This is a genomic window from Paenibacillus xylanilyticus, assembly GCF_047246825.1.
Taxonomy (GTDB): domain Bacteria; phylum Bacillota; class Bacilli; order Paenibacillales; family Paenibacillaceae; genus Paenibacillus; species Paenibacillus xylanilyticus_B.
In genome coordinates this window covers 1-43701 of record NZ_JBFOLB010000003.1, presented here as the reverse complement: position 1 = coordinate 43701, position 43701 = coordinate 1, and the positions used below count along the sequence as shown (strand labels likewise).

Genomic DNA, 43701 nt, shown 5'->3' with positions numbered 1-43701 from the left:
CCAAAGGCAATGGCGACCTATCGCGAACGAGGCGAAGCCGTGAGCATCTCTCGCAGTAGAGCAGCCTACTAAGAGACCGGCAATAGGCCGGGATCTTAGAAGAAGTTGCGGGCACACGACAAACCTTCACATAGCAAGACCCGACCCCTCACCAAGCACCGTCTGTTTCGGGTGTCCAGAGGGCTGCGCCCTATGGGGCCCTCCCTTGGAAGGGAGGGTTTGGGTGGGATCGGAAGCCTTAAAAAGGTTGGTTGAGGTTGAATAAGGTTAGAATCACAACATTGAGAGGATGGATACACATTGGCGAGCGAGAACATTGTCATTAAAGGTGCGCGAGCGCACAATCTAAAGAACATTGATATCACCATCCCGCGTGACCGTTTTGTCGTACTGACCGGTCTGAGTGGCTCAGGCAAGTCCTCGCTGGCTTTTGACACGATTTATGCCGAAGGACAGCGGCGTTATGTGGAATCATTATCTGCTTACGCACGTCAGTTTCTCGGGCAAATGGAGAAACCGGATGTCGATTCAATCGAGGGTCTGTCACCGGCCATTTCCATAGACCAAAAAACAACAAGTCGCAACCCGCGTTCCACGGTAGGAACGGTTACGGAAATCTATGACTACCTGCGTCTGTTATTTGCACGTGTGGGACATCCTCATTGCCCGGATCATGGAGTGGAGATCACTTCCCAAACGGTAGAGCAGATGGTAGACCGCGTGATGCAGTATCCGGAACGTACCCGGTTGCAGATTCTCGCACCAATTATCTCCGGCCGCAAGGGCGAGCACAAAAGTGTGTTTGCGGATGTATCCAAGCAGGGCTTCGTCCGTGTGCGGGTAAACGGGGAATTGCGTGATTTGTCCGAAGATATTCAGCTGGAGAAAAATAAAAAGCATACCATTGAAGTGGTCGTCGACAGGATCGTAGTCAAGGAAGATGTACAGGCCCGTCTGGCCGATTCTATTGAAACGGCACTTAATCTGTCCGGAGGACAACTGCTGGTTGATATTATGGGTGAAGAAGAGCTGCGCTTCAGTTCCAATTTTGCCTGCCCGGTATGCGGGTTCAGTATTGAAGAGTTGGCACCACGGATGTTTTCCTTCAACAGTCCGTTTGGAGCCTGCCCGGATTGTGATGGACTGGGTGTAAAGATGATCGTAGACCCGGATCTGCTCGTTCCCGATCGCAGCAAAACGATTGAGGAAGGCGCATTTGATGCCTGGACAGGTGGTACGTCCACTTACTATCCGCAGTTCCTGAAATCGGTATGCGAACATTTCAACATTCCACAGGATGTACCAGTTGAGGATCTTCCAGCTGATCAGATGAACAAGCTGTTGATGGGTACAGGTTCGGAGAAAGTCCGTTTCCGGTATGAGAATGATTTTGGCCAACGTAAGGAAGCCATGGTTACCTTTGAAGGGATCGTTAACAACCTGGAACGCCGTTATCGTGAGACGGCATCCGAAGGGATTCGGGAGTTTATTGAAGGTTACATGAGTGCGAAGCCTTGTGGTACCTGCAAAGGACACCGATTGAAACGGGAAAGCTTGGCGGTTACCATCAACGATCACAACATGGCGTATGTGACCAGCCTGTCCATCGGGGAAGCAGGTCGCTTCTTCGAATCCCTGCAGCTTAGCGAGAAGGAACAAGCTATTGCCAAACTGATTCTGAAAGAAATCAACAGCCGCTTGGGCTTCCTGGTGAATGTCGGTCTCGATTACCTGACCCTGAGCCGGGCTGCCGGAACGCTGTCCGGTGGTGAAGCTCAGCGTATTCGTCTGGCTACGCAGATCGGTTCCAGCCTGATGGGCGTACTGTACATTCTCGACGAGCCGAGTATCGGTCTGCATCAACGGGATAATGATCGTCTGATCTCGACACTTGCTCACATGCGGGATATCGGTAACACCCTGATTGTCGTTGAGCATGATGAGGACACGATGCTGGCAGCCGACTATATTATCGACATTGGTCCAGGTGCGGGAATTCACGGTGGTACCATCATGTCACAGGGTACGCCGGAAGAGATTATGAATGACGAAAATTCGTTGACAGGCCAGTACCTGAGTGGACGCAAGTTTATCCCTGTAAGGACTGAACGCCGCAGCGTGGGAGACCGCTGGCTGGAAGTGCGCGGTGCCAAGGAAAATAACCTGAAGAACCTGAATGTAAAAATTCCGGTAGGTGTATTTACGGCGGTCACTGGTGTATCCGGCTCAGGTAAATCAACACTGATTAATGAAATTCTGTACAAAACACTCGCGCGCGATCTGAACCGTGCACGTGTGCGTCCTGGACAGCACAAAGAGATCCGGGGTCTGGAACATATCGATAAGGTCATCGATATTGACCAGTCGCCAATCGGCCGTACACCGCGTTCCAACCCGGCTACGTACACAGGTGTCTTTGATGATATCCGTGATCTGTTTGCCCAGACGAATGAAGCGAAAGTGCGTGGTTATAAAAAAGGCAGATTCAGCTTCAACATTAAAGGCGGACGCTGTGAGGCTTGCCGCGGGGATGGAATTATCAAGATAGAGATGCACTTCCTGCCCGATGTCTATGTCCCTTGTGAAGTCTGCAAAGGCAAACGGTACAACCGGGAAACGCTTGAAGTGAAATATAAAAACAAAAATATTGCCGATGTACTCGAAATGACCGTTGAGGATGCCACGCAATTCTTCGAGAACATTCCAAAAATTCATCGCAAATTACAGACACTGCTTGATGTAGGCCTTGGCTATATTAACTTGGGTCAACCTGCAACGACATTGTCGGGTGGTGAAGCGCAGCGTGTGAAGCTTGCTTCCGAGCTGTACCGCCGCAGTACAGGCAAAACCATCTACATTCTGGACGAGCCTACAACGGGTCTGCATGTCGATGATATTGACCGTCTGCTTAATGTACTTCACCGCCTGGTGGATTCGGGTGAATCGGTTCTGGTGATTGAGCATAACCTGGATGTCATCAAAACGGCCGATTATATCGTGGATCTGGGTCCTGAAGGTGGTAATGGCGGCGGAACGATCGTGGCGACAGGTACACCGGAGGATATTATTAAGGTGGAAGCCTCCTATACAGGCAAGTATTTGAAACCAGTATTGGAACGCGACACGGAACGGAGCAAGACGCTGCAATTGACAGAGTAGGCAGTGTGAATGTATCGAAACCATGATGTATATCCTGACAACCTGCTCTTGGCAGTTCAGGGTAGATCATATTTATATTCGATGACCCTTCTTTTTGTTGAAGGGCGAGGCATTGGTTTTCCGATGAATGCCCTGCTCTTCCGAAAAGAGGGGTCATTTAATTATGCCACCTTAGTGAGCATTATGGTGATGTTATTGAAAGTGTTTACATATCAGGTGGGACAAGCATTACAGGGATCTAAGTGTGAACTGGATTTTTTTCATTTTTCTGGATGATAGGGCTTGCATTACTAGCGAGGTACAGATAACATAGAGGAAGATATTAGGGTATACGTTAGCTGTTCAACTATGGTGAGGAGGTCTGTCTATCCATGCTGTTTGCGGAAGCTGCCACGGCGAGTACATCCAATTTTAATGCATTTGATATTTTTGTCCTCTTATTTACGATTATTATTTTTATTGGCGTGGTTCGCCTGCTTCGAGCACCGAAGAAAAATCTGTTTGCAATCGGGTTTGCAGTGGTTAGTTTGCTTGTCTTCCTTATGACGGATTATGCGATGATTAAGAACTGGTTCAGTTAGGGAGACCCTTCTAAGGCATTTGAAAATAGCAAAGGGAACAGACAAAACACTTTCCAGAGAAATAGCGGAAGGTGTTTTTTGTGTTGGTGGGCAACGTACGAAGCAAACATTGTACGAGTAAAAGTAGGACTGAAAACATTTGTACAGGAAGAATATGTATGTTAAATTGGAGGATACCGGTATAGCAGATGATAGAGAGAAGAAATCCATAGATTTGGATGGTAGGATGGTTGCATAACGGAGGATATATGGAGAGGGTTAGGTGAAAAGATGAGATCGTTGGGGAAAAAGTGCATGGCGATGTGCATGACTGCTGTACTCTCGTTTAGTGCTGTAGCTACGGCTGGTGCCGCAGAGTCGACAGCTGGCATGAAAGCAAAAGTAGTAGATGGACAAGTGTATGTTAGTGCTGCTGACTTGGTCAAGGCTATTGGTGGAAACGGCCAATATGATGCCAAGACCGGAACCTATCAGTACAAGGGCAATGAAGCTATTCCTAAAGTGATTGAGAAGGTGTCGCCATCCGTAGTTGGCATCATCGGCAAAGCGGACGAGGGACAAGAAGGAATCACAACGGACCGTTATAACCTGGCTCATGGCACAGGCGTCATTATACGCTCCAATGGCTGGATCGTGACCAACGCACATGTGGTGGAAGGATTAAGCAATGCCGTTGTCGTGACGACCGATGGCAATACATATAAAATTACAAAAACATACAGTGATCCTCTGAGCGACCTGGCTCTGATCAAAATTAATGCCAAATCGCTCAAACCAGCGACATTCGCCAAAGCTTCCCAGACCTCGGTCGGTGAGACGGTTGTCGCTATTGGAACGCCCATTTCCTTTTCTCTGCGAAATTCGGCAACGGTAGGTGTCATTAGTGGGCTGAACCGTGGGGTTGAAGCAACCTATCGTTTGATTCAGACAGACACAGCCATTAATCCGGGGAACAGCGGTGGGCCTCTGGTCAACCTGAAGGGTGAGGTCGTCGGCATTAATTCAATGAAATTTTCAGCGGTGGGTGTTGAGAATATGGGATTCTCGATTCCTGTGGATACCGTTCAATATATCATTAATCAGTTTTTTGAATACGGCAAAATAAAACGTGCAAGTCTCGGTTTGCAGCTGGAAGAGAGCTGGTCTGCGATTGTGGGTCTGCCTACAGAAGATCCATTAACGATCACGGGCGTACTGTCCAATGAAGCGAAGAAAGCCAAGATTAAGGAAGGGGACGTCTTATACAGCGTGGGGGGCACGCGTGTTTCTTCCGTAGTGGATATTAATGAACTGCTCAAGAAATATACCCCGGGGCAAAAGGTGAAGCTGTTGATGCAGACTGACGGTGATATCGTCACACGTACTTTGGTACTTGCGGATCGCGCGGATATTCAGGACGTGGAAGATGAGCCGTTTCCGGTAGAGGAAGAACAATAAAGCCCGGTGAGCGACCCGGAATCAGAGAGGACGATTGAACGGAATGAAGAAGTCATTTTTACGTGTGCTCAGCACAGGGGTGTTGACCGGGATGCTGACCATCGGTGCTGCAATGCCTGTATGGGCAGCTGAATATACAACGAGTGAACTCCGGATTCAAGCGGGAAGCTCAAGTGCCTACATTAACGGCAGCAAGCAGGCTATAGCCAAACCGTATAAGGTCAAGGGCGTGACGATGGTACCCGTGGGTGTGTTCAAAAAGGCGTTTGGCAGCGAAATTCGGCTGGAGAAAAATGATGTCGTCAAAATCAAGGAAGGTCCCCATACCGTTACTTTAACCATTGGCAGTTCCATTGGATGGGTGGACGGAGTCAAAAAAGAGATGGGAGCTGCTCCCAAAATGGTGAATGGTGTGCTGATGGTTCCACTTCGTCCGGTAGCTGCCGGCATCGGAGCAACAATTGCCCCAAGCAGTTCAGGGGAAGTGGTCATTCGGTTATTGCAGACCGATGATTCCGTGGATGAGGACGAGGACGGTATTAACCTCGATGCAGGCAAAACAAGAATCGGCAACAGCTATTACGGCTGGTCCATTAATTACCCGGCGGACTTGATGGTCTTACAGACGGGTGAGCAGGAACGCATGATGACTTTTGGCTCTGCGGACAGCAGCTATTATCTCGAAGTGTACGTCAGTGATCAGGATGTGGCGCTGGATTCGGATGACATGCTGCAGCAGTTGGTGCAGGAAGCAAAACAGTCGGGAGATACGGTGCTGGACCGGGAATCGGTTTCCAAAGGCAAGACACCTTATGCTCGAATTGTAGTAAAAGATGTGGATGGCATGTTATGGGAGATGCGTCAGTACATTAATGATGGGCGTCAATATGACGTTTACCTGGCGGATTATGATGCACTGAACTACAAGGATCTGAACAAACGTGCCGCGCTCCTCAACTCATTCCAGCCTACTTATGTTCAGTCGGATCGGACCATTAAGGATCTATCCACCGTAGATAATGGCATGCGTTCCGCATGGAATGACGACTACGGCATCGAACTGAATGTCCCAGCTGGCTGGTCCATGGATAATACACAGATGACTTATGAGTCCAAAGATGGTGCGTTTCTGCAATTGCGCGTGACCTCAGCGCCAACTGGGGCAACCGTAAAAGACTGGAGCGGCCAACTGGACAAATGGATGCGAGAAACGTTCACACCCGAAAGTTATGAACCGATTCGTTCGTATAACATAGATGTTTCTGGCGAAACGGCGGAAGTTAATGAGTTCCGTTATAACTTCGGTGATGGATGGCAGACGGAGTTCGATGTTCTTTTGCAGAAGAACGGTTATCGCTATTACGCGGAGTACACATTCCCTGAAGAGCAGACTCAGGATCGGGAATGGTTTGAGCGGATCATGAAGAGCGTTGTAATTGATTTTGATACGGTATCCGATAACTTCGGTCAGCTGGATGAAGATCCGTATTTAACAGATAAAACGAAAACCTTGACGCGTACGTCCAAACGGTACCAGTACAGCGTGGATATTCCGCGCTACTGGACGCCATATAATGACAGATTTGAGTATTCTCCGGTCGTTTATACGTTCACAGGTGGACAATTCTCCATCAACGTGACTGAAGAGCAATCAGTTGAAATGACGGTCAGTCAACTGAGAGAGGCCTATGAGGAAGCTGCGAAAACGCGGAAAAATTTCAAGCTGCTGAACAGTGGAGAGATGACCATTGCAGGCGTGCCTGCGTTCTCCTTTACGTATCATGAACTGGACAATGGAGTGCCGTATACCGGGCAGCAAATTGTTTTTGAACAGAATGGAACGACGTATACGATTACGACGGGGCTGAATGACGCCAATAAAACCGATGTTCAGACCGCAGCGCTGGAAAAAGCGGTGAATTCATTTACTTTTACGAAATAAAAGAGATTAATGCCGGAGGGTCAGAGACCTTCCGGTTTTTTCGTTGTAAGATGGAAATGAAAATGGTAAACGGTTTTTTCAGGAAAGCGTAGAAGAGTGAGTGCAGAAGTGGTACAATATATTAGTTCAGGAGTTATGACTGCTGATCTGATAAATAAAGATGACTGTAGGCTTGAGAATCAGGCAATACAGACATAATGTATAGATATAGCGATACAGTGACAATGAAGGCGTACGGAATTAAGGTACAGGCTCAGCGTATGAGGATACAGGGATGAAATCCGGCTACGGCCGGTTATGGGGAGGATCTACATGAAAACAGCAACATTACGAAGAGAAGACGTCGAGCTTCTGGCACCCGCAGGTGACTGGGATTGTATGCGTTCGGCGGTAGCCAATGGCGCGGATGCGATTTTCTTCGGCGTCGAAAAGTTTAATGCACGCGCACGCGCGAACAATTTCCGCATGGAAGAGCTGCCGGAGATTATGGCGTTTTTGCACAGTTATGGCGTAAAAGGGTTTTTGACCTTTAATATATTGATTTTTGAAAATGAATTGACGGATGCCAAGGAACTGATTGACGCATGTGTCGATGCAGGCGTGGACGCCGTGATTGTACAGGATTTGGGCCTGGTTAAACTGATTCGCGAGATCTCACCGGATTTCCCGATTCACGGTTCCACTCAAATGACGATTACATCGCCGGAAGCGGTCGAGTTTACGAAGCCGTTTGACATGGAGCGTGTCGTTCTTGGACGGGAGAACAATCTGAAGCAGATTCAGAAGATTGGGGAACAGGCGAAGCTTCCCATGGAAGTTTTCGTGCATGGTGCGCTGTGCGTGTCGTATTCGGGACAATGTCTGACCTCCGAGATGTGGGGCGGACGTTCTGCCAACCGCGGTGAATGTGCACAGGCTTGCCGTTTGCCGTACGACCTGATGATCGACGGAGAGCATAAGCCGATGGGTGATGTGGCATATCTGCTGTCTCCGAAGGATCTGGCGGCAATTGACCTGATGCCGGAACTGATCGAAGCAGGCGTAACTTCCTTCAAAATCGAAGGACGTCTCAAAACGCCTGAATACGTGGCGAACGTGGTCAGCAAATATCGCAAAGCAATTGACCGTTACTTCGACGGTGACAATACGCCACCAAGCAAGGAAGAAATCCGTGAGCTGCAGCAAAGCTTCTCTCGTGGATTCACGCACGGTTTCCTGGATGGGACAAACAACAAGCAGCTGGTTGACGGCACGTTCCCGAAAAGCCGTGGTGTCTACCTTGGTCGCGTGGATCAAGTCCTGCGTGATGGTGTGGTTCTTAAACTGGATGCCCCCGTTAAACGTGGAGACGGCATTGTATTCGACGCCGGAGACCCAACGCAGAAGGAAGAAGGCGGACGCGTATACGATGTACGTCGCAAAGGCGTGAAAATCGAAGGCGAAGCTGGTGAAGGCTGGATCGTGGACATCGTTCCAGGCCGCAGTGACGTGGACCTGCGCCGCGTGAAGGTTGGCGATAAAGTATGGAAAACGAATGACCCTGCGCTGGACAAACGTCTGCGTCAGAGCTTCGAGACCGAGAAACCGTACCGCGTATTCCCGGTAAAGGTAAAAGTGATCGGCAGCCCGGGGCAGCCGCTTAGCACTTGGTGGACAGACGTGCAGAAAGGCACGACCGTCCGGATCGATTCCGAGATGGAACTGGATATTGCCCAGAAGCGTCCGATGACTTATGAATTGCTCGAGGAGCAATTCGGACGTCTGGGCGGAACGGTGTTCCAGCTGGAGGAACTGGACGTCAACCTGCACGGTGACGTCATCATCCCGATGCGCGAGCTGAATAACATTCGCCGTCAGGCGGTGGAACAGCTCGCGGGCGAGCGCCCTAAACCGCCCGTCTACGTGAAACGGGCGGTAGAGGTTTACGGCGATGCGGTTAAACCGGCATCGCCAGTGGCTCGCGGTCAAGCGGAGCTGACCGCGCTCTGCCGCAGCCTGCCTCAAGTAGAGGCAGCGCTGGAAGCGGGTGTCGGCATGATCTATGCCGACTTCGAGTTTATCAAGCAGTTCCCGGCAGCCGTGGAAGCTGTGCATGCCGCTGGCCGCAAGATTGCGCTGGCAACGCCGCGTATTCACATGCCTGGCGAGAACGGATACCACAACAACATCCTGCGTCTGAAGCCGGACGCGGTACTGGTACGTAATACAGGTGCACTGTACTTCTACCTGCGCCACCGGATGGAGAACCCGGATGCGAAGCACCCGGAACTGATCGGTGACTTCTCATTGAACATCGCCAATCACAAAGCGGTGGAACTGTTCCTGGAAGCAGGATGTGACTGGATCACACCATCCTATGACCTGAACATTCAACAAATGGTTGATCTGCTGGGTAATTCCCGTACAAGTCAGACTGAAGTGGTTATTCATCAGCATCTGCCGATGTTCCATACGGAGCACTGCGTGTACTGTACGTTTATGAGTGAAGGAACGGACTATACAAACTGTGGACGTCCTTGTGAGGAACAGCGTGCATCCCTGCAGGACCGGATTGGCATGTCCCACCCGGTACGTGTGGATGAAGGCTGCCGCAATACCGTTTATAACGCAGTGGAACAGTCGGGTGCCGAGTATCTGACCAACTTCATGGACCTGGGTGTATCCCGTTACCGTGTGGAATTCCTGGAAGAGACGCCGGAGCAGGTTATGGAAGTTATTGACCTGTACAACCGTGCACTTCGCGGCGAGATCAGCGGTACACAAGTTTGGAAAACATTGAAAGCAACCAACCAACTGGGCGTTACGCGTGGTCAATTGGTGAAATAGACGAATCGTAGGCTATAACAACAGGTTTCAAGCATGAAGCAACCCCAAACTCTGCGTTACGGAGCTCTTGGGGTTTTTTCTGTAAAAGGGACAGGTGGATTGAGAGTTACTCTTAACCAGTCAGAACGCATAAGGAGGCGAAACACGTGGCGCCATTCACCATGATGGATATCAAATTGCTGTGCGGGGTCACGGCATTCAAACGAGGGGAAGCCTATAACCAATCCGGCAGGGTGACCAATCTGGTTGTCAGTGATGATCAGCGTCATTATGAAGCACTGGTGCGTGGTACGGAGCGATATCGGGTGAAGGTGGATTTGGACGAAAAAGGGGAGATTGCGGCGGAATGCAGTTGTCCAGGCGACGGCCGATATTATGACTATTGCAAACATGTCGCTGCAGTTCTGCTGGCGATTCACGAATGGGGGGAGCAGCAGGAGCTTAACGCTGCGGGTAGAACTCAGGCATCATCCAAACCTTCCTCAGGAAATTCTCCTAGCTCTGGTATAGGCTCCAACTCCAGAGTAGGTACGCTGGTGGAAGAGAAAGATTGGGAGCGTCCTAACTCTTCTTCAGTCTTAGACTCGGCTAGGAATGACAGCCCGGAGAGGCACGAAATATCAAATTCAAAACCGTATACGGAGTCTAACACGAGTACGTCTTCGCACGCTTATGCACAAAAGGATGTATCCTTGGCTTCCGAGTTTAATCCCCGTGCTGATGCGGATCAGCAACCGATTCCCCATTTTGCTCAGGCAGGTCGCCCAAGTTCGGCCCCTGGCTGGGGACGCTCGGCAGACAAACCTTCATATCGTACAGCTGACCAGATTCTGTCCATGTTTGCCAAGGAACGCAGCCCTCTGCATGCGAGTGAGCGTAAATATACTGCGCCTATAACCCGCTCCTCGCTGCGGGAAGAGCTGCAGGTTCAGTTTATATGCAAGCTTGTACAGGTTCATAAAGGGGGAGCCAAGCTCGCGCTGGAACTTAAGGTCGGAAGCAAGCGGCTATACGTGGTGCAAAAGGTGAAGCAATTTCTGAACTGCGTCGAGAAGGGCGAGCCGATGTCATTTACCAAGTTATTTTTCTATGACCCTTCGATGCATTATTTCAGCCCTCAGGATCAGGCGATTCTGTCCATGCTGATTCGAATGAGACAGAGTGAGGAAGCGTATCGTGAATCGATCTCCGGTTATTTGGGCGCTTCGGATGGCCGGGATATATTGATTGCTCCGCTAGTGTGGAAACCGCTGCTGGAATTGCTGCTTCATGCCGATAGCCGGATGGAAGGTACGGGACTCGCAAACGGACCGCTCACGTTGGGAGAGGGTGCGCTGCCTCTGTTTTACCGGATTGCTCAGGGGGCGAACGAAGGATACCAGCTCGAGATCTCTGGTTTACGTGAGCTGATTCTTCTACCTGCCTATGATGCTGCCGTGGTGGAAGGGCAACTGCACATGTTGGAGCCGACGCAGATGCGAAGTCTGGAGGATTTGAGCAGAGCGCTCACCTCGTATGGGATCAAGGAAAGCATCGATATTTCGTCTCAGCAAGTCGATGAGTTTGTACAGCATGTGGTACCGGAACTGCGTACGCTTGGACATCTATCGATCGACGCCCAGGTGAGAGAGCGAATTGCAGAGCCGGAGCTCGCGCCGAAGCTCTATATTGATTTTTACCGGGAACGAATCACTGCGCGTCTGGAGTTTGATTATGGTGTGATGGTCATTAACCCGCTGGCTGAGTATTTGATCGATGAGGAAGAGAAAAAGGTTATTTTGGTGCGTGACCGCCATGCTGAGCGGAATCTGATTGACCGACTCGATCGATCCTTTCTGGAACGTGAAGGCAGCGTGTGGGCAAGTGAACGTGAAGACGCGATCTATGATGTGATGTATCATTTGGTGCCTGAATTGGAGCATCAGGTGGACATCTATGTGCCAAATGCGGTGAAGGCCATGATGCAGTCCTATCCGACACCTCCCAAAGTTCGGGCAGATCTGGGGAAAGGATTGGACTGGCTGGAAATTTCGTTTGAAATCGAAGGCGTGAACGAGCAGGAACTTCAGGAAATCATGCGCAGCATTGTGGAAAAGAAACCTTATTTCCGCTTGCGCAGCGGTGTCTTTCTTTCTCTTGAAAATGAAGGAGCAGACAGCTTCGCCCACATGGCGGATTCGCTGGGACTGGGAGCGGGCGATATCAAAGGCAGCCATATTCGTCTGCCTGCTGTACGAGCGTTGCAGCTTCCGGGCAGGGATGAGGTTTCCGGACATGTGAAATGGGGAGGTTCTCTCAAGCGTTTCCTGGACGATCTTCGTGATCCTGAGCGGATGGATTTTGCGCTGCCGAATGCGCTGGCTCCCGTGTTACGGGATTATCAGGCCAGTGGATATCAGTGGCTGCGTACACTCGCCTTTTATCGTTTTGGCGGGATCCTGGCCGATGATATGGGGCTCGGCAAAACGTTGCAAAGCATCGCCTATATTACGGCAGAGCTGAAAGAAAAGCCAGTTTTAAACGGAGATGTTGGGGGACCAGATCGTTATGGGAAGAACGGTATATTGGGAGAGGGCGCTTCAGAGGCTGCTCATTCAGGGATTGATCCTGTAACTGGATTGCCATGGAATGAGACGTCTGTGGTGGGGTTAGGTGGCAATTATGATGCATCGGGAACATCGCAGGGTGGATTAACCATCCGAAGCCAGGCAGCCCATCCTCCCGTGCTTGTGGTTGCGCCCGCATCGTTGACCTATAACTGGGCCAATGAGTTTGCGCGTTTTGCCCCGCATTTGCGTGTCCTGATCGCCGCGGGGCAAAAGGAAGAGCGCGCCAATATGTTGGCAGACATGGATCAGGCGGATGTAATTGTTACATCCTATCCGCTGCTGCGTCGGGATCTGGACACCTATCTGGGCAGATCGTTCCATACGCTTATTCTGGACGAGGCTCAGGCGATCAAGAACGCCTCCTCCCAGACAGCTCAGGCGGTTAAGCAGATCCAAGCACCTCGCCGCTTCGCCCTTACAGGAACGCCTGTGGAGAACTCGCTGGATGAGCTGTGGTCCATCTTTGAAGCGATATTCCCTGGACTGTTTCCAAGCTATCGCAGATTCCGGGATATGCCTCCTGAACGCATTGCCCGGATGGTCCGTCCGTTCATTCTCCGCCGCCTGAAAAAGGACGTGCTGGAAGAACTGCCGGATCGTATTGAGACGGTACAGCGCTCCGAGCTGACGGTTGAGCAGAAGAAGCTGTATGCTGCCTACCTTTCTCAGCTTCAGGATGAGACATCTAAGGATATGGAAGAGAACGGTTTCCAGAAGAATCGGATCAAAATACTGGCAGGCATCACGCGTTTGCGTCAGTTGTGCTGTCATCCGGCCCTCTTTGTAGAAGGCTATCAGGGAGACTCGGGCAAGATGGAGCAGTTGCTGGAGACGGTCCAGGACTGTCTCGCTGCAGGCAAACGAATTCTGATCTTCTCCCAATTTGCAAGTATGCTGAACCTGATTCGGCAGACGCTGGCCGCGCAGGGAAGGAATCTATTTTATCTGGATGGCCAGACACCATCACAGAGTCGTGTAGACATGTGTCGCAGATTCAATGAGGGGGAAGGTGAATTGTTCCTTATCTCAATGAAAGCTGGCGGAACCGGACTCAACTTAACGGGTGCAGACACCGTTATTTTATATGATCTGTGGTGGAATCCCGCAGTGGAGGAACAGGCCATCGGACGAGCCCATCGCATGGGGCAGAAGCAAGTCGTGCAGGTCATCCGACTGATTACGGAAGGCACGATTGAAGAGAAGATTCTGGAACTCCAGCAGCGGAAGAAGGATCTGATTGCCGAAGTGATCGAACCAGGAGATGGGGGATCAACGACCTTATCCGAGCAGGATATTCGGGAGCTGTTGATGGTATAATGGAGTCCAATCTATTGGCGCTTCTAATCATTAAATATATTAAAATATGATTCTAGCAAAGGAGTGAGTTTAGCTGCGTATCCGCAAAGCAATCATTCCGGCTGCCGGGCTGGGTACCCGGTTTCTGCCTGCAACCAAGGCCATGCCGAAGGAAATGCTGCCCATCGTCGACAAGCCGACAATTCAGTACATTATCGAAGAAGCAGTAGCTTCGGGTATTGAAGATATCATTATCGTTACAGGTAAAGGGAAGCGAGCCATCGAGGACCACTTCGACTATTCATTCGAGTTGGAACAGAACCTGGCGGGTAAACAGAAGTGGGACTTGCTGAATGAGGTCCGTAAACCCTCTGAGATGGCAGATATTCACTATATCCGGCAAAAAGAACCCAAGGGGCTCGGCCACGCCATCTGGTGTGCCCGCAAGTTTATCGGTAACGAGCCGTTTGCTGTCCTTCTCGGGGATGACATTGTGGAATCGGAAGATCCTTGTCTGGGGCAGATGATCGAAGTCTATGACGAGCTGCAATCCCCGATCGTTGGGGTACAACCGGTCGATTGGAGCGAAGTATCTCGTTACGGAATTGTGGACGGAGAGCTAGTTTCTCCAACGGATGATCGTGTATTTCGTGCAAGTCGTTTAATCGAGAAACCAAAGACGGAAGACGCGCCTTCGAATCTTGCCATCATGGGACGTTATATTCTTACTCCAGATATTTTTGATATTTTAGGTCAGCAGTCTGCCGGTGTCGGAGGAGAGATTCAGTTAACGGATGCCTTATCCCGTCTGAACGACCAGCGGCAGATTCTTGCCTATCATTTTGACGGCCTGCGCCATGACGTGGGGGAGAAGCTAGGCTTTATTGAAACAACGATTCATTATGCGCTTCAGCGCCCGGATCTTAGGGATGATCTGCTAGACTATTTAAAGAAGATCGTGGCGTCGAACTAGTGAATTTTCTATGGAATAGATGAAAAAAAAGGTTTGCCCTATCTAGGGCAAACCTTTTTTTTTGATGTGAAAATAATATTAATAGAGTCGTTAGAAAATTCTTTTAATTAGAAGTTCAGTTCAGCAATCTGTTTAATCTCGTCTGCTTCGTTCGGTGCGACAGCAATCAACTTATCATATACTGCTTGATCCTGTTGTCCGTCCTTAGTCAGAGCAGCAAGGTACCAACGGACAATTTCACGGTTGGTATCATCGGACAGATCCTCTGCAATTCCATTCTTAAGAATCGTTGCAGCTCCAGCGGAATCATTTAGCATGTATTTCATTTTCCCTGCGTTCAGGATCATTGTTGGAGTGAGCTCGAATGGGTTTCCTTGAAGCTGCCCTTCAGGGAGAGTCTTTAGATGTTCTACTCCATCCACAACGTGTTGGTAAGCATCCAGGCCTGATGTGAAGTAGGATTCTTTCTTAGCTGTATCGCCTTGTCCGAGTGCCAGATATCCAAGATCGAACGAACGGCTGATCAGCGTCTCGTACCAATCCATATCCCAGATGTAGTTGTTGGCATATTCTTTTTGGAGAGCATAGGCTTGGTCACTATCACCTTTGAGTTCATAGAGCTGGATCAACTGCTTAACCATACTTTTGTTGTACGGCTCTGATTGTAGTCCTTTTCGCAGCAGTTCTACGCCAGCTAAATAGAACTGATCATCTTTCGTCTGTTCGAAACCTTGCTGATAGAGAGCAGAGAGCGTCAAGAGAGAATCAGAGTGTGTACTACGTATGGCTAGGTCTTTATCCAAAGCTGCCTTAATCTCTTCAAAAGATTGGCTGGTTTGTGCAACCTCCTTGGCTGCATTCGCATATTGATTCGCTTGCAAAAAGCGCACGGATACAATCAACAGTACGATGATCGATATCCCGGCAATGACAGCATAAATACCTCGGGCGGCAGATGGGCTTACTTTCAAACGTTGTACGGACCGTGGTTCGATTGCTGCCGCCATTCCCCCAAACCCGATAAACACTAGCATGCCGATGAAGACGTAACTCATGTTGAAATCGAGAAGACTCAGTACCAGAATGGTCATGGACAAAATGAAGAATACAAAATGCGACTCTCTTTCGCTTTCATCTCTTCGGAAGTAGCTGCGAACGAATTGATAGAAAATATACAGAATAAATGCCATAAAAATGATAAATCCGATGATTCCGACTTCTACGAGATACTGTATGAAGAAGTTATGTGCCTGTGCACTTACATAAGGATTGTTTTGATATTTTTCGTACAGTGCAGTCCAAGCGCCACCGCCAGCACCAATCAATGGATAATCCGCGATAACCTTAGCAGCATCTTTGTAAAAGGTGAGCCTTTCCAGAACACTATGCTGCTGGAAGTTAATGTTTTCTAGACGCGTACTGATGCTGTCAGGCAAAATATTGCGAACGCTGGTACCTAGTAGCAGTACTGCTGCAATAATGGCGAGTAGTGATGAGCCAAGCGGGATCCATAGGCTTGAGCCTTTGCGATTTCCCCAGGATTGGAGCTTTGCTTCCAACTTGGGAGCGATCCAGTGTTGAAGAGCCCAGATAATGACTGTGACAACGATGGAAGCGGCAATCAAGTAGATCCAGCCTTTGGATGCAAGTCCAGCAGTGAATTGTTGCTGTAATTCGAGTCCAGCGTTATTGACAGGATTCAGGATGACAATTGTACCTATTCCTGATATGGCAAGATAAATGAACCATAAAATCTGTTTTGCTGGTTTAAGCAGCAACAGGATGATCACGAACACGATTGGCATCATCACAAGGCCTGTGCGTGATAGTGTCAGCAACAGGGACAGTAAGATAGGCACAAGCATGAATCCATGCACCAACTGCATGTACACCTTTTTGGCGCGGATTAGGCTAAAGATGCTAATGAACAGAAATGCCATCAAGAACGCTGCGTATGTATTCGGGTACTGGAATACGGAAGCAAGCCGCGGTCCGTTGGCATCATTCCAGATCGCTTGGTTATATACCCCGTTAACTACACCTGAAGAGAACCAGCCGACCAGTTTGCCGGCGAAGTTGAATGCACCAAACCAATTCAATAGACCATATCCGACAATTACATATGCAATTCCTATTAAGGAAGATTGTATGATATGATTGGTTTGTTTGTTCTGAAGCAAGTACATCGTCATGACAAACAACATGGCGTAGATGCACTGTATCAGAATCATGTTGACTGCCAAGTAATTCGAAGCTGCACTGATCAGTGACAGGATGTAGGTAAGTGGCAGCAGGAGGACGGCTAATTTTAGCCAATCTCGTTGGGAATCTAGCGTGATATTTTTGTAGTAAGTTACAGCCCAAACGATGAACAGGAGGGTTGTAATTACGATTGCCCAATAAATGGGACCTTCGAATTGAAGCAACTGTCCATTAAATAACGCAACTTGAAACGAGGACCAGAGTAAAAATAAGATGAGTCCTATGGTGAGAGTCCATAGAAGCGGTGAAGTCGAACTGATACCAGCCTTGCTCGACGTCTTCTTTTGTTTCCCGTATACTGGATTCGACAAGGTAATGAGTCTCCTTTTCTTGTAGATACGACAATATTTTAGCACAAACTGCGATTTATGTCTTAAACGGTGTAGGGGAAGTGAAGTAAAAGAACCGTAAAATTGATTTAACAATGTCACAGACAACGATAATGTTTTTAGTCTTAGCTTCTATAATAGTAGCTTAGCTCTTACTAGAATCGACTGATTAGAGGAGCCTGATCACTTTAGCTTTATTTAATATTTGTTTTGCGAAGGGAGTAGCCATGAAAGGAATTATTTTAGCGGGTGGATCTGGAACAAGACTTTACCCGATAACAAAAGCAATTTCAAAACAAATTATTCCGGTATACGATAAACCGATGATCTATTATCCGTTATCTGTTCTAATGTTGGCCGGTATAAAAGAGATACTGATAATTTCGACGCCTAGAGACATCAAAGTCTTTCAGGAACTATTTGGGGATGGTTCATTTATAGGTTTAAGTTTGACATACGCAGTTCAAGATCAACCTAATGGATTAGCGGAGGCCTTTATTATTGGAGAGTCTTTCATCGGAGATGACTCAGTCGCTCTCATACTCGGAGACAATATCTTTTTCGGCCAAAGCTTCGGGAAGATCCTGATTGAAGCTGCTCAGGTAAATAATGGGGCTGTGATTTTTGGGTATTTTGTAAAAAATCCTGAATCTTATGGAGTCATAGAACATAACAATGAAGGAAAAGTCCTTTCAATTGAGGAAAAGCCAGTAAAACCGAAGTCGAATTATGCAGTGCCTGGTTTGTACTTCTATGATAATAATGTTATTGAAATAGCTAAGAGCATCAAACCCTCAGCTCGAGGAGAACTTGAAATAACAGAAGTAAACAATGTATATCTTCATAAGGGAAAATTGAATGTAAAGTTGCTTGGAAGAGGCATGGCATGGATGGATACTGGGACACATGATGGGATGTTGGAAGCAAGTAACTATGTTGAGGCTATGCAGAAACGACAAGGGTTGTACATAGCCTGTATTGAGGAGATCGCTTTTAAAATGGGCTATATTAGTAAAGAACAATTAATAGAGTTAGCTCAGCCACTCTTAAAAACAGATTATGGACAATATCTCGTGCATATTGCAGAAGGTTTATACTAGTTTATTTATAATAAGGAGGATTTTATGGGCAATTTTAAATTTATTGAAACGCCTATTAAGGATTTGGTTATCATTGAACCCCAGGTCTATGGGGACCATAGAGGTTATTTTATGGAAACGTATAATAAACAAGCTTTTATAGAAGGAGGACTTGGAATGACATTCGTTCAAGATAATCAGTCCAAGTCTAAGAAAGGTGTTTTAAGGGGGCTTCATTTTCAGACTAAATACCCCCAAGGGAAGCTAGTGAGAGTTTTATCAGGAGAGGTTTTTGACGTAGCTGTAGACTTGCGGAAAAACTCGCTGACTTACAAAAAGTGGTGTGGAGTTTTGCTTTCTGGCGAAAATAAGAAGCAATTTTATATTCCTGAGGGCTTTGCTCATGGTTTCTTAGTGCTTTCCGATGAAGCTGAATTTGTTTATAAGTGTACGAATCTGTATCATTCCGAATTTGATGGGGGCATCTTGTGGAATGATCCTGAGATTGGCATTGAGTGGCCTTTAGAAGGAATTACAGAATTACTATTGTCAGAGAAAGACAAAAATCTAAAATCTTTGAGTGAGCAGGTTCTGGAATTTTGAAATATTAGTATTTTCAAGTTATTTTTAGGAGGAAGATTGAATTGGAAGAACTCACGACTCAGAATAAGAACGAGAAAACAATTTTTGTCACTGGTGGAGCAGGATTCATCGGAAGTAACTTTGTTATATACATGTTAAAGAAATACCCTAACTATAAAATAGTCAACCTTGACAGCCTCACTTATGCAGGGAATTTAGAAAATTTAAAAAGTGTTGAATCTAATCCAAATCACATTTTCATTAAAGGTGATATCACTGATGTGAAATTAATAGATGGGATTTTTGAAACTCATGATCCTAATTATCTTATTAACTTTGCTGCAGAGTCTCATGTAGATAGAAGCATTGAAAATCCAGCAGTGTTTTTGGATACTAATATAAAAGGTACGCAGGTTCTTTTGGATATTTCTAAAAAATATTGGTTGGATTCAATGTACCAAGGGGAATACAAATATTTACAGGTTTCAACAGATGAAGTTTATGGTTCTTTGGGCGAAACGGGATATTTTCACGAGAGTACTCCTTTGGCACCAAATAGTCCATACTCAGCAAGTAAGGCCTCCGCAGACTTATTTGTTAGGGCATATCATGAAACATTTGGACTTAATGTTAACATTACTCGTTGTTCAAATAATTACGGTCCGTATCAATTTCCAGAAAAATTGATACCTTTAATGATATCCAAAGCATTAGAGGACAGCAATTTGCCGGTTTATGGCGATGGTTTGAATGTTAGGGATTGGCTTTATGTTGATGATCATTGTGTTGCAATTGATCTTGTACTTCATGACGGGAAACCTGGTGAAATATACAATGTTGGTGGTCATAATGAGAAGACAAATATAGATATTGTAAAGATTATTCTGCAAGAACTCAACAAACCTGAATCTTTAATTAACTATGTTGAAGACAGATTAGGACATGATAGAAGATATGCCATCGAACCTCAAAAGATCAAGGAAGAATTAGGCTGGTCCCCATCAGTAATGTTTGAAGAGGGGATTAAGAAAACAATACAATGGTATTTGAGTAATCAAGACTGGCTATACAAAGTGAAGAATGGAGATTATAAAAATTATTATGATCTTCTGTGTTCCAGAACAGTTAAATGAATATAGATTCATTTCTGGAGGAAAAACCATGAAGGTATTAGTTACTGGAGTCAAGGGTCAACTTGGATTTGATGTTGTGAAATGCTTATATGAACAAGGAATTGAATTTATAAGTAGTAACGATATAGATTTAACAAACGAAGAAGAAACTTCAATTTTTATTCGGGATTATTTACCCGACGTGGTTGTGCATTGTGCAGCCTACACGGATGTGGATAGAGCAGAGGTCGAAGCGGAGAAATGCAGAAAAGTCAATGTTGATTCAACAGCAAGAATAGCCTCACTCTGTAACGAGTTAGGTTCTAAATTGGTATATATCAGCACTGATTATGTGTTCTCGGGTGAAGGTACTGATCCTTATGAGATATACTCTGAAGTTGGTCCAAAATCTATCTATGGGCAAACGAAGCTTGCTGGAGAAAAAGAGGTCATTTTTAGACTACAACGGTATTTCATAATTAGAACATCATGGTCGTTTGGAATTAATGGAGATAATTTTGTGAAAACGATGCTAAGGTTAACTGAAGACCACGAAGTGATAAAAGTGGTCTCTGATCAAGTAGGATCCCCAACGTATACTTTTGATTTAGCACGACTAATCGTTGAAATGCTCCAAACCGAAAAGTATGGAGTCTATCATGCTACTAATGAAGGATTTTGTAGTTGGGCAGAATTTGCATCTGAGATTTTTATACAGACAAATAAAAAGACCAGAGTTGAATTTGTTAAATCACATGAATATTCATCTAGAGCTGATCGACCAAAAAATTCAAAATTGTCAAAATCAAGTTTGGAGTTGTCAGGGTTCAATCGTTTACCTCATTGGAAGGAAGCCTTAGCTAGGTATTTGATTGAGTTCAATACAAAATAACGTGTACTAGTAAGCTTTTTAATTTTATTTAAAGGGTCGGATGCAATGAGTTACCTCAAAAATTTCTGGCGTTACAAAGGTTTGTTAATTGAATTTGTTGTAAGAGATTTAAAAATAAAATATCGTCGTTCTTTTCTTGGTTATCTTTGGAGCTTGTTAAATCCATTATTAATGATGGTTGTTTTGGTAGCTGTGTTTTCTAATATTTTTAGGTTCGATATTCCAAATTTCCCGGTTTATTTATTGGCAGGCCAAATTATATTTAATTTTTTCTCAGAATCCACCTCCCTTTCTATGAATTCTATCTTGAGTGCCGGGCCACTAATTAAGAAGGTGTACATTCCAAAGTACATTTTTCCGCTTTCAAAGGTAATTTCTTCATTCATTACCTTGTTGTTCTCCTTGGTTGCAATGATTATTGTTATATTGTTTACTGGCGCGCCAATTACACCTGCACTTTTATTTTTTCCCGTGCCTCTTCTTTATATTTTTATATTTTCGATTGGTATCGGTTTAATTATGTCTGTTCTGGCTGTGTATTTCCGAGATATGATTCATCTATATAATGTTCTACTTTCTGCTTGGATGTATCTGACACCCATTTTTTATCCTGTTAACGTGGTACCCGACTACGTTAAGGTGATTATTGAAGTGAATCCAATGTTTTATTTTGTTCAAGCATTTCGCGATATAGTGTTGTACGGCCAATTTCCGGACTTCTATACGAATTTAGCATGTCTTTCTTTCTCAGCGTTATCAGTAGCATTGGGTCTGCTCATATTCTATAAAAATCAGCATAAGTTTGTCTTGCATATTTGATAATTATGCGCAAGTGGTAAAGGGGTGATTTCATGTCAAATATTGCCATTGAAGTGAATAATGTTTCAATGAAATTTAATCTGGAAAGAGAAAAAATTAACAGCTTGAAAGAATATACAATTAGATTGTTGAAGAAAAATATAGAGTATGATGAATTTCATGCTCTTAAAGATGTATCTTTTAAAGTAGAGAAAGGCGATTCCTTTGCTATTATTGGGGGTAACGGTTCCGGAAAAAGTACTATGCTGAAAATAATATCGGGGATATATCGACCAACCTTGGGCAGTGTGCAAGTAAGCGGAAGCATTGCACCATTAATAGAGCTAGGTGCAGGATTTGATATGGAACTTACTGCACGTGAAAATATTTTTTTGAATGGTGCGGTTTTGGGATATTCAAAGAAATTTATGCAGGAGAAGTATGATGAAATTATTGATTTTTCCGAATTGTACGATTTTGTAGATGTACCATTGAAAAACTTCTCATCTGGAATGGTAGCTCGACTTGGTTTTTCCATTGCAACATTGGTTAAACCTGACTTGTTAATTGTTGACGAGATACTATCAGTCGGAGATCAAGCATTCCAAGAAAAATGTGAAAAAAGAATGAATGAGTTAACTGCTGGGGGAACGACATTGCTTCTTGTATCACATTCAATAGAGCAAGTTAAGAACGTATGTAAAAATGCAATTTGGCTAAAAAAGGGACAGGTTATGGCTTCTGGTTTTGTTGGAGAAGTATGTGCCGCATACTTGCAGGGGTAGTCTTGGAAAAAAAAGATTTGGGGAGTGTAGTTATGTATAGTAACAGAACTGTACTAGTTACTGGAGCAGGTGGCTATATCGGTAATTATGTTGTAAAAACACTTTTGGATATGGGTATAAACGTTTCTGCTGTTGACAATAACACAGAGCGGGTGGATCTTCGAGCTAATATAATGGAATACAATATATTTTCAGGGAATAAAGAGATTTTTGAGCAATTAGGAAGACCTGATGTTTGTTTGCATATGGCGTGGAGAGATGGCTTTGTTCATAATTCAGATTCGCATTTAAATAATCTCTACTTACATTATGAATTTATTAAGAACATGGTGAATGGTGGATTGAATCATGTTGCAGTTATGGGGACTATGCACGAAGTGGGTTACCATGAAGGTGAAATTGATGAAAAAACCCCGACCAACCCTTACTCAATGTATGGGATTGCAAAAAATAGTTTACGTCAATCACTGGAAGTATTCTTGAAAGATAAAGATACAATATTTCAATGGTTGAGAGCATTTTATATTTATGGTGATGATATCAAAAGTAAGTCTGTATTCTCAAAAATTATTCAAGCGGAAGAAGAAGGTAAAGAAACATTTCCATTCACATTAGGAACCAATAAATATGATTTTATTCCTGTTGAAGAATTAGCACGTCAGATTTCATTGTGTGTCCTGCAAAAAGAGGTTGAAGGAATTATTAATTGTTGTTCAGGAAAAGCAGTTACTTTGAAAGATATGGTTGAAGAATTTTTGCGAAAAAATGAATTCAATATAAAATTAAATTATGGTGTATATCCAGAGCGTCCATATGACTCTCCAGAGATATGGGGAAGCAACAAAAAGATTCAAACGGTTCTTGAGTTATGGAATAAAAGTGTATTGGTAGATGGAAGATGAAAGGGCGAGAATGATGGGGATGGAAGTTAAAGAAATGAAAAGAGCAGCTATTTTTTTGTTTTATGACAAAGATGGATTGGTAGACAATTACATTTCAGTGATGCTAGAAGATTTAAAAAAAAATGTAGATAGGTTAGTTGTAGTTTGTAACGGGAAACTCTCAGTGGAAGGCCGTCAGATATTTGAAAAATTCACGGAAGAAATCGTGGTGAGAGAAAACAAAGGGTTTGACGTTTGGGCCTACAAGGAAGGAATAGAGTACATCGGGTGGAGTGATCTTTCTACCTATGATGAACTCATATTAATGAACTATACCATGTTCGGGCCTTTTTTTCCGTTTAAAGAGATGTTTGATGAAATGAGTAAAAGGAAAATCGATTTTTGGGGGATTACTAAACATTACGGTTCAGAAGATGACTGGACTGGAGGACATATGAAATATGGGTATATTCCAGATTTTATTCAGTCTTTTTTTATTGTAATTCGAAGTAAGATGTTAAATAGTTATGAGTTTCATAAATATTGGGGGGAAATGAGACCGATCGGATCATATATTGAATCTATGGCGTATCATGAGGGGGTTTTTACTAAAGATTTTAGTGATAGTGGTTTTATTTGTGATGTATACATTGATACAGATGACCTTATAGAATATACTCAAGCACCCACTACTTATTACTCGCTTGAATTATTGAAAAGAAGATGCCCTATAGTAAAAAGAAAGGTATTCTTCGATTATTATGATTACTATCTCCTATTCAATACTGGGGAAGTAGGAATAGAAACTTATGAGTATATAAGAAGAAATTTGGAATATGATACTGATCTTATCTGGGACAATATTTTAAGGACAAGTAACCAGGCAGATATAAAAAAAAATATGCAAGCAAACTATATATTACCCTTAGACTTTAGCAAGCCCCTTAGTAATCAGGACAAAAAAGTAGCTTTGATTATGCATCTTTACTTTGAAGACTTGCTAGGTGAGTGCTTTAATTACGCAAAATCAATCTCTGCTGAATCTGATGTTTATATTACTACTGACACTGAGAAGAAGAAGGAAGCTATACTTAAAGTCTTTTCTAAACTCGATTGCAACAAACTAGAGGTAAGAGTAATTGAAAATCGAGGCAGAGATGTATCTTCTCTCTTAGTTGGATGTAAAGATGTAATAATGGACTATGATTATGTTTGTTTTGCGCATGATAAGAAAACATCACAAATCAAGCCATATAGTGTCGGTGAGTCATTTATGTATAAATGTTTTGAAAACGTACTTGGTAGTAAAAATTATGTCAAAAATATAATTGATACATTCGAAGAAAATCCAAAACTAGGTCTATTAACCCCACCTCCTCCTAATCATGGAATTTATTATTCTACAATTGGATTAGAGTGGTCAAATAACTTTGAAAATACCAAGAATTTGTTAAATGAACTTGGGATGGAGCATGTTCCATTAGATATTTCCAAAGAGCCGATAGCGCCATTGGGCACCATGTTTTGGTTTAGACCTGCTGCTTTGAAAACATTGATCGAGTTTGATTGGAAATATGAAGATTTCCCAGAAGAGCCCAATGATATAGATGGCACTCTATTGCACGCGATTGAAAGGGTTTATCCATTTATTGCTCAAGCTGAAGGGTATTATCCAGGTTGGGTGATGTCCGACAAACTAGCTAGGATAGAAATAACTAACTTAAATCACATGTTACGAAAAATTAATACGGCAGTTTTTGAAAATGGTAGGTATAGGTATAGACACCACGGGGAAATTGTAGATGGGATTAGAAGTTCAATAGGCAGACAACGGTCCATTAAATATTATATAAAATCTAAGCTACGTGAGCATCTACCTCCCAGGGTTGTCAATCAACTGAAAGCTATTAAAAGAGTGCTAGTTAAAGGTAGCTAAAAGTAGCCTGTGAAGCTAGGTACTAAGATATAGGCGAGGAGTATGCTCAAATGGTTTTTAGTTCATCAATTTTCCTGTTTTTTTTCCTTCCTCTTGTATTGCTTATTTATTATCTACTAAAAGTAGAGTATCGAAACGCATTTTTGCTAGTATCTAGTTTAGGTTTTTATGCTTGGGGTGAGCCTAGATTTGTATTTGTAATCATTCTTTCTATTCTAATAAATTATATTTTCGGACTACTTATTGATCTTTGTCGTAGAAGGTATAATGTTTTGATTTGCAGGCTAGTCATGATAGTTGGAGTGGTTGCCAATTGTGGTTTATTATTCTACTTTAAATATTTTGATTTTGTTTTATCGAGTGTCAACAACATAATGGACTTGAGTCTTCCATTGCATAATATTATATTACCCATTGGTATATCATTTTTCACCTTCCAAGGCCTATCATACGTAATTGATGTATATGTTCAACGAGTGGAAGTACAAAAGAATTTCTTGAAGTTTGCGTTGTTTAAGTCTTTTTTTCCTCAATTAATTGCAGGACCGATAGTAAGATATGTCGATGTGCATGATCAAATTGATAATCGGAGTGTATCTGTAGATGATTTTGCTTATGGAATAAGACGATTTGTTATAGGTCTTGGGAAAAAGATAATTATTGCAAACACTCTTGGTCAAGTTGCTGATAACATTTTCAGTCTTCCATCTCATGAAAATACCATGGCTACTGCATGGATTGGGGCGATCTGTTACTCATTGCAAATCTATTTTGATTTTTCAGGATATTCTGATATGGCGATAGGGCTTGCTAGAATGTTTGGTTTTAAATTTAAAGAAAACTTCAACTTTCCTTATGTTTCCAAAAATGTAACTGAATTTTGGAGAAGGTGGCATATATCATTATCATCTTGGTTTAGGGACTACTTATATATTCCTTTAGGCGGTAATAGAAGAGGCAATGTATATTTTAATCTATTGGTTGTCTTTATAGTAACGGGACTTTGGCATGGTGCTGCGTGGAATTTTGTGCTGTGGGGATTGTGGCATGGCCTGTTTCTCATAATTGAACGTGTCATAAAAAAATTCAATATTAAAGTTGCAGTTCCAAGATTCCTTACATGGTTGTACACTATGTTAATTGTCCTAATAGGTTGGGTATTATTTAGAGCACCTGATATAAGTTATGCGTTGGATTATTTAAAAATAATGTTTGGATTTAAAACTCCATTTAATGTTGGTTTTACTGTATGGTATTATCTCGATCCGATGGTTCTAGCGGTTTTGATCATAGCTGCTATTGCTTCATTGCCAATATCCAAATATATAGGGGAAAACGTCGGTGCTTATGAGGAACATAATGGATTCAGCTTATTTATTCAAAATGTTTATATTGCATTATTATTGATCATATGCATTATGTTTATGGTCACATCAACTTACAACCCTTTTATTTATTTTAGATTCTAAGGAGTTTTGGAGATGAAGGCGGCTAAGGCGTTTAATATTTTTATGATTATCTTATTTGTCATTGCAATAGCAACTCCTCTTATCATGGTGAACAAGATGCAAGGGAAAGTATCGGTCTCTGAAAACAGGACTCTAGCTGGATTTCCCGATATAACTTCTGGTGATGGGGGGATTAATGCAAATTTAATAGAGGAATTTGAATCTTGGTTTAATGACAATATGGGATTTAGGGATGAACTTGTAAAGGCTAATTCAACCGTGCAATACAGTTTGTTTGGGAAATTAACTAGGACGGATACTGTCATAGGTAAGGACAATTGGCTTTATCTAATGTATCCGAATATGCTGAGGGCATATCAGAATCTTGATCTACCTACACAAGACGAGTATTCGCAGTATAATTTGAAATTTAGTCAGTTAAGTGATTATTTAACCGGTATGGGGATCCCATTTATAACAATGGTTAACCCCGATAAAGAGACGATATATCCCGAATATATGCCAGATAACATACTAAAAGTTGGCGGGGATTCCAGGACGGATTTAGTTGTTGACTATTTGGGTGAAAACACAAATGTTGACATATTTTCAACTAAAGAAAGTTTGTTAAAGGCGAAGGAACATGATGTTGTATATTCGCAAAATTACGATTTATCACACTGGAATTCTAATGGTGCATTTGTAGCCTATTCTGATTTAATGAATCGAGTTAAAAAATATATCCCCGATATTAAGGTTCTAAATAAAAGTGATTTCATAATTGAGCCATACGTTAGAAAGTCAAACAGTGTTCTTCAAATGGAAGAGACTGACTTCAAATGGACTTATAAAGAAAGTTACAATGCAGTAGAGAACCGAGGTGGAATTGATAATCTTAATTTAAGTAGTAATAGTATTTCGTTTCGTTATGTGAATCCTAATAATGATAATTTGCCAAAGGCCCTAATATTAGGAGATAGTTATATATACATGTTTATGTTGCCTAACTTAGCTGAAAGTTTTTCGGAACTTACCTTTATCCACTGGGAAAATGCTGAAGAATTAAAAAATTATGTGAATGTTACGAACCCGGATGTTTTTATTTTGGAGTTTATGGAGCCTGCATTGCATGAATTTACTAAATCAATATCATATCCTGGTGGTTATTTTGATAATTATAATCAGTATGAGGATCTTCAGGTACACGAAAAGCAAAAAGAAGGTCTTATGTGGCTTGATTCTGTAAACGGCTCTCTAATATCAGGAGATACAATTACTCTAGATAAGAGTGAGAAGATAATTAAACTAGAAGGCTGGGCGGTCGACTCAGATGTTGGAGATACTGCCGAACAAGTTTTCTTAAAAGTCGGCAATAAGTACTATTCAGGTTCATATGGTGCTCCTAAAACTAGCGTTTCTGATTATTTTAGTAATTCTAAGCTGACTAATTCGGGCTTTACGTTTTATGTAAATGTAGAAGATTTAAAGGATACGGATAAAATTGGTTTTGTTATTATTTCAAAAGATAAATCCTATCAATATGCCCCTATAAATTATAAAATAGTTTGGGAATAGTTCATGAATAAAATTTGATATGAACCTATAAATTGTGGTTACAATGTTTTTTGTAAAGGTGAATGAATCATAACTATGTCTTAATATGCTCAGGATTTTTGGGTGAACTGGGGGTACGTTAGATTTATTTTATTTGATGGATCTCCTTGAGTATGGTTCCTTTTTTACACTTCTAATTTCAAAAACAAAAAGAACAAACCTTCCATAAGGTTTGTTCTTTTTGTTTTTAGTTCTTACATATATTTATCACTTTTTTGGAATCTGCCCGTAGCATTCAAGCTTCTGCCTAAATCTATATTGGATAAGATAATGCGGAACTTTTGATTCAATTTTGACATATAAATAACCAATATGAAAAAAATATGAGAGTTTTAAAATGGAGAGTTAAGGTGACAGCCTGCTTGTTGAGGAAGATCTTATGCCAAAGCTGTGAACTTATTTGCTTAATAAAAAAACTAGGAACTGGCCGACAAATATTTGTCTCAGAATAATTATTCTGCAAGGTCAATTCTTTATAAGGAGAGGGCGAGTATGAAACTGCTCGTTACCGGCGGAGCCGGTTTTATTGGAAGTAATTTTGTGATATATATGCTGGAGCAGCATCTTAATTACGAAATCATCAATGTGGATGCGCTGACGTATGCAGGTCATTTGGAAAACTTAAAGTCACTTGAAAGCAACGCACGTCATACCTTTGTCAGAGCAGATATTACAGATGCTGCCGAGATGGACCGCCTAATTAGCCAAGATGTGGATGTTGTCGTTAACTTTGCCGCGGAATCTCATGTGGATCGCAGCATTTTGGAACCAGACGTGTTTGTACGGACGAACGTGAATGGTACCCAAGTATTGCTTGAAGCTGCTAAAAAACACAATGTCACCAAGTTCGTTCAGGTATCGACGGATGAGGTATATGGTTCGTTGGGTCCAACAGGCTTATTTACGGAAGAGACACCGTTGCAGCCAAACAGCCCCTATTCGGCGTCCAAAGCAGGTGGGGATTTGCTCGTTCGCGCATACCATGAGACCTTTGGCCTTCCTGTGAATATTACTCGCTGTTCAAACAACTATGGCCCTTACCAGTTTCCTGAGAAGCTAATCCCACTGATGATCTCCCGTACCCTTGCTGACGAGGCCTTGCCTGTGTATGGAGATGGATTAAACATCCGGGATTGGCTCTACGTTGAGGACCATTGCAGTGCTATCGACCTGGTGATTCATCAAGGACGTAACGGTGAGGTATACAACATCGGTGGCAATAATGAGCGAACCAACATGCACATTGTTAAAACCATCTTGGAGCAACTCGGCAAGCCAGAATCCCTAATCAAATACGTCCAGGACCGTCCAGGACATGACCGCAGATACGGCATTGATCCAACCAAAACGATGTCTGAACTAGGCTGGAAGCCAAAGCATACGTTTGAAACCGGGATCAAGGAGACTATTCAATGGTATCTCGATAACAAAGAATGGTGGACCCGTATTCAAACAGGAGTGTATCAACAGTACTATGCCAATCAATATGGCTCTCGATTGGGAGACGTGAAGTAATGAAGGTTTTGGTTACAGGAGCCAACGGACAACTGGGACGGGATGTTGTTCTTCTTTTGGAAAAAGAGGGACATTCTGTTCTTGCTTGTGATCGGAATCAGATGGATATTACGAATCAGGTACAGTGCAATGACGTCATCTCATCATATCAACCTGAAGTGGTCATTCATTGTGCGGCTTTTACAGCCGTAGATGCAGCGGAGACGGATGTCGATAGTGCGTATAAGGTGAATGCTCTTGGAACACGCAATGTTACTGTAGCGGCAGAAAGAGCAGGAGCTAAACTAATATATATTAGTACGGACTATGTATTTGATGGCAACTCGGTACATCCCTATCAGGAATACGATGATGCGATTCCGCATAGTGTGTATGGGAAGTCTAAACGAGCAGGAGAATTACTGGTACAGTCTTTGTCCTCCAAATGGTTTGTTGTGCGTACTTCTTGGGTTTATGGCCTTTACGGGAATAATTTTGTCAAAACAATGCTGAAGTTGGGTCAGGAAAAACAAAAGTTACAGGTAGTACATGACCAAAAAGGGTCACCTACGTATACCGTAGATTTGGCTGGATTTTTGCTAAAGCTTATGCAGACAGAAATGTATGGAATATATCATGCATCCAATAGTGGTACTTGTACATGGTATGAATTCACTCAGGCCATCTTTGAGGAAGCTCAGAGTGTTGGTGGGTTATCCATTCAAGCGCAATTGGAGCCTTGTACGACAGACCAGTTTTCCAGACCAGCCCCTAGGCCGCGTAATTCAGTAATGGACCATCTATCTATTCGGACCAACGGTTTAGCAGATCTCCGTTCATGGCGGGAGGGTTTGCATGATTTTATTAGCTTATCTTTAAAAAAGCAACAAACATAGCAGTCACAATATGTAACTCTCGCTCTATTACTAATGGGCGGGAGTTTTCGTATATAATGTAGAAAAGTCAGATTTTGAGGTGACACGTGAATAAACCTAAAGTATGCATTATGCTTTCTACATTTAACGGAGCAAAGTACATTGATGAACAGATGGAAAGCCTTCTCGCACAGAGTAAGGTAGACGTTCAAATTATTATCAGGGATGATGGATCTTCTGACGAAACTGTTCAAAAGTTAAGCGAGTATACTAAGTCTCGTCCGGACCAGATTCGAGTTATTGAGGGTAAAAACTTTGGCGTGATTGGAAGTTTTTTCGAACTGATGCGACAAACGGAGCCTGTATACGATTTTTACGCATTTTGTGATCAGGACGATGTATGGAAGCCGGACAAACTTAGTAGGGCAGTATCTAAATTAGAATTGAGTCAATCGAACGTACCACTTATGTATTGTTCTTCTACACAAATGGTAGATCAGGATCTGAACAATCTGAATGTGTGGCCAATCTTTCCTCCTAAGCCGTTAAGCATGTATAATGCCATGGTCGAAAACTGCTGCGTGGGCTGTACTATGGTCATGAATCCAGTCGCCTTTCAGCAAGTTAGGTCGAACATTCCTTCCGATCTAACTCAGGTTATTATGCATGATTGGTGGATCTATCTTTATGTTAGTGCATTTGGTGAGGTCATTTTTGATGAAGAGCCGATGATCCTGTATCGACAACATCAAAATAATGTTTTGGGTGGGAGCAGCGAAGGCTGGATCGTGAAATGGAAAAACAGATCGAGTCGATTCGTGAATGGTGAAAATCATTTTATATTAAGCAAACAAGCAAAGATGTTCTTACAACTCCATAAAGATCAATTATCTGCTCAGCAGCAAAAGGACGTACAGCGTTTTTTAAACCACATGGGAAGCTCTTGGATTAAACGTATCAGATATGCTTCCAAAATGCCCTTTTACCGTCAAGCGTCTCTTGATAACCTTGTTCTTAAGCTCATATACGTCTTGAAGAAGGTATAAGTTATAGATTGGCTATGCCTTCCACACCTTCGCCCATAATATGCTATACTTTCAATAGATAAACACAGCATTACAAAGTCAGGAGTTTTACAAAATGGTCGTAACAGCAGATGCTCCCTTACGAGGGGGATCGAAAAATAATAACAACTATGGGCCTGATGTCAGCATCATCATCGTAAATTACAATACACGCCAGCTGACACTGGACTGTCTCGCATCAGTGTATAAATCCATTACTTCCTTTCAATATGAACTCATTGTTGTCGACAATGCATCGCATGATGGAACCGTAGAAGCCATCCGTGACGCATATCCAGAGGTTCGTATGATTGCCAATAGGGACAATACGGGTTTTGCCGTTGCTAACAACCAGGCCATGGAAATCGCCAAAGGACGCTATATTCTACTGCTCAATTCGGATACGGTCGTGCAGACGGATACATTGGAGATTATGATCGGATTCATGGACCGTCATCCTGAAATGGGAGCATCCGGCTGCAAGGTCATCCTTCCTGATGGTTCCTTGGATAAAGCGTGCAAGCGGGGATTTCCTACACCATCTGCGTCATTTTATTATGCATTCGGTATTTCACGCATGTTCCCGGATCGACCGAAGTTCAATCAGTACCAGCTCGGACATCTCAGCCCGGATGATGAATATCCGGTAGACTGTCTTGTCGGTGCGTTCATGCTGGTGCGCCGGGAGACCATCGACCAGGTCGGCGGGTTGGATGAGACATTCTTTATGTATGGGGAAGATATCGACTGGTGTTACCGCATCAAAGAGGCGGGCTGGGGTATTTATTATTACCCGCGTACATATATTGTGCATTATAAGGGTGGGAGTGCCCGGCGCAAACCTATGAAAATCATTTATGAGTTTCATAGGGCAATGTGGGTTTTCCACCGTAAACATTATGCCAAGCGCTATGGCCTTTTGACCAACACAGCCGTATGGCTCGGCATTTCACTAAAATTTTCTTTGTCTCTGATCAGCAACAAACTAGTTCGGCCGGGTCCACAAAAAGAATCAGCATCCGGCCATACGGCAGCAGTTCATGAGACATCTTCCGAGGTGAAAACATGATTCGTCGTAATCAGCAATTTTTGACCCAACTGTACATTGCGGCAGATTTCATGGTGATACAGTTTTCCTTCTTAATGGCTTGGTGGATGAAGTTTGAAAGTGACCTGCTCATCAACCATGGTTCGTTGCCAATTGAGAAGTACTTTGCATGGAGCTTAGTATACGGGGGACTTGCCGTCATTGCGGGTGTGATGTCCTCCCTTTATATGCCTAAACGGAAGAAACGTTTTGTAGATGAATTCATGAAATTGGTTCAGGTCCATGGCATCGCCTTTTTTATGCTAATGAGCTTAATGTTCTTCTTCAAGGAAGTCGACATCTCTCGTGCATATCTGGCCATGTACATGATTGGTAACGTTGCTTTTACCCTGATCTACCGATACATCGTCAAACTTCAACTGAGAAGACTACGCAAAAATGGCTTCAACCGTCAATTCGTATTGATCCTTGGGGCAGGTTCTTTAGGCAAACGTTTCTATGATAACCTCCGTAGTTATCCTGATCTCGGGTACGAGGTATATGGTTTTCTCGATGATTATCGTCGCTGGGATCAAGAGGAGCAGCAGCGCTACAAGCCGATCAGGGGACGGATCAACCAGTTGGAAGAAATCCTGTCGACTCGTATGATCGACGAGGTGATCCTAGCACTTCCTTTGGATGCTCACGATAAGTATCCGCATATCATTGAGGTGTGCGAGAAGGCCGGCGTACGGACACTGATTATTCCAGACTTCTTTGATTATCTTCCGGCTCGTCCTCATTTTGATAACTTTGCTGGAATGCCGATGATTAACGTGCGTGATATCCCGCTAGATGTGGCTGTGAACCGATTGATGAAGCGTGCGTTCGACATTCTGTTTTCTCTTGTTGCAATTATACTGACCTCCCCAGTAATGGTCATCGTTTCACTGGGAGTACGACTGACTTCTCCTGGACCAGTCATCTTCAAACAAGAGCGTGTTGGGTTAAACAGACGCAACTTCATGATGTTTAAATTCCGCTCCATGAAAGTCATTCCTGAAGGTGTAGTCGACACCGGTTGGTCCACGAAGGATGATCCGCGTCGAACGGCATTCGGTACATTTATTAGACGCACCAGCCTGGATGAATTGCCTCAATTCTTCAACGTGCTGCTGGGTCATATGAGTGTGGTTGGCCCAAGGCCGGAACGTCCATACTACGTCAATCAATTCCGCGATGAAATTCCGAAGTATATGATTAAACATCACGTCCGCCCAGGAATTACAGGATTGGCGCAGAGTAAAGGGTTAAGAGGAGATACGTCCATCGAGGATCGGATCGAACAGGACATCTTTTATATTGAAAACTGGTCTTTATTATTCGATATCAAAATCATATGGGAGACCATTCGAAATGGCCTCAAGAATGCGTATTAGATCCAACAAACTAATCAACCGTACCACCATTTAACAGCTGCCTCCGGGCGGCTTTTTTGTTTTACCCCTCATCAATTCGGGTAGTTAGCTATCAAAAAGGAAATCCCGCACATACGCTGTTATATCTTATTAGCTACACACTTCCTCTCCCCAATATCACTCCTAAAGGATGTGAAGTTCATATGAAACGAATCGCCGCCGTCATCACACTACTGATCGTTACCGTGGGTACCCTCTTTTTTGCCTATGAGAGTCAAAGCGAGGAACAGCACGACGGATTTACAGCCTTTCGACTGATTGCTCACGCAATGGGCAGTATTCGTGATCAGCCTTATACCAACGCTTATGAAGCGATGATTGCCAATTATGAGAAGGGCACGCGAGTGTTTGAGATCGACTTCATGCTTACTTCGGATCGTGTAGCGGTAGCCAGACATGAATGGACTGCTAATATGAGCAAACTGCTGGGGCAGGAGGAGGAGCTTCCTGAAGATAAACAGGCAGGGGCGCTTACGCATGATGAATTTATGAATACACCGATTCTGGGCATGTATCAACCCATGGATGCAGACGGCATTATTAATGTGCTGTCGCAATATCCCGATATGTATATCGTAACGGATACGAAGGAGCAGAAAGATGAGGATATTCAGCAGGTGCTCTCTTCTCTCGTCAACGCTGCCCAAAAGAAGGATCCTTCCGTACTGGATCGCATCGTCGTGCAGATTTATAATGAGCCCATGCTGGAAACAGTGAAAGAAATCTATGCGTTCCCGTCCATTATCTATACCCTCTATGCAACGCAGGATACCGAAGCACAGGTCCTTGATTTTGTGGAAAAGAATGATATTGATGCCGTAACCATGCCGGAATACAAAGTGAATCAGAATTTCGTCGCCAAGCTTAAGAAGGCGGGTGCTGTTACTTACGTGCATACCATTAATGATACCAAACAGGTAGCCAACTATGAAAAGTGGGGCGTTTACGGCGTCTATTCAGATGTGTTGACCGAAGAAGAGCTGGATCAGATGAATACTCGCTTTGCCTGGAGGCCGTAATATTTGTATGCTGCAAATCAACACTTTCACTGCACTTATCATGCAAGGACACGCAGCCTTCTTTGAAGGGTCATGGCACTAAATCCACCTCACCTTAAACCTGAACATGGTTAAGCGTCTCATTCCAATCACCTCAGAAATAGACCTTCATTTTACTCAAATACTTGTTTGATTGATTCATAGCACGATATAGCAACCTTCTCTTCAAAATTACAGACTGATTCCTGCGTTTTATAGGGAAAAGTCTGTGATTTTTTGTTCCCCTTTTTATGCGAACATTGACACTCACTGCCTGCTGACTTAGACTTAGTTTACAAGCTTTTTAGGATGCAGAAGAACCTCTGGAGGAATGTTCGTTGATAGACATGATTAAGCAGTGGAGACACGTATTTAAGCTCGACCCCGACCGGGAAATCACGGATGAAGCACTGGATCTGGTATGTATGTCAGGGACCGATGCCATCATCGTTGGTGGGTCTTCGGGAATCACCTATGATAACACGGTAGACCTGATGTCCCGCGTACGACGCTACGAGCTGCCCTGTGTGCTGGAAGTATCCGATCTGGAGGCGGTTGTCCCTGGTTTTGACGGATATTTGATCCCGATGGTGCTGAATGCAACAGACAGCAAATGGATGATTGGGCATCACCAACAAGCCATCGAACGTTTTGGTTACCTTATCCCGTGGGACCTGTTGATTGCCGAAGGGTATATTGTGCTTAATGCGGACTCCACCGTAGCGCGTTTGACTGGAGCGGACACGGAGCTGACTACAGGGGCTGCGGTGGCGTACGCCCAGGCTGCAGAGCGACTGCTCAATCTTCCTATTGTATATATGGAGTACAGCGGAACGTTTGGAGATATGGAGCTGGTTGGTGAGACGCATAGACAACTGGATCGCGCACATCTCATTTATGGCGGGGGAATCGACGATCCTGAGAAAGCAGCACAAGCTTCTGAAGTTGCGGACACCGTCGTCGTGGGTAACATTGTGTACAGCGATTTGAAGAAGGCACTCGAGACGGTACAAGCCATAAAAGGAACGGTTTAATCGGTTTAGTTTACCATTCCCCCAATTTCCCCTCACGATCTGTTAAAATAGAACTTTGCCCTACTAATAAAAAAGTTATGAGCGCAATGATGTTTACACGAAAACGTAGAGGACAGAAGTAAGCTGAAGAAGCGGAGCGCTCGCCTTTATTCCCGGATTTTCACCTTATAAAAGTGAATCAAAAAAATCCGGGAATAACAGCGATCGGAAGCTTATTCTGTCATCGGAGTGGCAGGTGTAACCCTTCATTATGCTATATATCGATCAACCAACGAAAGGAGCATGCATGCATGCAACCTGTAAATATACATGATGCCGTGGCACGGCTTAACACCCCTCAGCGGCAAGCCGTCGAGGCAACCGATGGTCCGTTACTGATTATGGCCGGAGCGGGCAGTGGTAAGACCCGGGTGCTGACACACCGGATTGCTTACCTTATCGCAACACGCAAGACACCCCCATGGGGCATTTTGGCGATTACGTTTACGAACAAAGCCGCTCGTGAGATGCAGGATCGGGTATCCCAGCTCGTAGGTGGCTCACAGGGCCGCGACATCTGGGTATCCACGTTCCACTCCATGTGTGTGCGCATCCTGCGCCGTGACATTGAACGGATCGGTTTTACTTCTAACTTCAGTATATTGGACTCATCCGACCAATTATCCGTTATCCGCAGTTGTATGAAAGACCAGAATATCGACACCAAGAAGTTCGAACCAAAAGCCGTTCAGGCGATGATGAGTACCGCGAAAAATGAATTGATCGGTCCCGACCAGTATGAGAAGCAGGCTGGCGACTATTTTGAAGGCATTGTGGCGAAGGTATATAAAATGTACCAAAAACGTCTGAGAGCCAACAATTCGCTCGATTTCGACGATCTCATTATGGCGACCATTCAACTGTTCAAAGAAGTGCCGGAAGTCCTCGACTTTTATCAAAAGAAATTCCAGTACATTCACGTCGATGAGTATCAGGATACGAACCGTGCGCAGTACATGCTGTGCCGCATGCTGGCTGACAGTCATCACCGGATCTGCGTCGTAGGGGATAGTGACCAATCGATCTATCGCTGGCGCGGTGCCGATATCAGCAACATCCTAAACTTTGAGAAAGACTATCCAGAGGCACAGACCATTATGCTGGAGCAGAATTACCGTTCGACGTCCAACATCCTGAATGCAGCGAATGAGGTCATTGGCCTTAACTCCGGACGTAAACCGAAGAAGCTGTGGACGGACAAAGAGGGTGGTTCGAAGATCAAGGTCTACCGTGCAGACTCCGAGCATGATGAGGGATACTTTGTTACCTCTGAGATTAGTAAAAACGTGAAGAACGGCAAATCCTATCAAAATCATGCCATTTTGTACCGTACCAACGCCCAGTCCCGGGTTATAGAGGAAATTCTGATCAAGTCTGATATTCCGTACCAGATTGTCGGCGGCATCAAGTTCTATGATCGTAAAGAGATCAAAGACATCTTGGCTTATCTGCGCCTGCTATCCAACCCTGACGATGATATCAGCCTTACCCGGATTATTAATGTGCCTAAACGCAGCATCGGTGATACAACCGTGGCGAAGCTGGCAGCTGCTGCAGGAGAACGTGGAATTTCGATTTTCCGTGTACTTCAGGTTGTGGATGATCTCGGTTTTGCAGGTCGTACGCGGAATGCGCTGGTCGAGTTCTATGACATGATTGCCGCGCTGCATCAGATGGTAGAGTATCTGTCCGTAACCGAACTGACCGAGAAGATTCTGGAGATGAGTCAATATCGCCTTGAGATGCAAAATGAAAATACACTTGAATCCCGTGCACGTTTGGAAAACATTGAAGAGTTCCTTTCTGTAACCATGGAATTTGAGAAAAATAATGAAGACAAAACACTGGTCTCGTTCCTCACCGATCTCGCATTGATCGCAGATATCGACAGCATGAACGATGATGAAGAGGATCAGAGTGACGCGGTTACCCTGATGACGATGCACAGTGCCAAAGGTCTGGAGTTCCCGGTTGTCTTTATCGTGGGTATGGAGGAAGGTGTCTTCCCGCACAGCCGGGCGTTTATGGATAATGAAGAGCTGGAGGAAGAACGCAGACTTGCTTATGTAGGAATCACTCGTGCAGAAGAACAGCTCTTCCTGTCTTGTGCGCAGATGCGTACCTTGTTCGGACGAACAACGGCAAACCCGCCTTCCCGCTTCCTGGATGAGATTCCGGATGAGCTAAAAGAAGATACATCTATTGCCCGTGACCGTTACCGTCGCGGTGCTAATGCCGGAGGATCGTACGGTGGCCGTGGACTCGGCTCCAGTGGCGGAAGCAACTTTGGTGGAGGAAGTGCGGCTAAGCTCTTTGAACAGCAGAGCAGAAGTGGCTCCTCGGCTACCGCCTCCACGCCAACTTCGCGTGTGACCACAAGTACCTCCCGCCCAACATATGCTGCGCCATCATCTGCCTCCAAGCCTGCAGCTTCGAATAGTGAAGCAGGCTTCAAGGCAGGGGATAAAGTACAGCATGGCAAATGGGGTACAGGTACCATTGTTGCGGTGAAAGGCACCGGCAATGACACGGAACTGCAGATTGCATTCCCGGCCCCGGTAGGTGTGAAACGCTTGCTCGCCGGATTTGCCCCAATTACCAAAGTAGAATAGATTAAGAACGAAACTTCAATATTGCACAATAACGAAGAGGGTAGAAATAACTTGAAGAAGTGAAGCTAAAAGCTTTCCTAAGGAAAGCTGCTTCGTAAGCATACTCTTCGCCTTTATCCCCGGGTTTCCCCCTTTAAAAGTAATTAAAGAAATCTGGGGATAACAGCGATCGGAAAGTTGTTCTGTCAGCTTAGTTCAAGTGCAATTTTGAGTGTTCGTTCTACATAGATTAAATTAACGGAGGGATGGCCCTGTATGGACCCGATGCACCGGATGGAGCAACTCGTGACCGAGCTGAACCAGCATAATTATCAGTACTACACGATGGATCAGCCGCAGATCAGTGACAAGGAATATGATCTCCTGTATGACGAACTGGTTACGCTTGAACAGGAGAGCGGGATGGTATTGCCTGATTCTCCAACACAGCGTGTGGGTGGCGAGCTGCTGAAGGGGTTTACCCCGCATCGTCATCTTTCCCCGCTCTGGAGCTTGGACAAAGCCCAAAACATCGAGCAGCTGCGAAGCTGGAATACCCGTGTGCTGAAGCTGGTGAATGACTATAACAGCAAAAACCCGGATAATCCGTTACCGGAACCTGGCTATGTCATCGAGTTAAAGTTCGATGGGCTGACCCTGAACCTGACATATACCAATGGTGAATTGGTGCAGGCCTCTACACGGGGGAACGGAACCGTAGGCGAGGGGATTTTGGCACAAGTAAAAACGATCAAATCCGTCCCGCTCAAAATCCCGTATACCGACGGTACGATCGAAGTGCAGGGCGAAGGCATCATGAATCTGTCCGTTCTCAACCGGTACAATGAAACGGCAGCAGAGCCGCTGAAAAACGCCCGTAACGCAGCAGCCGGAGCTTTGCGCAACCTGAATCCGAAGACGACAGCAGAGCGTCGGCTTAATGCGTATTTTTACAACGTAGGGTACTCGGACGATATTCAATTTGCCAACCATCAAGAGATGATGGATTTTCTCCGGGAGAACCGCTTCAAAGTTAATCCATCGATTACGTACTTTCATGAATTCGATGATGTGATGGAACAGCTTGCCGCCATTCAGGAGAATCGGGGACAGCTCGACTACCTGATTGATGGAGCTGTTATCAAAATTACCGACATGCGCACACGTGAAGTGCTTGGTTATACGGATAAGTTCCCACGCTGGGCTGTGGCATATAAATTTGAGGCAGAAGAGACCACAACCGTTCTCAACTCCGTTGTATGGAATGTTGGCCGTACCGGCAAGGTGACTCCGCTGGCTCGCGTAGAACCGGTTGAACTTGCTGGAGTAACGGTTTCGAACTGCACGTTGAATAATGTGGGCGATATCGAGCGCAAAAACCTGAAGTTTGCCTTGGGCACGCGGGTCTTTATCCGCCGTTCCAATGACGTCATCCCTGAGATCCTTGGTAAAGTGACCGAAGAGAGCGATGGTGAAGAGATCATATATCCAGAGCAGTGCCCGGCTTGCGGATTCCCGCTCGAGCAGCGCGGTGCTCATCTGTTCTGTAATAACAAATTGGCATGTAAACCACAGACTGTGGCCCGAATCTCTCATTTTGCTTCCCGTGATGCGATGGACATTGAGACATTCAGTGAGAAGACAGCGATTCAGCTGTACGATGAGTTGAGCGTGCGTGAACCAGCTGATCTGTACACATTGCAGTTTGATGACCTGGTGAAGCTGGAGCGGTTTGGTGAAAAGAAAGCGAACAACCTTCTCGCTGCGCTGGAGCACAGTAAGGATCGTGACCTTGCATCATTCCTATACGCGCTGGGTATTCCGAATACCGGTAAATCAACGACACGCATGCTGGCTGATCATTATCGTGATCTGCATGCCATTATGAATGCAACCGTGGAAGAACTGGTTGAACTACCAGATGTAGGCGGCATTGTAGCGGAAAGTATCGTAACATTCTTCGCAGATCCGTTTACTCAGGCTGCCATCGAGAAGATGCTGGATTTGGGCGTGAAAGCTCAGGCACCTGAGGCTCCCGCAGCCGTTGTGGAAGATTCCTTCTTCAGTGGCAAAACGGTCGTGTTGACCGGAACCCTGCATCAACTGACGCGAGACGAGGCAACGCAAAGACTTGAGGCCTTGGGAGCGAAGGTGACTGGCAGTGTCTCCAAAAAGACAGACCTCGTCATTGCCGGAGAGAAGGCAGGCAGCAAGCTAGCCAAAGCCCATGACCTGGGCATTCCGACGATTGAGGATGAGGATGAACTCGTTCGACTTTTGAATCAGCAAGGCTAACCTGATAGCTAAGAAAATCATTAAAAAACCCCCGAATGACCACGAATAGGTGGATCGGGGGTTTTTGCTATTCACCTGTATTTATTTTTCATAGTTAAAGTGCTCGACATTTGTTAAATCGGATTAACTGATATTGGGGATACGCTGAGATGCACCCGTAAGCCATGCATCCTTGTCATATCCTCGTTCTTCCCAGTAACCAATATGTTCGCTATCGATGAGTTCAATGCGATTTAACCATTTTACCGATTTGTAGGCATACATCTGAGGAATGACGAGTCGTACCGGCCCGCCAAGATCTGCTGGAATGGGCTTCCCATCATGCATGACGGCCACCATGATATCGTCCATTTGTGCTTGATCCATCGTAATGGCATCCGTATAAACCCCATCTCCGGAATAGAACTTCACACTATGTGCTTCAGGTTTTACCCCGGCTTGAGTCAGAAGTTGTTTGAGTGAGATACCCTCCCAAGTATTCTTATACACAGACCAGCCAGTTACACAGTGAAAATCACTGACCTGTACGGTGCGCGCGAGCTTCACGAACTGTTCCCAGTTCCAGACCTGTGCCCGTTCAACAAGCCCATCGATCCGGAATGACCAGTTTTCATTCGAAAAGGAAGGGATGGGAGTTACCGTATATACCCGGAAATGACCTTCTGCTCCTCCTCCAATGGGAGGTGAAGAGGCAGCTGCAGGTTGCGGTAAAGGATTCAACCGATTAGGGTCATTCTCCAGCATGCTATCGATGCTGTTATCGATGCTAAGGTTCCGCCCTACCCAGGATACAAAGGTAGGGCCGAGAGTTACGGCTAATCCCACACCTACTGCTGACCGAATAAACGCACGCCGTGTATACACGGGTTGGGGTTTCTCGGGCTGATCAGGTGAGTTTGCCGCAGAGGCACGCTCCGTTCCAGGAGGTGTGAGTGCAGTAGCAACTGCTGTTGCATTTTCGTCAGATGTGCCTGCTAAGTCAGCTGTATGACTGGTGCCTTCCAACGATGAGGATGCTTTCACCGCACGACGCGAAGAATCTTTTAACCATTTGGTCCGGGTGATGGAGTGGTAGATAATATAGGGCAGACCCACCCAGGTCAGCAAATCATGAATAAGCAGCGCGGAATTGGACCATCGTGGTCCTGCAAGTTTGAACTGCCATAATACTATACCTGAGATCAGCCAGCCAACCAGGAGCGCAAGCACGATGATTGTGTTCACTTTTTGCCACGGTCTGTTCCGTAATTGTTTCCAGTGTTTACTTGCCAGAAGTAAGTAATACACAACGGGTGCCAGCATTGCCAAGCCAACAACAATATGAAGCCATTTTAACCATAGGCGTCCAATACCGAGTATTTCACGCCAGAAGCCACCGACTAACATAAGACCCGAGATGGCAAGGATGACAACGATCCAGGCGTTCCAAGCGTGGATAGACAAAAGTTTCTTGCCGTACCCTTTGCGAATATTCTTCAGCCACTGTTTCAAATGTAATCACCTCAAATGGAGTAATAAGCAGTAAATCTTCCTATGTAATAAGCGGCCAAGATGAAGAACGGTATAAGATGATGTTATGTCATTGCTATTTCTTTATTGTATATACCTCATTATAGAAGTTTTGGATCACTCACATCAAACGGGTTCATTAGAACAACGTTATATATAAGGGCATCTGACGGCGATGAAGCGAATATTTATCTGGCGCCAATAGATAGGAAGCGGAGTTTAAAGAAACATTGAAAAAGTGCTTGCTAATTAAATTGGATCATGGTATATTATTTCTTGTCGCTTCAAACGAGTGATTGTCGAAATGGTTTGAATAATGACGAAAAAGAGTGTTGACAGATAGTTGGTTAACATGATATAATAAATATCCTGTCCGGTTGACAAACGTCGACAGAAACGGACAACAAGTTCCTTGAAAACTGAACAAATGGAAAAGTAACTTATGATTTACAATGAATCGTCAGATTCAAAATGAGCTAATCGCTCTTTTCAATACCCCAGATGATTTTCATAGCGTTTAACCGCGCTGCTGAAATTCATCTTTATTGGAGAGTTTGATCCTGGCTCAGGACGAACGCTGGCGGCATGCCTAATACATGCAAGTCGAGCGGAGTTGATAGGAAGCTTGCTTCCTTGATACTTAGCGGCGGACGGGTGAGTAACACGTAGGCAACCTGCCCTCAAGCTTGGGACAACTACCGGAAACGGTAGCTAATA

General features: G+C 44.5%; 29 protein-coding genes and 1 rRNA gene. 28 read left to right on the top strand and 2 right to left on the bottom strand.

The features are described 5' to 3' along the window. Positions 1-300: 300 nt before the first annotated feature. From uvrA to galU, 8 genes are all read left to right on the top strand, one after another. Positions 301-3159, top strand: a complete 2859-nt coding sequence (gene uvrA / locus AB3N00_RS19650) for an excinuclease ABC subunit UvrA (RefSeq protein WP_413036111.1) — start codon at positions 301-303, stop codon at positions 3157-3159. A gap of 81 nt (positions 3160-3240) precedes the next feature. Further along, entirely contained in the window at positions 3241-3435 is a 195-nt protein-coding gene (locus tag AB3N00_RS19645; RefSeq protein ID WP_413036110.1) for a hypothetical protein, read from the top strand. A 95-nt stretch (positions 3436-3530) separates the two neighbouring features. Further along, positions 3531-3740: a DUF2759 family protein gene (locus tag AB3N00_RS19640; RefSeq protein WP_175394729.1), complete on the top strand. Its 210-nt coding sequence runs from the start codon at positions 3531-3533 to the stop codon at positions 3738-3740. A gap of 270 nt (positions 3741-4010) precedes the next feature. After that, entirely contained in the window at positions 4011-5177 is a 1167-nt protein-coding gene (locus AB3N00_RS19635; protein ID WP_413036109.1) for a S1C family serine protease, read from the top strand. Positions 5178-5220: 43 nt separating this feature from the next. Next, the gene (locus tag AB3N00_RS19630; RefSeq protein ID WP_413036108.1) at positions 5221-7119 is read left to right on the top strand and encodes a stalk domain-containing protein; all 1899 of its coding nucleotides are present in this window, start codon (positions 5221-5223) and stop codon (positions 7117-7119) included. A 312-nt stretch (positions 7120-7431) separates the two neighbouring features. Then, on the top strand, positions 7432-9945 hold the full coding sequence (locus AB3N00_RS19625) for a U32 family peptidase (protein WP_341176251.1): 2514 nt from the start codon (positions 7432-7434) through the stop codon (positions 9943-9945). Between the two features lie 146 nt (positions 9946-10091). After that, positions 10092-13871, top strand: coding sequence for an SNF2 helicase associated domain-containing protein (locus tag AB3N00_RS19620; protein ID WP_413036107.1), 3780 nt, complete (start codon positions 10092-10094; stop codon positions 13869-13871). 73 nt (positions 13872-13944) lie between these two features. Continuing rightward, positions 13945-14823 carry a UTP--glucose-1-phosphate uridylyltransferase GalU gene (gene galU / locus AB3N00_RS19615; protein WP_413036588.1) on the top strand — a complete coding sequence of 293 codons (879 nt, stop codon included), beginning with the start codon at positions 13945-13947 and terminating at the stop codon, positions 14821-14823. A 107-nt stretch (positions 14824-14930) separates the two neighbouring features. Here the strand turns inward: galU and AB3N00_RS19610 are convergent, their stop codons facing one another. After that, complete coding sequence (locus tag AB3N00_RS19610; protein ID WP_413036106.1) at positions 14931-17396, bottom strand: O-antigen ligase family protein; 2466 nt, start codon at positions 17394-17396, stop codon at positions 14931-14933. A 245-nt stretch (positions 17397-17641) separates the two neighbouring features. Between AB3N00_RS19610 and rfbA the strand changes: the two genes are divergently transcribed. The 19 genes from rfbA (at position 17642) to ligA (ending at position 41475) form a co-directional block, all read left to right on the top strand. Further along, entirely contained in the window at positions 17642-18514 is an 873-nt protein-coding gene (rfbA, locus tag AB3N00_RS19605; RefSeq protein WP_413036105.1) for a glucose-1-phosphate thymidylyltransferase RfbA, read from the top strand. A gap of 24 nt (positions 18515-18538) precedes the next feature. Continuing rightward, positions 18539-19096 carry a dTDP-4-dehydrorhamnose 3,5-epimerase gene (rfbC, locus tag AB3N00_RS19600; RefSeq protein ID WP_413036104.1) on the top strand — a complete coding sequence of 186 codons (558 nt, stop codon included), beginning with the start codon at positions 18539-18541 and terminating at the stop codon, positions 19094-19096. A gap of 41 nt (positions 19097-19137) precedes the next feature. Continuing rightward, on the top strand, positions 19138-20208 hold the full coding sequence (gene rfbB, locus AB3N00_RS19595) for a dTDP-glucose 4,6-dehydratase (protein ID WP_413036103.1): 1071 nt from the start codon (positions 19138-19140) through the stop codon (positions 20206-20208). 28 nt (positions 20209-20236) lie between these two features. After that, positions 20237-21079, top strand: a complete 843-nt coding sequence (gene rfbD / locus AB3N00_RS19590) for a dTDP-4-dehydrorhamnose reductase (RefSeq protein WP_413036102.1) — start codon at positions 20237-20239, stop codon at positions 21077-21079. A gap of 45 nt (positions 21080-21124) precedes the next feature. Further along, positions 21125-21898, top strand: a complete 774-nt coding sequence (locus AB3N00_RS19585) for an ABC transporter permease (RefSeq protein ID WP_413036101.1) — start codon at positions 21125-21127, stop codon at positions 21896-21898. Positions 21899-21930: 32 nt separating this feature from the next. Further along, complete coding sequence (locus AB3N00_RS19580; protein WP_413036100.1) at positions 21931-22662, top strand: ABC transporter ATP-binding protein; 732 nt, start codon at positions 21931-21933, stop codon at positions 22660-22662. A 2-nt stretch (positions 22663-22664) separates the two neighbouring features. Then, positions 22665-23564: an NAD-dependent epimerase/dehydratase family protein gene (locus tag AB3N00_RS19575; RefSeq protein ID WP_413036099.1), complete on the top strand. Its 900-nt coding sequence runs from the start codon at positions 22665-22667 to the stop codon at positions 23562-23564. Between the two features lie 19 nt (positions 23565-23583). Beyond that, positions 23584-25479, top strand: a complete 1896-nt coding sequence (locus AB3N00_RS19570; protein WP_413036098.1) for a rhamnan synthesis F family protein — start codon at positions 23584-23586, stop codon at positions 25477-25479. 50 nt (positions 25480-25529) lie between these two features. Further along, positions 25530-26948: an MBOAT family O-acyltransferase gene (locus AB3N00_RS19565; protein ID WP_413036097.1), complete on the top strand. Its 1419-nt coding sequence runs from the start codon at positions 25530-25532 to the stop codon at positions 26946-26948. A gap of 12 nt (positions 26949-26960) precedes the next feature. Further along, entirely contained in the window at positions 26961-28502 is a 1542-nt protein-coding gene (locus AB3N00_RS19560) for an alginate O-acetyltransferase AlgX-related protein (protein ID WP_413036096.1), read from the top strand. A gap of 531 nt (positions 28503-29033) precedes the next feature. Continuing rightward, positions 29034-30056 carry a dTDP-glucose 4,6-dehydratase gene (gene rfbB / locus AB3N00_RS19555; protein ID WP_413036095.1) on the top strand — a complete coding sequence of 341 codons (1023 nt, stop codon included), beginning with the start codon at positions 29034-29036 and terminating at the stop codon, positions 30054-30056. Continuing rightward, positions 30056-30931, top strand: a complete 876-nt coding sequence (gene rfbD / locus AB3N00_RS19550; RefSeq protein ID WP_413036094.1) for a dTDP-4-dehydrorhamnose reductase — start codon at positions 30056-30058, stop codon at positions 30929-30931. Before rfbB (AB3N00_RS19555) ends, rfbD (AB3N00_RS19550) begins: the two co-directional genes overlap by 1 nt. An 86-nt stretch (positions 30932-31017) precedes the next feature. After that, entirely contained in the window at positions 31018-31956 is a 939-nt protein-coding gene (locus AB3N00_RS19545) for a glycosyltransferase family 2 protein (protein WP_413036093.1), read from the top strand. 94 nt (positions 31957-32050) lie between these two features. Then, positions 32051-33043: a glycosyltransferase family 2 protein gene (locus tag AB3N00_RS19540; RefSeq protein ID WP_413036092.1), complete on the top strand. Its 993-nt coding sequence runs from the start codon at positions 32051-32053 to the stop codon at positions 33041-33043. Then, positions 33040-34440, top strand: a complete 1401-nt coding sequence (locus tag AB3N00_RS19535) for an undecaprenyl-phosphate glucose phosphotransferase (protein ID WP_413036091.1) — start codon at positions 33040-33042, stop codon at positions 34438-34440. The genes AB3N00_RS19540 and AB3N00_RS19535 overlap by 4 nt, the downstream gene beginning before the upstream one ends. Before the next feature lie 182 nt (positions 34441-34622). Further along, positions 34623-35498, top strand: a complete 876-nt coding sequence (locus AB3N00_RS19530; RefSeq protein ID WP_413036090.1) for a phosphatidylinositol-specific phospholipase C/glycerophosphodiester phosphodiesterase family protein — start codon at positions 34623-34625, stop codon at positions 35496-35498. A 356-nt stretch (positions 35499-35854) separates the two neighbouring features. After that, entirely contained in the window at positions 35855-36550 is a 696-nt protein-coding gene (locus AB3N00_RS19525) for a heptaprenylglyceryl phosphate synthase (RefSeq protein WP_413036089.1), read from the top strand. A gap of 290 nt (positions 36551-36840) precedes the next feature. After that, a complete protein-coding gene (gene pcrA, locus AB3N00_RS19520; protein ID WP_413036088.1) occupies positions 36841-39201 on the top strand; it encodes a DNA helicase PcrA in 2361 nt (786 codons plus the stop codon). Between the two features lie 255 nt (positions 39202-39456). Further along, complete coding sequence (gene ligA, locus AB3N00_RS19515; protein WP_413036087.1) at positions 39457-41475, top strand: NAD-dependent DNA ligase LigA; 2019 nt, start codon at positions 39457-39459, stop codon at positions 41473-41475. 123 nt (positions 41476-41598) lie between these two features. On the opposite strand, the gene AB3N00_RS19510 is transcribed toward ligA, so the two are convergent. Further along, the gene (locus tag AB3N00_RS19510; RefSeq protein WP_413036086.1) at positions 41599-42966 is read right to left on the bottom strand and encodes a molybdopterin-dependent oxidoreductase; all 1368 of its coding nucleotides are present in this window, start codon (positions 42964-42966) and stop codon (positions 41599-41601) included. A gap of 560 nt (positions 42967-43526) precedes the next feature. On the opposite strand from AB3N00_RS19510, the gene AB3N00_RS19505 reads away from it, so the two are divergent. Further along, a 16S ribosomal RNA gene (locus AB3N00_RS19505) occupies positions 43527-43701 on the top strand; the annotation flags it as partial.

Bases quoted from the DNA above. Each gene is read 5' to 3' on its own strand.
- AB3N00_RS19530 (WP_413036090.1), top strand. From the start codon at position 34,623: ATGAAACGAATCGCCGCCGTCATCACACTACTGATCGTTACCGTGGGT.
- rfbD (WP_413036102.1), top strand. From the start codon at position 20,237: ATGAAGGTATTAGTTACTGGAGTCAAGGGTCAACTTGGATTTGATGTT.
- AB3N00_RS19560 (WP_413036096.1), top strand. From the start codon at position 26,961: ATGAAGGCGGCTAAGGCGTTTAATATTTTTATGATTATCTTATTTGTC.
- AB3N00_RS19645 (WP_413036110.1), top strand. From the start codon at position 3,241: ATGACCCTTCTTTTTGTTGAAGGGCGAGGCATTGGTTTTCCGATGAAT.
- AB3N00_RS19585 (WP_413036101.1), top strand. From the start codon at position 21,125: ATGAGTTACCTCAAAAATTTCTGGCGTTACAAAGGTTTGTTAATTGAA.
- pcrA (WP_413036088.1), top strand. From the start codon at position 36,841: ATGCAACCTGTAAATATACATGATGCCGTGGCACGGCTTAACACCCCT.
- rfbC (WP_413036104.1), top strand. From the start codon at position 18,539: ATGGGCAATTTTAAATTTATTGAAACGCCTATTAAGGATTTGGTTATC.
- AB3N00_RS19630 (WP_413036108.1), top strand. From the start codon at position 5,221: ATGAAGAAGTCATTTTTACGTGTGCTCAGCACAGGGGTGTTGACCGGG.
- AB3N00_RS19625 (WP_341176251.1), top strand. From the start codon at position 7,432: ATGAAAACAGCAACATTACGAAGAGAAGACGTCGAGCTTCTGGCACCC.
- AB3N00_RS19570 (WP_413036098.1), top strand. From the start codon at position 23,584: ATGGAAGTTAAAGAAATGAAAAGAGCAGCTATTTTTTTGTTTTATGAC.
- rfbB (WP_413036095.1), top strand. From the start codon at position 29,034: ATGAAACTGCTCGTTACCGGCGGAGCCGGTTTTATTGGAAGTAATTTT.
- AB3N00_RS19535 (WP_413036091.1), top strand. From the start codon at position 33,040: ATGATTCGTCGTAATCAGCAATTTTTGACCCAACTGTACATTGCGGCA.
- AB3N00_RS19635 (WP_413036109.1), top strand. From the start codon at position 4,011: ATGAGATCGTTGGGGAAAAAGTGCATGGCGATGTGCATGACTGCTGTA.
- AB3N00_RS19540 (WP_413036092.1), top strand. From the start codon at position 32,051: ATGGTCGTAACAGCAGATGCTCCCTTACGAGGGGGATCGAAAAATAAT.
- rfbA (WP_413036105.1), top strand. From the start codon at position 17,642: ATGAAAGGAATTATTTTAGCGGGTGGATCTGGAACAAGACTTTACCCG.
- rfbD (WP_413036094.1), top strand. From the start codon at position 30,056: ATGAAGGTTTTGGTTACAGGAGCCAACGGACAACTGGGACGGGATGTT.
- AB3N00_RS19640 (WP_175394729.1), top strand. From the start codon at position 3,531: ATGCTGTTTGCGGAAGCTGCCACGGCGAGTACATCCAATTTTAATGCA.
- ligA (WP_413036087.1), top strand. From the start codon at position 39,457: ATGGACCCGATGCACCGGATGGAGCAACTCGTGACCGAGCTGAACCAG.
- AB3N00_RS19565 (WP_413036097.1), top strand. From the start codon at position 25,530: ATGGTTTTTAGTTCATCAATTTTCCTGTTTTTTTTCCTTCCTCTTGTA.
- AB3N00_RS19580 (WP_413036100.1), top strand. From the start codon at position 21,931: ATGTCAAATATTGCCATTGAAGTGAATAATGTTTCAATGAAATTTAAT.